This is a genomic window from Xanthomonas sp. WHRI 7064 (genome assembly GCF_040202355.2).
Classification (GTDB): Bacteria; Pseudomonadota; Gammaproteobacteria; order Xanthomonadales; family Xanthomonadaceae; genus Xanthomonas; species Xanthomonas arboricola.
In genome coordinates, this window is record NZ_CP167821.1 from 3,493,146 (window position 1) to 3,550,816 (window position 57,671).

The 57,671-nt window shown below is 66.7% G+C and carries 37 protein-coding genes, 3 pseudogenes and 1 riboswitch (2 of these 41 cut by a window edge); of the genes and pseudogenes, 19 read left to right on the forward strand and 21 right to left on the reverse strand.

Annotation, left to right across the window (positions count from 1 at the left end):
• The 3 genes from ABQY74_RS15010 to aspS form a co-directional block, all read right to left on the reverse strand.
• Positions 1-391, reverse strand: the 5' portion of a protein-coding gene (locus ABQY74_RS15010; RefSeq protein WP_372470098.1) for an esterase/lipase family protein. 287 nt of this gene lie to the left of the window's left edge; 391 of the gene's 678 nt are visible here — the first part of the coding sequence; its start codon is at positions 389-391; its stop codon lies beyond the left edge, outside the window.
• Between the two features lie 235 nt (positions 392-626).
• The gene (locus ABQY74_RS15015) at positions 627-1,154 is read right to left on the reverse strand and encodes a GNAT family N-acetyltransferase (RefSeq protein WP_102253611.1); all 528 of its coding nucleotides are present in this window, start codon (positions 1,152-1,154) and stop codon (positions 627-629) included.
• Positions 1,155-1,492: 338 nt separating this feature from the next.
• Positions 1,493-3,259 (reverse strand): aspartate--tRNA ligase, encoded by a 1,767-nt coding sequence (gene aspS / locus ABQY74_RS15020; RefSeq protein ID WP_349792042.1) that lies wholly within the window; start codon positions 3,257-3,259, stop codon positions 1,493-1,495.
• 157 nt (positions 3,260-3,416) lie between these two features.
• Between aspS and ABQY74_RS15025 the strand changes: the two genes are divergently transcribed.
• Positions 3,417-4,184 (forward strand): DUF3011 domain-containing protein, encoded by a 768-nt coding sequence (locus ABQY74_RS15025; protein WP_053045633.1) that lies wholly within the window; start codon positions 3,417-3,419, stop codon positions 4,182-4,184.
• 84 nt (positions 4,185-4,268) lie between these two features.
• Here ABQY74_RS15025 and ABQY74_RS15030 read toward each other — a convergent pair whose 3' ends face one another.
• A complete protein-coding gene (locus ABQY74_RS15030) occupies positions 4,269-4,550 on the reverse strand; it encodes an FmdB family zinc ribbon protein (protein WP_104644847.1) in 282 nt (93 codons plus the stop codon).
• 455 nt (positions 4,551-5,005) lie between these two features.
• On the opposite strand from ABQY74_RS15030, the gene ABQY74_RS15035 reads away from it, so the two are divergent.
• The 3 genes from ABQY74_RS15035 to ABQY74_RS15045 all read left to right on the forward strand — a co-directional run bounded on the left by ABQY74_RS15035 (position 5,006) and on the right by ABQY74_RS15045 (position 11,948).
• Positions 5,006-6,250, forward strand: a complete 1,245-nt coding sequence (locus ABQY74_RS15035; RefSeq protein ID WP_167763835.1) for an MFS transporter — start codon at positions 5,006-5,008, stop codon at positions 6,248-6,250.
• Between the two features lie 920 nt (positions 6,251-7,170).
• Complete coding sequence (locus ABQY74_RS15040; RefSeq protein WP_349792045.1) at positions 7,171-9,582, forward strand: TonB-dependent receptor domain-containing protein; 2,412 nt, start codon at positions 7,171-7,173, stop codon at positions 9,580-9,582.
• Between the two features lie 215 nt (positions 9,583-9,797).
• Entirely contained in the window at positions 9,798-11,948 is a 2,151-nt protein-coding gene (locus tag ABQY74_RS15045; RefSeq protein WP_349792047.1) for a phosphocholine-specific phospholipase C, read from the forward strand.
• A gap of 69 nt (positions 11,949-12,017) precedes the next feature.
• Here the strand turns inward: ABQY74_RS15045 and ABQY74_RS15050 are convergent.
• A pseudogene (locus tag ABQY74_RS15050) lies at positions 12,018-12,362 on the reverse strand (alpha/beta hydrolase); the annotation flags it as partial.
• A gap of 110 nt (positions 12,363-12,472) precedes the next feature.
• Entirely contained in the window at positions 12,473-13,366 is an 894-nt protein-coding gene (bla, locus tag ABQY74_RS15055; protein ID WP_104594609.1) for a class A beta-lactamase, read from the reverse strand.
• A gap of 100 nt (positions 13,367-13,466) precedes the next feature.
• On the opposite strand from bla, the gene ampR reads away from it, so the two are divergent.
• Together ampR and ABQY74_RS15065 are read left to right on the forward strand one after the other, a co-directional pair.
• Positions 13,467-14,336: a LysR family transcriptional regulator AmpR gene (gene ampR, locus ABQY74_RS15060; protein WP_349792050.1), complete on the forward strand. Its 870-nt coding sequence runs from the start codon at positions 13,467-13,469 to the stop codon at positions 14,334-14,336.
• A 175-nt stretch (positions 14,337-14,511) separates the two neighbouring features.
• Positions 14,512-15,789, forward strand: a complete 1,278-nt coding sequence (locus ABQY74_RS15065) for a lytic murein transglycosylase (protein ID WP_349792052.1) — start codon at positions 14,512-14,514, stop codon at positions 15,787-15,789.
• A gap of 178 nt (positions 15,790-15,967) precedes the next feature.
• On the opposite strand, the gene ABQY74_RS15070 is transcribed toward ABQY74_RS15065, so the two are convergent.
• The gene (locus tag ABQY74_RS15070) at positions 15,968-17,887 is read right to left on the reverse strand and encodes an ABC-F family ATP-binding cassette domain-containing protein (RefSeq protein ID WP_349792054.1); all 1,920 of its coding nucleotides are present in this window, start codon (positions 17,885-17,887) and stop codon (positions 15,968-15,970) included.
• A 177-nt stretch (positions 17,888-18,064) separates the two neighbouring features.
• Here ABQY74_RS15070 and ABQY74_RS15075 point away from each other — a divergent pair, with 177 nt between their 5' ends.
• The 4 genes from ABQY74_RS15075 to ABQY74_RS15090 all read left to right on the forward strand — a co-directional run bounded on the left by ABQY74_RS15075 (position 18,065) and on the right by ABQY74_RS15090 (position 26,489).
• Positions 18,065-20,449: a TonB-dependent receptor gene (locus ABQY74_RS15075; protein ID WP_349792056.1), complete on the forward strand. Its 2,385-nt coding sequence runs from the start codon at positions 18,065-18,067 to the stop codon at positions 20,447-20,449.
• Positions 20,450-20,687: 238 nt separating this feature from the next.
• Complete coding sequence (locus ABQY74_RS15080) at positions 20,688-21,113, forward strand: VOC family protein (protein ID WP_349792058.1); 426 nt, start codon at positions 20,688-20,690, stop codon at positions 21,111-21,113.
• 274 nt (positions 21,114-21,387) lie between these two features.
• A complete protein-coding gene (locus tag ABQY74_RS15085; RefSeq protein ID WP_039519478.1) occupies positions 21,388-23,775 on the forward strand; it encodes a TonB-dependent siderophore receptor in 2,388 nt (795 codons plus the stop codon).
• A 314-nt stretch (positions 23,776-24,089) separates the two neighbouring features.
• The gene (locus tag ABQY74_RS15090) at positions 24,090-26,489 is read left to right on the forward strand and encodes a TonB-dependent siderophore receptor (protein ID WP_065049427.1); all 2,400 of its coding nucleotides are present in this window, start codon (positions 24,090-24,092) and stop codon (positions 26,487-26,489) included.
• 201 nt (positions 26,490-26,690) lie between these two features.
• Here ABQY74_RS15090 and ABQY74_RS15095 read toward each other — a convergent pair whose 3' ends face one another.
• A complete protein-coding gene (locus tag ABQY74_RS15095; protein ID WP_349792060.1) occupies positions 26,691-27,884 on the reverse strand; it encodes a cytochrome P450 in 1,194 nt (397 codons plus the stop codon).
• 445 nt (positions 27,885-28,329) lie between these two features.
• Here ABQY74_RS15095 and ybaL point away from each other — a divergent pair, with 445 nt between their 5' ends.
• The 9 genes from ybaL (at position 28,330) to ABQY74_RS15140 (ending at position 41,701) form a co-directional block, all read left to right on the forward strand.
• Complete coding sequence (ybaL, locus tag ABQY74_RS15100) at positions 28,330-30,027, forward strand: YbaL family putative K(+) efflux transporter (protein WP_016903742.1); 1,698 nt, start codon at positions 28,330-28,332, stop codon at positions 30,025-30,027.
• A 214-nt stretch (positions 30,028-30,241) separates the two neighbouring features.
• Positions 30,242-31,003 carry an aldolase/citrate lyase family protein gene (locus ABQY74_RS15105; protein ID WP_349792062.1) on the forward strand — a complete coding sequence of 254 codons (762 nt, stop codon included), beginning with the start codon at positions 30,242-30,244 and terminating at the stop codon, positions 31,001-31,003.
• Positions 31,004-33,136, forward strand: a complete 2,133-nt coding sequence (locus ABQY74_RS15110) for a TonB-dependent siderophore receptor (RefSeq protein ID WP_349792066.1) — start codon at positions 31,004-31,006, stop codon at positions 33,134-33,136. It begins immediately after the preceding gene.
• Positions 33,137-33,370: 234 nt separating this feature from the next.
• Positions 33,371-34,597: a siderophore biosynthesis protein PvsA gene (locus ABQY74_RS15115; RefSeq protein WP_349792068.1), complete on the forward strand. Its 1,227-nt coding sequence runs from the start codon at positions 33,371-33,373 to the stop codon at positions 34,595-34,597.
• Positions 34,594-36,396: an IucA/IucC family protein gene (locus ABQY74_RS15120; RefSeq protein WP_349792070.1), complete on the forward strand. Its 1,803-nt coding sequence runs from the start codon at positions 34,594-34,596 to the stop codon at positions 36,394-36,396. The genes ABQY74_RS15115 and ABQY74_RS15120 overlap by 4 nt, the downstream gene beginning before the upstream one ends.
• Positions 36,393-37,589 carry an MFS transporter gene (locus ABQY74_RS15125; RefSeq protein ID WP_349792072.1) on the forward strand — a complete coding sequence of 399 codons (1,197 nt, stop codon included), beginning with the start codon at positions 36,393-36,395 and terminating at the stop codon, positions 37,587-37,589. Before ABQY74_RS15120 ends, ABQY74_RS15125 begins: the two co-directional genes overlap by 4 nt.
• On the forward strand, positions 37,567-39,336 hold the full coding sequence (locus ABQY74_RS15130; protein ID WP_349792074.1) for an IucA/IucC family protein: 1,770 nt from the start codon (positions 37,567-37,569) through the stop codon (positions 39,334-39,336). Before ABQY74_RS15125 ends, ABQY74_RS15130 begins: the two co-directional genes overlap by 23 nt.
• Complete coding sequence (locus ABQY74_RS15135) at positions 39,333-40,538, forward strand: type III PLP-dependent enzyme (protein WP_349792076.1); 1,206 nt, start codon at positions 39,333-39,335, stop codon at positions 40,536-40,538. The genes ABQY74_RS15130 and ABQY74_RS15135 overlap by 4 nt, the downstream gene beginning before the upstream one ends.
• A gap of 266 nt (positions 40,539-40,804) precedes the next feature.
• On the forward strand, positions 40,805-41,701 hold the full coding sequence (locus ABQY74_RS15140; RefSeq protein WP_349792078.1) for a hypothetical protein: 897 nt from the start codon (positions 40,805-40,807) through the stop codon (positions 41,699-41,701).
• Between the two features lie 106 nt (positions 41,702-41,807).
• Here ABQY74_RS15140 and ABQY74_RS15145 read toward each other — a convergent pair whose 3' ends face one another.
• The 13 genes and pseudogenes from ABQY74_RS15145 to ABQY74_RS15205 all read right to left on the reverse strand — a co-directional run.
• Entirely contained in the window at positions 41,808-42,710 is a 903-nt protein-coding gene (locus ABQY74_RS15145) for a GyrI-like domain-containing protein (RefSeq protein ID WP_349792081.1), read from the reverse strand.
• 75 nt (positions 42,711-42,785) lie between these two features.
• Positions 42,786-42,987, reverse strand: a pseudogene (locus tag ABQY74_RS15150) (histidine phosphatase family protein); the annotation flags it as partial.
• On the reverse strand, positions 42,984-44,030 hold the full coding sequence (cobT, locus tag ABQY74_RS15155; protein ID WP_104594624.1) for a nicotinate-nucleotide--dimethylbenzimidazole phosphoribosyltransferase: 1,047 nt from the start codon (positions 44,028-44,030) through the stop codon (positions 42,984-42,986). The pseudogene ABQY74_RS15150 and the gene cobT, both read right to left, overlap by 4 nt.
• A pseudogene (locus ABQY74_RS15160) lies at positions 44,027-44,177 on the reverse strand (bifunctional adenosylcobinamide kinase/adenosylcobinamide-phosphate guanylyltransferase); the annotation flags it as partial. The pseudogene ABQY74_RS15160 and the gene cobT, both read right to left, overlap by 4 nt.
• 44 nt (positions 44,178-44,221) lie before the next feature.
• Entirely contained in the window at positions 44,222-46,099 is a 1,878-nt protein-coding gene (gene btuB, locus ABQY74_RS15165) for a TonB-dependent vitamin B12 receptor (RefSeq protein ID WP_349792083.1), read from the reverse strand.
• Positions 46,100-46,213: 114 nt separating this feature from the next.
• A riboswitch (cobalamin riboswitch) is annotated at positions 46,214-46,437 on the reverse strand.
• 739 nt (positions 46,438-47,176) lie between these two features.
• Positions 47,177-48,463, reverse strand: a complete 1,287-nt coding sequence (locus tag ABQY74_RS15170; RefSeq protein WP_184229841.1) for an O-acetylhomoserine aminocarboxypropyltransferase/cysteine synthase family protein — start codon at positions 48,461-48,463, stop codon at positions 47,177-47,179.
• 210 nt (positions 48,464-48,673) lie between these two features.
• Positions 48,674-51,259, reverse strand: a complete 2,586-nt coding sequence (clpB, locus tag ABQY74_RS15175; protein ID WP_024940653.1) for an ATP-dependent chaperone ClpB — start codon at positions 51,257-51,259, stop codon at positions 48,674-48,676.
• A gap of 198 nt (positions 51,260-51,457) precedes the next feature.
• Positions 51,458-52,261, reverse strand: coding sequence for an ATP-binding cassette domain-containing protein (locus tag ABQY74_RS15180; RefSeq protein WP_104573730.1), 804 nt, complete (start codon positions 52,259-52,261; stop codon positions 51,458-51,460).
• Positions 52,258-53,052 (reverse strand): aliphatic sulfonate ABC transporter permease SsuC, encoded by a 795-nt coding sequence (ssuC, locus tag ABQY74_RS15185; protein ID WP_104594630.1) that lies wholly within the window; start codon positions 53,050-53,052, stop codon positions 52,258-52,260. Before ssuC ends, ABQY74_RS15180 begins: the two co-directional genes overlap by 4 nt.
• 127 nt (positions 53,053-53,179) lie before the next feature.
• Positions 53,180-54,163 carry an aliphatic sulfonate ABC transporter substrate-binding protein gene (locus ABQY74_RS15190; RefSeq protein ID WP_104555527.1) on the reverse strand — a complete coding sequence of 328 codons (984 nt, stop codon included), beginning with the start codon at positions 54,161-54,163 and terminating at the stop codon, positions 53,180-53,182.
• Positions 54,164-54,174: 11 nt separating this feature from the next.
• Positions 54,175-55,215, reverse strand: coding sequence for an L-glyceraldehyde 3-phosphate reductase (gene mgrA, locus ABQY74_RS15195; RefSeq protein ID WP_104555528.1), 1,041 nt, complete (start codon positions 55,213-55,215; stop codon positions 54,175-54,177).
• A 16-nt stretch (positions 55,216-55,231) separates the two neighbouring features.
• The gene (locus tag ABQY74_RS15200; RefSeq protein ID WP_104555529.1) at positions 55,232-56,560 is read right to left on the reverse strand and encodes an LLM class flavin-dependent oxidoreductase; all 1,329 of its coding nucleotides are present in this window, start codon (positions 56,558-56,560) and stop codon (positions 55,232-55,234) included.
• Between the two features lie 64 nt (positions 56,561-56,624).
• Positions 56,625-57,671, reverse strand: the 3' portion of a protein-coding gene (locus ABQY74_RS15205; protein ID WP_349792088.1) for a TonB-dependent receptor. It continues 1,209 nt past the right edge of the window; the window shows 1,047 of its 2,256 coding nt (coding positions 1,210-2,256); its start codon lies off the right edge, out of view — the gene reads right to left on this strand; it ends in the stop codon at positions 56,625-56,627.

The following is a 57,671-nucleotide window of genomic DNA, read 5'->3' on the forward strand; positions in this document are numbered from 1 at the left end:
CGCCGCGGCGGGCCAGGCCGCGCGCGGCGGCGCTGCCGCACAACGGCGAGCCCAGACAGACCACGCGGCGCACCGGCAATTCGGGCGCGGCGCGCAGGGCCTGCAGCGCGACCAGGCCGCCCAGACTGTGACAGACCAGCAGCTGTGCGCCGGTCGCCTGCAGGCGTTCGATCAGCCGTGGCACGGCCTGCTCGGGTCCGCCGAGCACACTGGCGTAGCCGAACAGCGCCGGCGCCAGGCCCTCGGCACGCAGCCGGCGCGCGAGCGGCAACAGCCAGTGCGCGGTGTTCCAGATGCCGTGCACCAGCAGCACGTCGGCGGTCGCGGCGCTCGCCCGCTCACGCAGGATGCGTTGGGAGTGATCCGGGATGAACGAGGATGCGCCGGACACGGAGGTCATGACCGCGACTTGGCGCCGGCTTCAGGTGAGCGCGACGGCGTGCCGGATCTGCAGTGAGTCAGGTGCGCGCGAATCAACGCCACCCGCGCCGGGCCGGCAGACCGACAACCGATGCGCGTGCCGGCCTGCAGGCGACCGAGGTGGGGATGGTGTCGGTGGCACTCAGCGTGGCCGGGCGCCGGCAATCGTAGTCGCACGCCGCGCCAGCCGGGCATCGGCGCGCCGTTCAATCGGCCGCAATGCGCGGGGTGCGGCGCAGGATGAATTCGCGGTCGAGGATCTTGCCGACCGGGAAATCGTATTCGCCGACCTTCTCGAACCCGTAGCGGGCGTAGAAACGCTGCGCGCCGAAATTCTCCGACCACACGCCGATCCACAGCGTGCGCGGGCCGTCGCGCTCCAGCCATTCCAGCGTTGTCTCGAACAGGCGGCTGCCCCAGCCGCTATTCTGGTAGTCCTTCAACAGATACAGCCGCTTGAGCTCACCGTCGCCGGGACCCACGTCCTGGTGCGGCAGCCCGCAGGGGCCGGCGGCAGCGTGGCCGACCAGCAGGTTGTCCATCTCCAGCAGCCAGATCGCATAGTCCGGATGCGCCAGCACGATGCGCGCGCGCTCGACCGCATAGGTCTCCTGCAGAAAGCCGTGCAGATCCTCCTGCGGGTACAGATGCCCGAAGGTTTCGGTAAAGGTCTGCGCAGCCAGCAGCGACAAGGCTTCGGCATCGTCCGGTGTGGCGCGGCGGATGCGGGTCATGCGGGCGTCTCGTGCCGGGTGGACGTAGCAGCTTCGCGCATGCGGTGGTGGGGTCGCAAGCGGGGAATCGGGAATCGGGAATCGGGAATCGGGAGAGCGTCCGCGATCCGATCCGCGTTTGCGGGCCGGCGCGGGTTTGGATTGCGCGCAGTGCGTTGTTGAGGGCGAGCGAGGGGCGCGGCGCTGTGTCGGGGCTCTGCGGCGGGCGCGGCCGCCGGCGTGGGCATCGATCGTTGGGCGGGGGCGCGACGCGCCCGAGCCATCCCTGCAGCCGACACGCTGCGCGGTGCAGCGTGTCGGCTGCACGGCCACGCTGGCGTGGCCGTGTGGGTGGCAGGTCAGACCTGCTTGGGGCGTACCTGCACGTGCACTTCGGCCAGCTGATCGGCGGCGATCGGCGACGGGGCGTCGGTCATCAGGTCCTGTGCGCCGGTGGTCTTGGGGAACGGGATGACGTCGCGGATGGAGTCGGTGCCTGCCATCAGCGCCGCAATGCGGTCGATGCCGAAGGCGATGCCGCCGTGCGGCGGCGCGCCGTAGTTGAGCGCATCCAGCAGGAAGCCGAACTTGGCGCGCGCTTCCTCGGCGCCGATGCCGAGCAGTTCGAACACCGCGCTCTGCATGTCCGGGCGGTGGATACGGATCGAGCCGCCGCCGATTTCGTTGCCGTTGAGCACCATGTCATAGCCGCGCGACACCGCGGTGCGGGCATTGGCGCGCAGGTCGGCGATGTCGTCCACCGCCGGCGCGGTGAATGGGTGATGCAGGGCCACGTAGCGCTGCGCCTCCTCGTCCCACTCGAACATCGGGAAATCGGTGACCCACAGCGGCGCCCAGCCATCGGCGATCAGGTTGAAATCCTTGCCGGCCTTCAAGCGCAGCGCGCCCATGAAGTCGGACACCTTGTTGTAGCCGCCGGCACCGAAGAACACGATGTCGCCGTTGCCAGCCCCGACGTGCTTGAGCAGCGCAGCGAACGCACCTTCGCTAAAGAACTTGGCGATCGGCGAGCTGACTTCGCCACTCTCCGACAGCTTGATGTAGGCCAGGCCCTTGGCGCCGTACTTGGCAGCGTGGGCGGCGTATTCGTCGATCTGCTTGCGCGACAGCGTGGCGCCACCGGGGATGCGCAGCGCGGCCACACGGCCGTCGGCATCGTTGGCGGCGGCGGTGAACACCGGGAACTCGCTGCTTTTGACCAGTTCGGCCACGTCGACCAGTTCCAGCGCGATGCGCAGGTCCGGCTTGTCCGAGCCATAGCGACGCATCGCCTCGGCCCAGGTCATGCGCGGGAACTGCGCGGCCAGTTCGACGTCCACCACTTCGGCGAAGATGGCGCGGATCATGTCTTCGACGAAATCCTGCACGTCGCGCTCGCGCACGAAGGCGAATTCCATGTCGAGCTGGGTGAATTCCAGCTGGCGGTCGGCGCGCAGCGCTTCGTCGCGGAAGCAGCGCGCGATCTGGTAGTAGCGGTCGAAGCCGGCCACCATCAGGATCTGCTTGAACAGCTGCGGGCTCTGCGGCAAGGCGTAGAACTCGCCCGGATGCATGCGCGCCGGCACCAGGAAGTCGCGTGCGCCTTCCGGGGTGGCCTTGGTCAGGATCGGGGTTTCGATGTCCTGGAAATCGCGTGCGTCCAGGTGCCGGCGCAGCGCCTGCACCAGCTTGATGCGGGTGCGCTGCATGCGCTGCATTTCCGGACGGCGCAGGTCCAGATAGCGGTACTTCAGGCGCGTCTCCTCGCCCGGGTTCTCGTGCGCGTGGAACGGCAGCGGCGCGGCCTTGTTGAGGATGCTGATGCGGGTGGCGATCACTTCCACCTTGCCGGTGCGCAGCTTGTCGTTGACCGCGTGCCGCGCACGCACCACGCCTTCGACCTGCAGCACGTCCTCGTAGCCGAGGCTGGCGGCCACCTTGAACAGCTCGGCGCTGGCGTCGTCGCCGGCGACCGGTTCGACCGTCACCTGCACGATGCCTTCGTGGTCGCGCAGGTCGATGAAGCACACCCCGCCCAGGTTGCGGGCCACGTCGGTCCAGCCGGCGAGAGTGACGGTTTGGCCGATCAAGGTCTCGTCGACCAGGCCGCAGAAGTGGGTACGCATCGAAAGCTCCGCTGAAAAACCCGACACAGGACAGCGCCGGAGAGCCGGATATTCTGGGGCCGGCGGGCGGCAGGAGCAAATCTGCGGGCGCTCATGGCCGCTTAAGTCAGGGCCCGGCTGAATAGGCGCCAGACCCTTCCGCACCAAGGACGCCACGATGCTGCGCACCGCCCTGCTGCTCTCCGGCTTCGGCCTGATCACCCTGACCGGCCTGCTGACCAGCGCGCCTGCCGCCGCGCAGGACCGCGGCTGGAACGGCCCCAGCATCACCTGCTCCAGCAACGACAACCGTCGCCGCGAGTGCGATACGCCGTTCCGCGGCCGCGCGGTGCTGGTCGAGAACATCTCCGGCACGCGCTGCATCGAAGGCCGTAACTGGGGCAGCGAGCGCGGCCGCGTCTGGGTCGACAACGGCTGCCGGGCGCGCTTTGTCGATGGCCGCAACGGCGGCGGCTGGGGCGGCAACGGTGGCCCCGGCGGCGGCGGGTTGGCCGGCACGGTGCGCTGCGAGAGCAACGACCAGCGCCAGAAGATCTGCGACACCGGCTGGCGCCGCGCCACGCTGGTGCGCCAGCTGTCCAACACGCCCTGCGTGGAAGGCCGCAACTGGCGCCAGGACGGGGGCCGGATCTGGGTGGACGACGGCTGCCGCGGCGAGTTTGCGCAGGCACGCGGCGGCTGGGACCGGGGTGACGGCGGCTACGGTGGCCGCGACGACCGCCCACGCAACGATTACGCCATCACCTGCGCCAGCGACGACCGCCGCCTGCGTACCTGCGGCTGGGATGGCCGCTATGGCCGCCCGGTGCTAACCCGCCAGCTGTCCGACACACGTTGCGAGGAAGGCCGCAGCTGGGGGTACGACGAGCGCCGCGCGACGGTGTGGGTCAACGATGGTTGCCGGGCACGCTTCGAGGCGCGTTGAAGCAGCGAACAAGCGCGCCGCGCGCGGCTGGGTCCAGGGGTTGTGACGTCCGCCCTGCCAGCGGCTGCGGCGCGCTGGTCAGGCTCAGGCGGGATCGGCCGCGGGCTTGCTCTCGGCGGCAGCCGCCGGCTTCGCATCGCCACCGGCGCTACTGCTTTCGGTGAGGTTTTTCTTCTTCTCGCCCGCCGACTTGAAGTCGGTCTCGTACCAGCCGCTGCCAGACAGACGGAACGAGGGCGCGGTGATCTGGCGCTTGATCGTGGCGGCCGCGCAGGCCGGACAGGTCTGCGGGTCGGGGTCGGCCATCTTCTGCAGGCGGTCGAAGGCGTGACCGCAGGTGGTGCACTGGAAACCGTAGATGGGCATGGCAGGATCAGCTGAAGACGATGCGGGGCGCAGATTCTAGACGGATGCGGGCGGGCAGGTGCAGTGGGCCGTCTGCGACGTTGGCCACGCGCGGGCGTGTTGCGGGGGAGAGACATCGATCGATGGTGGTTACGTCGCGCTTGCGCTACGCGCCCTCGCTGACCACCGCAGCCCTCATCGGCAGATAGCAGGACGGTGGGAGTGTTCGCGCGTATGCCGAAGAACGCGAATCTACGTAATGGATGATCATCAGATCGGCGCGACTGCCCGAACTGCGCGGGTAGATGAGGCAGTCATCCCGCACGCCAGAAGCCCACGCTTCGCATCGGCCTGACATGGCATCAGCGGGTATCGAGAGCTACAGAGCCAGGTCGTTTCGATCAAGCCGCGCAACCCGGGCTGCTACACTCGAACACGTGATCGACGCGCCTCTCCCCCCCACGAGGACCGCATCCATGTTGCGGCTGACTGCCTTATTGCTGGGCGTTGCCCTGCTGCTGACCGGCAGCGGGCTGCTCGGCACCTTGCTTGCCGTGCGCGGTGGCCAGGCCGGTTTCGATGCGCGTGCGCTGGGCCTGATCATGTCCGGGTATTTCGCCGGCTTCTTTCTCGGCACCTTTTTCGCACCGCCGCTGATTCGGCGCATCGGGCATATCCGCGCATTCGCCTTTTACGCGGCGCTGGCGGCGATTGCCGTGTTGCTGCATCCGATCTGGTTGAACGCCTGGGGCTGGGGCCTGCTGCGCCTGGTCACCGGCGCGGCACTGGTCGGCCTGTACACGGTGATCGAAAGCTGGCTCAACGCCGAGCCGGACGCGCGTCGGCGCAGTCGGGTGTTCTCGGTGTACATGGCGATCAACCTGTCGGCGTTGGCGCTGGGCCAGATCCTGCTCACTGCAGGCGATGCGGGCGCACCGGCGATGTTCACGCTGACGGCGATCCTGATCTGTGCGGCGGTGATGCCGGTGATGACCACGCGCCTGATTCCGCCCGAAGTGCCGCACGTCTCGCGCCTGCGCCTGAAAACGCTGTATGCGTTGGCGCCGGTGGCGACCATCGGCGCGGGACTGTCGGGTCTGGCGATGGGGGCGTTCTGGGGATTGCTGCCGGTGTATGCCAACCGTATCGGGCTGGATGCCGATGGCGTGGCGATGTTCATGCTCACCGCCATCATCGGCGGCGCGGTGTTGCAGTGGCCGATCGGGCGCATCAGCGATGGCCATGACCGGCGCATCGGCCTGGTCACGATCAGCGTGCTGGCGGCCGGCATCGCGATCGCTGCCGCGGTGCCGATGGTGCAGGCACAGACCCAACTGTTGTTCGTGCTGTTCTTCGTCTACGGCGGGTTGGCGTTCTCGCTGTATCCGTTTGCGGTGGCACACATGCTCGATTATCTGCCGCGCGAGGATCTGCTCTCCGGCTGCAGCAGCCTGCTGCTGGTGCATGGCGTGGGCGCAGCGATCGGCCCGGCCCTGGCCGGTGGCGCAATGCAGAAATTCGGACCAGCGGCACTGCCGGTGTATTTCGCGGTGATGCTGTTGGCGCTGTCCGGATTTACCCTGACACGCTTGCTGCGCTTCACGCGCCGCCGCACCCATCCGATCTCGTTCCGCCCGATGCTGCGCACCACGCCGTCGGCGCTGGAGTTGATGCCGGAAACACAGCAGACCGAAGCACCGCCGCACGTCAAGGGCGGCTGACACACCTGTTTCACCGTCGTCAGTCGCTGCGCTGCTGATCAGGCGATCTGCAGCGTTGCTGCAGAGGCCCCTTTGCCCGCCCACCATTGCGAGGGGCGCCGCAAGGCGAAGCAGCTGGTGGACGACTTTTTGAATGGATCAGCTATGGAGCGGTCGATCTGCTGCTTGGCTGCAGGGCCCTTGCTCGCCCACCATCGCGGGGGCGCCGCAAGGCAGAGCAGCTGGTGGACGACTTTTTGGATGGATCAGTTGTCAAGCGGTTGATTTGCGGCCTGGCTGCAAGGCCCTTGCCCGCCCACCATCGCGGGACACGCCGCAAGTACATCCTTGTAGGCTCTTACGCGGCATCCATGCCGCGTAAGGTCCCGCGACGGTGGACGGACAAGGACCAGTCGAGATGGTCGGTGTGCATGGTTAAGAGCAGTCAGAGCGGTACGTGGTGCGCGTCGTTTGATCCTGATGCGCCGGCTCGATGTCCGACACACATTTCGACAAGCGGCTTTTCACGCGGCCACCGACCAAATGTCTGGTGCGGTGTTCTTACCGGTTGCGGGACCCTTGGCGGCATGGATGCCGCCAAGGAGCCTCCATGGACGGATTCACGGCGTGTCCCGCAAGCGGTGAGGGCACCGCGCACTCGACTCAGCAGGCTTTTTTGACCTAAGCACTTGAGTGCATCTACAACAACGCGACGACTCGAAATCGCTTGTCTTGAAGTGGAGACAACGCTGCAACACGAAACTCCGGGTGTCTTGCAACAGCGCGGCCCGGAAACATCCAGACAGCGCTGAATCGCCATCTTCCCGACGTTAGGACTTCCCAAGTCCATCTGGTGATCCCGGCCACACCTTTAGCGCGGTCATCATCACGCAATGCAAGCGCGGCAGTCTTTGCAGACCCTCCCCGCTTGTTGGATTGCAATGGATTCGACGTCCTCCTCGCGCGTGCGCCGTCCGGCCACGCTCGCCTTGTTGCTGGTTCCGCTCACCCTGCCCGCTTATGCGCAACAAGTCCCGGATGGCGCAGTGTCTGGCCCGGCTGCGGCCGAACCGGGCAGCGCTGGCGACCAGGTGTCCACGCTGGATCAGGTGCAGGTGGTCGGCCAGGCGATGACATATTCCAAGACCAATGTCAGCAAGGAAATGCTGGACCGCCAGTTCGTGCTCGGCAGCGTCAACGATGCGCTCAACGAACTGCCCGGCGTGGTGGTCACCGAGGCCGATGCCTTCGGCTCGTCGGATTGGGGCACCCAGATCAGCATGCGCGGCTTTGTCAGCAACCGCGATACCCAGCAGATCGGCACCACCATCGATGGCGTGCCCAACGGCGGCTCGGCGTATGGCGGCGGCTCCAAGGCCAACCGTTTCATCGACATGCCGGATCTGGAAACGGTGGAAGTCAGCCAGGGCACCGCCGATATCGCCTCGCGCTCCAACGAAGCGCTGGGCGGCACCTTGAACTATCTCACCGGCGAGCCGCTGGAAGAGCAGCGCGTGCGCGTGATCGGCGGCATCGGCGACAACCAGGCGCGCAAGTATTACGCGCGCTACGACACCGGCCTGCTCGGCGGCAACACGCGCGCCTGGGTCAGCGGCTCGTCGGCACGCAACGACGACTGGATCGACGGCAGCGGCCACACCAGCCGCGATCATCTGGCCGGCAAGTTCGTCAGCATCCTGGACAAGTGGACCCTCAGCGGCTACGCCTCCTACGACGATGCCGACGAATCCGAATACACCAGCGTGACGCCCGAGCAGTTCGCGCGCGACCCCGAGCACGATCTGTTGACCGGCACGCTCACCGGCATTCCGTACCTGGACCAGAACTACCGCTCCGGCTCGCGTGCGCTGCGCAAGAACACCTTTGGCTACCTGCGTGGCGCCTTCGATGGCGGCAACGGCTTCAAGACCACGCTGACCGGCTATGCGCATCGCATGCAGGGCCGCGGCGACTGGATTCCGCCGTATCTGGTGGATGTCACCAACGATGGCGCCGGCGCGCCGGAATCCGAAGCGCGCGGCGGCAACACCGTGTACGCCGGCAGCGACCTGGGCAAGCTGTATTACCTCACGCCCGGCGGCGCGGCCGCGACCATGCTGGCCGGCTGCGCCGGCAGCGATGCGGTGCCGGCCGAATCCAACCCGGCCTGCTATCCGGCCGGCTCGGTGCCGGTGCAGTCGTATCGGCACAGCCACTACGACAACCACCGCGCCGGCGCGATGGCCGATGTGGAATGGCGCGCCGATCTCGGCGCCATCGACAACACCGTGCGCGCCGGCGCCTGGCTGGAGCGCTACGACCGCAGTGTCACCCGCGACTGGCATCGCCTGCTCAACGTCGGCACCAACATCAGCTTCGATCATCAGCCGTACTGGGTGCAGTTCAAGGACAACTACCAGACCGACGAGCAGATGTATTACGTCGAGGACGTGATGCGCTACGGCGCCTTCGCCTGGCGCGTGGGCGTCAAGCAGTTCTTCGTCGACCAGACCCGCGACCGCCGCATCGGCGATGCGCAGCATGTGGAATCGGATTCGCATTCGGACCCGCTGCTGTCGGCCGGCCTGACCTGGACCACACCGGTGCAGGGCCTGGAAGCCTTTGCCGGTTACTCGCAGAACTTCGCTGCGATTCCCTCCGGCGTGCTCGGCGAGACCGACCCGGTCGCACTGAGCCGCGTGCAACCGGAGACCGCCGACAACGTCGAACTCGGCCTGCGTCTTAGCCGCTGGCCGTTGACCGGCAGCGTGACCCTGTACGACATCCGCTTCGACAACCGCATCGTCTATGTGCCGGCCAACTTCGTCACCGGCATCGACTACCTGGGCGAAACCGACGGCGTGTACGAGAACTTCGGCGGCGTGCATGCGCGCGGCGTGGAAGCGGCACTGGGCTATGGCTGGGACAACGGATGGCGCATCAACGGTGCCTACACCTACAACAAGGCCGATTACCTGGGCAGCGGCGACGCCGCACGCGATACCGCGCTGGAGATCACCCCGGGCGCGCAGGTGATCGGCCAACCGCGCAACACCCTGGTGATGTCGGCGGACTGGCGCGGCCAGGCGTGGCGCTTCGGTGTGTCCGGGCGCTATCTGGGCAAGCGCTACCTGGATGCCTCCAACCGCGCCGCACTCGATGGCGTGGCCACCTTCGATGCCAACCTCGGGGTGGAACTGTCGCAGCTGTCGTCGCAGCTCAAGGGCCTGCAGCTGGCGCTCAACGTCAGCAACCTCACCAACAAACGCTACCTGGAAGGCGTGGACGGCAGCGACAGCGCCTTTATCGCCGCGCCACGCACGGTCGGGCTGACGTTGACGCTGGATCTCTAACGTCGGCGGCGCATTGCCGACCTGCGCGAGATGGGCCTGCAACGTGCGTAAGCGGATCGGGCTGAAGACACGCCACCCGATCCGCTCACTGCATCGGCTGCCACGCAGGTGCAAACCGGTGTTGCAAGCACACAAGAGAACACACGCGCTGACGCGTCGGGTACGCTCGACCCGCTCCAGCGCAGACAGGATGGGAGCGCCAACCAGGTGACACGATGATCGACCTTCCCCGCCGCCGCGTTCTGCAGACCGGGCTTGCCAGTGCCGCCGCCGCGCTGCTGCCGCCCAGCATCGCGCGGGCCGCCGCCATCGCGCCGGACCGCCGCACCGGCACGCTGGAGGATCTGCAGCATGTGGTGATCCTGATGCAGGAAAACCGCGCCTTCGATCATTACTTCGGCAGCCTGCCCGGCGTGCGCGGGTTCGGCGATCGTTTTCCGATTCCCGCACCGCCGTTACCGGGCGCGCCCGCGCGCACGGTGTGGCTGCAGCCCAGCGAAGACGGCCGCCAATGGCTGACGCCGTTCGCGCTGGATACGGCAGCGCAGTTCGGCTTCATGCGCGTGCAAGGCACGCCGCATAGTTGGGTGGATGCGCAACGCGCCTGGGATCACGGCCGGCTCGGGCACTGGGCCGCCGCCAAGCACAACCATGCGCTGGGCTATTACCGGCGCGCGGATATTCCGTTTCAGTACGCACTCGCCGACGCCTTCACCATCTGCGATGCGTACCACGCCTCGATCCAGACCGGCACCAATTCCAATCGCGTGTTCCTGTGGAGCGGCGGCAACGATCCGCAGGCGCGTGCCGGTGGCCCGGTGATCGGCAACTCGCACGACAACTTTGCGGAGCTGGGCGGTTTTGCCGACCCCTACCGCTGGACGACCTACGTCGAGCAGCTACAGAACGCCGGCGTGTCCTGGCAGATCTATCAGGACATGCGCGACAACTTCACCGACAACCCGCTGGCGGGCTTTGCGCCGTTTCGGCAGGCCTTCACTGCTGCGCCCGGGCACGATGCGCAACTGCGCGCGCGTGGCGTCAGCACACGCGGTGTGGAGCAATTACGTGCCGATGTACTTGGCGGGCAACTGCCATCGGTGAGTTTCATCATTGCCGATGCGGCCGGCAGCGAACATCCTGATCCCTCCAGTCCAGCGCAAGGCGCGGCCTACACTGCACGCGTGCTGGATGCGCTGACTGCCGACCCACAGGTATGGAGCCGCACCGCATTGCTGTTGATGTTCGACGAGAACGACGGCTTTTTCGATCACATGCCACCGCCTGCGACCCCGTCGCCGGACCCGCACGCGGCCAGCGGCTTTGCGGGCGCATCCAGCGTCGCCACCGACGATGACTACCATCGCCACCCGGCACCGGGCGAACAGAAAGTGGATCTGCCCGAGCTGCGCGGCCGCCCCTATGGCCTGGGCCCGCGCGTGCCGCTGTACGTGATCTCGCCGTGGAGCCGCGGCGGCTGGGTGGATTCGCAGGTGTACGACCACACGTCGGTATTGCGGCTGCTGGAGCGCCGCTTCGGCGTGCCCGCACCGGAGATCACGCCGTGGCGGCGCGCGGTCTGTGGCGACCTGGTCAATGCGTTCGACTTCCGCACGGCCGATGCGCGCCCATTCGCCGCGGCGCTGCCCGATGTCAGCGCGACCGCAGCGCGTGCAGCAGCCCTGCGCGAACACGCACTGCCGCCGTTGCCCACCGCGTTGCAACCGCCGCAGCAGCCCTTCGGTACACGCCGTTCGCGGGCGCTGCCGTATCGCCCAGGCGTGGAACTGGCCGCGTTGCCCGAGCGTGGCCAGGTGAGGCTGCGTATGTCCAACGCGGGTGCTGCGGTGGTCCTGCATGTCTACGACCGCTTCGATCTTGCGGCGATTCCGCGCCGTTACACCGTAGGAAGCGGCGCAGCAGTGGATGCCACGTGGACCACCGCCGATGGCCGTTACGATCTGTGGTTGCTCGGCCCCAACGGATTCCATCGTCACTACCGTGGCGATCTGAGCGCACCGTTGCTGGCGGCCGAGATCACCCAGGATGCAAACGATCCCGCAGCCGTGTCGTTATCGCTGCGCAATGCCGGCACCACTGTCGCGCAGGTGGAGCTGCAACCGGCCGCATATTCAGCCGCGCAGCCGCATGAACGCCTGAGCGTTGCACCCGGCACCACCGAGCAGCGCCGTTGGAAAGCGGCGGCGACTGGCGGCTGGTACGACCTGTTGGTACACCACGACGGCGCAGCCCAGCGCTTGGCCGGACGTATCGAAACCGGCGCAGACAGCGTCAGCGACCCGGCCATGGGCGGGCCGGCGCGGCTGCAGCAAGATCTGCCTTTGCCGATCGGCGCACCCGGCTGAGCCTTGCAGCCCGGCATGCGGTGAGAACGCAGGCGGCTGCGCGATCAGCACGCTTGCGCACGGTCGCGCTCATTGCGCGTCGGCCGCATCCAGCATGCCGATCGTCCCCAACCAGGCTTCCACCAGCTGCGGCCATTGCGCGATCGGCAATGCGTCCGCGCGCCGACCGAACGCATGCCCGCCCTCGGCATAGAGATGCAGTTCCACGGGTACGCCGGCTTGCTTGAGCGCCACGTAGTAGGCCAGCGATTGACTGACGCCATGCACCGCATCGTCCTCGGCCTGCAGCAAGAAGGTCGGCGGCGTCCGTGCAGTGACGGTGATGTCTGGCCGCAGCGACAGATGGGTTGGATTGCGTGTGGCGCTGTCGTCGTCCTCGTGCGCCCACCGATGGCCCGGATAGACGGCGATGGCAATGACACACCCTGATGCGCACTGTCGTACCTCGAACAGCTGGCAGGAACCGCAAGCAGCTTGCGGACTCACACGCGAAATGGATCGCGGGAGGCAGCGGGTCGTTGCGCTCAACCCACCATGCTGTCGCACACCGCGGCCGCCACTGCCTTCAACGCCGCATCGCGCGCATCGCTGTCGACGCTGGCGCCATTCAAGTACGCGGTGAGCAGCAATGGCGCCTTGCCTGCCGGGGGCCAGATGATGGCGATGTCGTTGCGGGTGTCGCTGCCGTTGCTGCCGGTCTTATCGCCGATCTTCCAGCCGCGCGGCAGGCCGGCGCGCAGGCAGGTATCGCCGGTGCGGTTGTCGATCATCCAGTCGGTCAGCTGCTTGCGCGAGGCCGGTTGCAGCGCGTTGCCGAGCAGCAGGGTGCGCAAGGTGGCGGCCATTGCCGCCGGCGTGGTGGTGTCGCGCGGGTCGCCTTCGGCATAGCGGTTCATCTCCGGCTCGCGGCGGTCGCTGCGGGTGTGCGCATCGCCGATGCCGCGCAGGAAGGCGGTCAGGCCGGCCGGGTTGCCGACCAGCGGAAACAGCAGGTTGGCGGCCGGGTTATCGCTGTAGATCATCGTGGCCCGGCAGAGCTCGGCAACGCTCAGCGACCCGCCGACATGGCGCTCGGTGACCGGGGCGTGCTCGAGCATGTCAGAGGCGCGGATCTTGACCCGTTGCGCCAATGTCAGCTCGCCCCTGTCCACCCGCTGCAGCACCGCCGCAGCCAATACAAATTTGAAGGTGCTGCACATTGGAAAGCGCTCGTCTTCGCGCTGACCGAGGCGCCTGCCGGTGGCGCTGTCGAGCAGGCTGATGCCCAGGCGGCCGCCAGTGCGGCGTTCGATCTCTGCCCACTGTGCCCGCAGTACATCGTCCACCGTCATCGCCGGGGTGAGTGCCCATGCAGGTCTGGAGGCCGCAAGCAGCACGCCCACGCCGGTTGCGTACAAGAATTGTCGACGGTTCAACATGCAGCAACCTCCCTTGGAGAGCCCGCAGTATCAGCGCATGCCGGCCACCGGACTATTGCGATGTTTCGATCCCTGGCATGAATTGAACTAATCTCTGCGCATGCCCCGCCCCCGTCTCCCGCTCAATGCCCTGCGCGCCTTCGAGGCCGCCGCGCGCCACCAGAACCTGACCCGCGCCGCCAGTGAGCTGTGCGTCAGCCAAGCCGCGCTCAGCCACCAGATAAAGGCGCTGGAGCAGCAACTGAGAACCAGCCTGTTCCACCGCCTGCCGCGCGGCGTGGCGCTTACCGACGAAGGCGCGGCACTGGCGCCGGTGCTCGGCGAGGCCTTCGACCGCATCGCGGCCACCCTGGAGCGCTTTGCCGATGGCCGTTATCGCGAGGTGCTCAGCGTCGGCGTGGTCGGTACCTTCGCCACCGGCTGGCTGCTGCCGCGCGTAGATGCCTTTCATGCGGCGCATCCGCAGATCGAACTGCGCCTGTCCACTCACAACAACAGGGTCGATCTGGCCGGCGAAGGCCTGGATCTGGCGATCCGCTTTGGCGATGGCGACTGGCAAGGCCAGATTGCCGAGGCGTTGATGGAGGCGCCGTTTGCGCCGGTGTGTGCACCCAGCATGGCGCGTGGCTTGCGCACCCCGGCCGATCTAGCAGGCATGCCGTTGTTGCGCTCGTACCGCCTGGACGAATGGCCGCAGTGGTTTCGCGCGGCGGGCGTAACCGAGGTCGCCGCGCGCGGGGCGATGTTCGATTCATCGTTGACCCTGGCAAGCGCCGCGGCGGCCGGTGCCGGCGTGGCGTTGTTGCCGTTGCCGATGTTTCGCCAGGATCTGGATGCGGGACGCCTGGTGTGCCCGTTCCCGATCCAGATCGATGCCGGACGCTACTGGCTGACCCGGCTGCGCTCGCGACCGGCCGGCGCCGCCGCGCTCAGCTTTCACCGCTGGCTGGCGCAAACCATTTCCGCATGAGCGGTCCAGCGGCACCTGTTCCCTATGGACCCGCGCCGAAAGCGGCACGCCGACATACTCGCTGTTGGCCGCCTGTTTTAGAGATGAAAGACGTGGTGAAAACGAATAGCTGCAATAGCTTTATTCCCGGAAAGTGATGGCTACATTGGGCTCCCATCCCGCATCGGGCGGCCCCATGATCACGCCTTCGCATCTTCTTCGTTTCTCGCTCTGTATCGGCGCAGGTGTTGCTGCCGCCAACGCGACAGCGCAAGCCACTGCCCCTGCAACAACCTCGCCTCCCGCAACGAACGCTGCCGCCCAACAAGATGCCGCACCCGCGCCCAGCTTCGAACAATGGCTGGTCGACTTCCGCCAGCGTGCGCTTGCTGCCGGCATTGAAACAACCACGCTGGACACTGCATTCGCTGGCGTCACACCCGATCCATCGGTGCAGGCACTGGATCAGCAGCAGCCCGAATTCACCCGCTATCTCTGGGATTATCTCGACGACCGTGTCACCCCGTCCGCCATCCAGCAAGGACAGCAACTGCTGGTCAGCCAGCGCGCGCTCTTTCAAAAGTTGCAGCAGCACTACGGTGTGGACCCGGGCATCCTGACGGCCATCTGGAGCATGGAAAGCGAGTACGGCAAACAGATCGGCGACCGCTACGTGATCCGTTCGCTGGCGACGCTGGCGCATGAGGGTCGGCGCACCCACTATGGCAATACGCAACTGCTTGCGGCGTTGCAGATCCTGCAGACGGAAAAAGGCGTCGATCGATCGCAGTTTGTAGGCTCATGGGCCGGCGCCATGGGACAGACGCAATTCATTCCGAGCACCTATCGCGACTACGCCGTCGACGCCGATGGGGACCACAAACGGGATGTGTGGAATTCCAGTGCGGATGCCTTGGGCTCTGCCGCGAACTATCTCAAGCAGAGCAACTGGAGCAGCGCTGTTCCCTGGGGCCAGGAAGTGCATCTGTCAGGCGGCTTCGACTACGCGCAGGCCGACATGACGATCAAGAAAACCGTTGCCGAATGGCAGCGCCAGGGTGTGGTGTGTGGCAGCAAGCCGATTGCGCCCGCACTGGCCCAGGAACAGGCATCGGTGCTTTTGCCCACCGGGTATCGCGGCCCGGCGTTCCTGGTGTTCGACAATTTCCGCAGCATTCTGCGCTACAACAATTCCACCGCCTATGCGCTGGCGGTCGGTCTGCTGGCCGATGGCTATGCGGGTGGAGCCGGGGCCGAGCAGCCCTGGCCAAAAGACGATCCGCCGCTTAATAGCGTGGCAGATATCACCGAGCTGCAGCAGCGGCTGACCGACAAGGGATTCGACGTGGGCGGCGTCGACGGTGCGCTGGGGGCGCGAACTCGCCAGGGAATCCGTGCATTCCAGCGCAGCCAGCAGTTGCCGCAGGACGGGTATGCCAGCACGTCGTTACTGGCACGACTGCGGGCAGGCTGATCACACGACGTGACCGTCGCAGGGATCGGCAACGCCGGTACCGCGTAGCCCGCGATGGTCTTGCCGCATCGGGCGGTGCCACGCACGCGCGCCTTGATGAGGCAAGCACGGCGCGATACCGGCGCAGTGACGTTCTTCCGGCTGGGTGCGCCGCCACGGCGCAACCGGAAGCGCGCTGTCAGTCCGCCCCGTCCAGCAGCTCCATCCACGCCGCCTCGGCCGCCGCCAACTGCTGCGCCGTCGCCTCGCGGTCGCGGCCCAGCACCGCCATCTTGTCGTTGTCGGCATAGTTGCCGGGGTTGGCCAGTTCGCGGTCCAGCGCCGCCAGCGCCGCTTCCAGTTCGCCGACGCGCTTTTCCGCGCTGGCCAGCTTGTGCGGGTTGACGGCTTTCTTCGGCGGCAGTGGCTTGGTCGGCGGCGGCGGAGTCGGCGCCACTTCGGCCATCTTCTGCTTGGTGCCTTGCGCGGCCGGGCGGCTGCGCAGCCAGGCGGCGTATTCGTCCAGATCGCCAGCGAACGGCTCGACCACGCCATCGGCCACACGCCAGAAACTGTCGCAGACCAGGCCGATCAGATGGCGGTCATGCGAGACCATCACGATCGCGCCTTCGAAGTCGCTCAGCGCCTCGGCCAGCGCTTCGCGCATTTCCAGGTCCAGATGGTTGGTCGGTTCGTCCAGCAGCAGCACGTTTGGCTGCTGCCAGGCGATCAGCGCCAGCGCCAGACGCGCGCGCTCGCCGCCGGAAAACCCGTCCACCACTTCGAAGGCGCGGTCGCCAGCGAAATTCCATTTGCCCAGGAAATCACGGAACGCCTGATTGGAGCCATCCGGCGACAGCTCGCGGAAGTGATCCATCGGCGACTGGCCCTCGTGCAGCGATTCCACCGTGTGCTGGGCGAAGTAGCCGATCCGCAGATCCGGATGCGCACTGCGCTCGCCCGACAGCGGCTGCAGCTCGCCAACCAACGTCTTGACCAGCGTTGACTTACCCGCACCATTCGGCCCCAGCAACCCGATCCGGTCACCCGCCTCCAATCCGAATCCAACATCGTGCAACACGGTAATCGCATCGCTGGACCCGCGCTTTTGCGACTCCCCATTCCCGATTCCCGAATCCCGCGGCGCAGCCGCATACCCGCAAGCAGCGTGATTCAGCCGGATCAACGAAAACGGCAACCGATTGGGCTGGGCGAACTGGATGCGGAATTCGCGCTCGGCGCGTACCGCTTCGGTGCCGGCCATCTTGGCCAGCCGCTTCATGCGGCTCTGCGCCTGGGTGGCCTTGCTGGCCTGCGCCTTGAAGCGGTCGATGAAGCTCTGCAGATGCGCACGCTCGGCCTGTTCCTTGTCGTGGGCGATCTGCTGTTGACGCAGGTGCTCGATGCGCTGGCGCTCGAAATCGGTATAGCCGCCGACGTACAGCTTGGCGGTGCCGCCGTGCAGATGCAGCGTATGCGTGGCCACGTTGTCGAGGAACTCGCGGTCATGCGAAATCAGCAGCAAGGTGCCCGGGTACTTGAGCAGCCATTGCTCCAGCCACAGCACCGCATCCATGTCCAGGTGGTTGGTCGGTTCGTCCAGCAGCAGCAGGTCGCTGGGCATCATCAGCGCGCGCGCCAGATTCAGGCGCACCCGCCAGCCGCCGGAGAACGAGGACACCGCGCGGTGATGGGTGTCGGCCGGGAAGCCCAGGCCGTGCAACAACTTGCCGGCACGCGCCTCGGCGTCGTAGGCGCCCAGCTCGGCCATCTTCTGGTGCGCGTTGGCGACCGCTTCCCAGTCCTCGCGCGCGGTGGCCGCGGCCTCTTCCTGCAGGATCGCCGAGACCTCGATGTCGCCACCGAGCACAAACGACAGCGCCGGATCGGGCAGCGACGGGGTTTCCTGCGAGACGCTGGCGGTGCGCACCTTGCCGGGCAGGTCGACATCGCCCTTGTCCGCTTCCAGTTCGCCCTTGACCGCGGCAAACAGGCTCGACTTGCCGGTGCCATTACGGCCCACCACACCGACGCGGTAGCCGGCATGCATGGTCAGGTCGACGTTGGACAACAGCAGACGCTCGCCGCGTCGCATGGAGAAGTTGCGCAGGGAAATCATTGATGGACAGTCCGATAGAACGAAAAGGAATGAGCAGATGAGCAGCACTCCTGCGACGCCATTCTAGCGTTAACGAATAATTAGCGCCTTCGGGCTGGCCGTCGTTCCCTTCGCATCGCCGCGACCAGACCCCGCCCAGCCTTGCTGGTCCTGCCTGGACCCCCGTTCGGAGTTGTCATGAATTACCCGTTGTCCACGCTCGCAACCGCCGTCGTTGCGGCGCTGCTCGCCTCTCCCGCCTTCGCCCAGACCGCCACCCCGGCCAGCGCGCCCGCCAATACGCTCGATACCGTCATCGTCACCGGCACCCGGGTGTCCGACCGTACCGTGGCCGAGTCGCAGTCGCCGATCGACATCATCAGCGCCGAGTCGCTGCAGGCCACCGGCACCTCGGAGCTGGCCACCGCGCTGGCCCGCGCGCTGCCGTCGCTGAACTTCCCGCGCCCGGCCCTGAGCGACGGCACCAGCGCGATCCGTCCCGCGCAGCTGCGCGGCCTGTCGCCGGACCAGGTGCTGGTGCTGGTCAACGGCAAGCGCCGCCACACCTCCTCGCTGCTCAACCTCAACGGCACCATCGGCCGTGGCGCCGCGGCAGTGGACCTGAACACCATTCCGGTGGCGGCGATCGCGCGCGTGGAAGTGCTGCGCGACGGCGCCTCGGCGCAGTACGGCTCCGATGCCATCGCCGGCGTGGTCAACATCGTGCTCAAGGGCGCGGAGAAGGGCGGCAGCCTGCAGGCCGGCTTCGGCCAGTACTCGGCCGGCGACGGCAGCAACTACGAGCTGTCCGGCGACACCGGCGTGGCCTACGGCAACGAGCGCGGCTGGCTGCACGTGGCCGCCCAGCTCAACCAGCAGGACCCCACCGACCGCGCGCGCGGCTATGCCGGCGCACCCAGCGTCTCGCAGCCGGCCGTGGGCCAGAAGGCGTTCAAGATCGGCGACCCGGACGTCAACGCGCAGGCGGTGTCGGCCAATACCGAGTTCGCCTTCAGCGACAGCATCACCGGCTACGCCTTCGCCACCGCCAGCAACCGCGACATCACCTCGTTCGCGTTCTTCCGCGCGCCGGGCAGCAGCCAGAACATCCTGTCGGTGTATCCGCAGGGCTTCCTGCCGGAAATCCAGACCTACGCCAAGGACCGCTCGCTGGTGGCCGGCGTGCGCGGTTCCACCGCCAGTGGCTGGGACTGGGATGCCAGCTACAACTACGGCTACAACAAGATCGATTTCCACACCCGCAACACCCTCAACGTCAGCCTGGGGCCGAGCTCGCCGACCTCCTTCTACGACGGCGCGCTGGAGACCACGCAGAACATCGTCAACCTGGACGTCAAGCGCGGCTTCGACTGGGGCCTGGCGTACCCGGTGACGGTGGCCTTCGGCGCCGAATACCGCAACGAAAAGTGGAACCAGTCGCCAGGCGAAGTGGGCTCGTATTTCCAGGCCGGCACGCTGGCCGGTGGCGCGCAGGGCTTTGGCGGATTCGCGCCGAGCGTGTCCGGGCGGTACTCGCGTGACAGCTACGCGCTGTACGCAGATCTGGAAGCCGATTTCACCGACAAGTTCTCCGCCGGCCTGGCCGGGCGCTACGAAGACTTCAACGACTTCGGCAGCCAGGCATCGGGCAAGTTGTCCGGGCGCTATGCGTTCACCGACAAGATCGCGCTGCGCGGCACGGTGGCGTCGGGCTTCCGCGCGCCGTCGCTGGCACAGCAGTATTTCCAGTCCACCAGCACCACCTTCCTGGCGGGCAATCCGAACCCGTTCGAGATCCGCACCTTCCCGGCCGACAGCAACGTGGCGCGCGCGCTGGGTGCAGAGCCGCTGGATGCCGAGACCTCGCTGTCCTACAGCCTGGGCCTGGTGTTGCAGCCGACCGATGCGCTCTACCTCACCGTGGATGCGTACCAGATCGACGTGGACGACCGCATCGTGCTGTCGTCCAACCTCACCGGCACCGGCGTGCGCAACCTGCTCGAAGCGCAGGGCATCTTCGGCATCAACGGCGGGCGCTACTTCACCAATGCGGTGGACACGCGTACGCGCGGCGTGGACGTGGTCGGCAGCTACCGCTGGCAGCTCGCCGCCAGCAGCGTGGACCTGACCGCCGGCTACAACTATTCGGAAACCGAAGTGCGCAGCGTCGCCGCCAACCCGGCTGCGTTGTCGGCCAACGGGCTGAGCCTGGAGCGCATCGACCGCACCGAACGCGGTCGCATCGAGGAAGGCTTCCCGCGCGACAAGTTCCTGGTCAACGGTAGCTGGAATCTGGAGCACTGGACGCTGGCATTGGGTGCCACGCGCTATGGCAAGTACAGCACGCGTCCGGCCGCGGCGATCAACGACCAGACCTTCGGCGCCAAGTGGGTGGTGGATGCCTCGGCCAGCTACAAGATCGATCGCTGGACGCTGACCCTGGGTGCGGACAATCTGCTGGACGAGTACCCGGACGAGAACAACTTCGCCAACTCCACCAGCGGGCAGTTCCCGTACAGCAATCTGTCGCCGTTCGGCTTCAACGGTGCTTACGTGTACGGCCGCATCAACTATCGCTGGTAAGTCATACAGCGCTCCACGCTGCTGCGGTGTTGCCACGCGTTGGTTGCTGACGCGCGCGGCACGGTCGCATCCTGACGCCTGACCACACGCCCCGGCCTGCCCGGGGCGTGTGCGTTTTATCCGTTGTCCGTGCGGCGTTTTGATGCAGCCATCCAGGCGCAGGCATCGATGCGCCGTGAAGAGCTGCCGGCGGCCGCGGTGGTATCAACACCGCTTCCACCCTGCCGGAGCACCCACCATGGACGCAGCGCAGCTCTCACGTGGCCGCCTGATCGATCACCTGCATCTGGTTGTCCACGACCTGGCGGCGAGCCGACGTTTCTACCAGGCGGTGCTCGATGTGCTGGGCATTCCGATCGGTGGCGAAGGCGAGGGATTCTTCTGGGCCGACGAGCTGTTCGTGTCCGATCGCGACATGATGGCGCAAGGCGAACTCACCGGCCGCCACCATCTGGCCTTCCAGGCGCACGACGTGGCCATGGTGCATGCATTCCATCAGACCGCCCTCGCCCACGGCGGCCGCGACAACGGCGCGCCGGGCGTGCGCCCGTATCACCCCAGCTACTACGCTGCGTTCGTGCTCGACCCGGATGGCAACAACATCGAAGCGGTGTTCCATGGTCCTGCGCAACGCAGTGCCGATGCGGTGCAGATCACGTTCTGATGCAGAAGTTTCATATCTCGTATCGATGTCCATGATGGTGCAGGCAAGCGGCTGATACCGCAGGTCTGGTGCAAACGGCGCATCACTTTGGTGCACGATGACAACGATGGCAGTAGCACGTCATACATGACAGTTACTTGCGCAACGTAACCAAAATTTGACATGCGGTTACACGTGGTTAATGGTTGGGAACGCACCGCAGCTGCCGCAACGGACGCGGCCCGGGAGGGGGCCCCCTGCGATGCATCCGTTCCCCACTCGGAGTTGTCACCGCATGAATTGCAAGACCAGTCCACTCGCAGTTGCCGTTGTTCTTGCACTGTCGTTTTCCGCTTCAAACGCGTCCGCGCAGTCACAGGCTCCCACCCAGAAAACGCTCGATACCTTGATCGTGACCGGCACGCGCGTGGCCGATCGCACCGTGGCCGAATCGGCATCGCCGATCGACATCATCTCGCCACAGGCACTGGAATCGACCGGTACCACCGAGCTGGCTACCGCGCTGTCACGCGCGATCCCCTCGTTGAATTTCCCCCGCCCGGCCATCTCCGACGGCTCGGACGCAGTGCGCCCGGCGCAGTTGCGCGGCCTGTCGCCCGATCAGGTGCTGGTGCTGGTCAACGGCAAGCGCTATCACAGCACCGCGTTGATCAATCTCAACGACACCCAGGGCCGTGGCTCGTCGCCGGCCGATCTCAACACCATTCCGATCGCCGCAGTGGAGCGCATCGAAGTGCTGCGCGACGGCGCATCGGCGCAATACGGTTCGGATGCAATTGCCGGCGTGATCAACATCGTGCTCAAGGGCAGCGGCGAAGGCGGCAGCGTCAATGGCCGCTACGGCAAGTACAGCGCTGGCGACGGCGAGCAGTATCAGCTGTCCGGCGATGCCGGTTTCAGCTTTGCCGGAACCGGCAAGGTGCATCTGGCCGCGCAGGCCGGGCATTCGGACCAGACCAACCGCGCACTGCCATTCCAGGGCCGCGTGGAGCAGCGTTACGGCGATCCGGACATCGACCAGGGCGCGATCTCCTTCAACGGCGAATACAGCCCCACCGATTACCTGACCTTCTACTCGTTCGGCATGGTCAGCCGCCGCGAAGTGCTGTCCAACGGCTACTTCCGCTTTGCCGGCGACAACCGCAACCGCCCGGAAATCTATCCGGACGGCTTCCTGCCGCAGATCTACAACGTCAGCAAGGACGTGTCGTGGGTGGGCGGCTTGAAGACCTCGACCGAAGGCGGCTTGAACATCGACCTGAGCTACAACTACGGCCAGAACAATCTCACCTTCGATGTGCGCAACAGCTTGAACAACAGCCTGGGCCTGGCCAGCCCGACCGACTTCCATGCCGGCACGCTGGAAGTGACCCAGAACGTGCTCAATGCCGACTTCACCAAGACGCTCGACTGGGGCCTGGCGTATCCGGTCACACTGGCCTTCGGTGCGGAATGGCGCGGTGAGAAGTTCAACCAGTCGCCCGGCGATGCGGCGTCCTCGGCCAATGGCGGCATTCCCTCTGCGGCAGGCACACTGATTCCGGGCGCACAGGTGTTTCCCGGCTTCAAACTCTCCGACGCCGGCTACTACAACCGCAACAGCCATTCGGCGTACGTCGACCTGGAAGCGGATCTGACCGAAAAGCTTTCGGCCGGCCTGGCCGGGCGCTACGAGAAGTACAGCGATTTCGGCGATACCGCCACCGGCAAACTGTCGTTGCGTTACGCGTTCACCGACAAGGTGGCCGTTCGCGCCACTGCCTCCACCGGGTTCCGTGCGCCGTCGTTGCAGCAGCAGAACTTCCAGTCGATCGCCACCCAGTTCCTCAACGTGGCCCAGCCCAACGGCACGGTCACTGCAGTCCCGTTCGAGATCGGCACCTTCCGTACCGACAACCCGGCCGCGATCGCACTCGGTGCCGAGCCGTTGAAGGCCGAGGAATCCAAGAACTACGGTCTTGGCGTGGTGCTGCAGCCGATCGAAAATCTGTACATCACGGTCGATGCCTACCGCATCGATATCGATGACCGCATCGTGCTGTCGGAAAACCTCACCTCCAATGCGGCGCGCAATTATCTGCAGGCCAATGGCTTCCCGGGCATCGGTGGCGGGCGCTACTTCACTAACGCGGTGGATACCAAGACCCAAGGCGTGGATGCGGTCGGCACCTATCGCTGGAACCTGGACGGCGGCAGCGCGGAGCTGACCTCCGGCTACAACTACAACAAGACCGAAGTGGAACGGGTCGCCGACAACCCGGCAGCGCTGGAAGCGATCGATCCGGGTGCGGTGCGCATCGGCCGCGCCGAACTCGGTCGCATCACCGAAGGCACGCCGCGCGACAAGTTCTTCCTGGGCGGCACCTGGTCGCCGGGCAACTGGTCGTTCACCGGCACCGCCACGCGCTGGGGCGAGTTCAGCACCTTCGGCACCAACGCCGGCAGCGACCAGACCTATGCGGCCAAGTGGACGCTGGACCTGGCCGCGTCCTACAAGTTGAACGACTGGAACTTCACCATCGGCGGCGACAACGTGCTCAACGAGTATCCCGACCGCCAGGAAGCCGGCCTGGGCACGCGCACCTACCTGCCCTACAGCAGCGCCTCGCCGTTCGGTTTCAACGGTGCGCTGGTGTACGCCAACGTGAGCTACAAGTGGTAAATCGCCGCGTGCCGGTCGGCAGCGACCGGCACGTCGATCGCCTCGTCCCACCTCGCTGAGACGAGGCAGCACGCCCCGCAGCATCGCTCGCCCTTTCCGATTGTCGCGAAAGGGCGAGTTCCCCCCTTCTTTCGCAAGGATGCGCCACGCAGCAGACGCTGCGTCGCAGTCTGCTGTCTTGCTGTGCACGTCGCCTTGCCAGCGCACACGCGCTGCGCGCAGGCAACACGGATCACGCAGTCCGCCGTCGTCTTCCCCCGGCAATGCGCGCAGCGCATCGCTGCGTCCACCATCCCCTTTGAGTCTCCATTCCCATGCACACCTCCAACGCACTCTCGCTTGCGATCTCGGTCGCACTCACCGTCTGTACGTTCGCCGCCAGTGCGCAATCGCAGCCTGCCCAGCCGCAGAAAACCCTGGACACCCTGATCGTCACCGGTACGCGCGTCAGCGACCGCACGGTGGCCGAATCCGAATCGCCGATCGACATCATCACCGAGCAGTCGCTGCAGGCCACCGGCGCGACCGACATCGCCACCGCGCTGGGCAAGCTGCTGCCGTCGCTGAATTTCCCGCGCCCGGCGATCTCCGACGGCAACGATGCCGCGCGCCCGGCCACGCTGCGCGGCCTGTCGCCGGATGCGGTGCTGGTGCTGGTGGACGGCAAGCGCTATCACACCTCCTCGCTGATCAACTACAACCCGTACGTCGGCCGCGGCTCGGCGCCGGCCGACCTGAACTCGCTGCCGATGTCGGCCATCGCACGCATCGAAGTGCTGCGTGACGGCGCCTCGGCCCAGTACGGCTCCGATGCGATCGCCGGCGTGGTCAATATCGTGCTCAAGCATGGCGCCGATGCCGGCAGCAACAGCGTGTCGGTCAATGGCGGCATCATGGACAAGGGCGATGGCGAGCAGAATGGCATCGACGGCTCGGTCGGCCTGCCGTTCGGCGGCAGCGGCGGCGACACCGCGCCGGGCTGGGTGCGGCTGTCCTGGAACTACCAGAACACCATGAGCACCAATCGCGGCGAGAACACCAACCGCGCCACCACCGTGCCGGGCACGCCCAATCCGGGCGGTGTGCCCTACCAGCGCCACGGCGACCCGGCCTCCACGTTCTATCAGGGGCTGGCCGCATTCGGCTACGCGTTCTCGCCCAACCTGGAACTGTACGGCCATCTCAGCATGAGCCGTCGCGAGGTCACCTCCAACGGCTATTACCGCGCCGCCGACAACACCGCGCGCAATGTGCAGGCGATCTACCCGAACGGCTTCCTGCCGCAGATCTACAACCCCACCAACGACCGCTCGGCGGTGCTGGGTTTGAAGGGCAGCACCGAGAGCGAATGGAACTGGGACGTGTCGGCCACCTACGGCAAGAACGATATGACCTTCAACATCCTCAACAGCATCAACACCAACCTGTACTACACCACCGGCAGCTCGCCGACCAACTTCAATTCCGGTGGCTTCGAAACCGAACAGGGCACGATCAACCTGGACGTCAACAAGTCCTTCGACTGGGGCCTGGCGTATCCGGTCAATGTGGCCTTCGGTGCCGAGCATCGCCAGGACCGCTACCAGATCACCGCCGGCTCGCCGGAGTCGTACTTCTTCGACCCCAATACCATCAATCCCGACGACGGCGCGCCATATCCGGGCGGCGCGCAGGTGTTCTCCGGCCTGGAGCCGACGGTGGCCGGCAAGTTCGGACGCCACAGCAATGCGGTCTACGCCAACCTGGAAGCGGACATCACCGACAAGCTGTCCGGCGGCATCGCCGGGCGTTATGAAAACTACAGCGATGCCGGCTCCACGCGTTCGGGCAAGCTGTCGGCGCGCTACGCCTTCAGCGACACCTTCTCGCTGCGCGGCACCATCTCCAACGGCTTCCGCGCACCGTCGCTGGCCCAGCAGAACTACGCCTCGGTGGTGACGCTGATCCAGAACGGCGAGCTGGTGCAGGTCGGTACCTACCGCACCTCCGACCCGGTCGCGGTGGCGCTGGGCGCTGGCCCGCTGAGCCCGGAGAAATCCACCAACTACGGCCTGGGCGCTGTGTGGCAACCGACTGCCAGCTTCACTTCCAGCCTGGACGTCTACCAGATCCGCATCTGGGACCAGATCCTGTATTCGGACCAGCTGCAGCTGGCACAGCCGATCGGCCAGGTGGCCGCGGTGCAGTTCTTCGTCAACGGCGCCACCAGCCGCACCCGTGGCGTGGACTGGATCAACAGCTATCTCGCCGACCTGGGCAGCTACGGCAAGCTCAACCTCAGTGCCAGCGCCAACTACAACAAGACCACGATCCTGGAACTGTCCAACCCCAACTTCGGGCGCGCCAGCCAGGGCTTGCTCACCGACGCCACCCCGCGCACCAAGTACATGGCGGCGGCGGACTGGACGCTGGGCGGCTTTGCGCTGAACTTCAACGCCACCCGCTACGGATCGATCAAGCGCATCAGCGACCCGGCCGATGGCAGCCAGGACCAGACCTACGACGCGCGCTGGCTATTGAACCTGGCCGCCAGCCAGACCTGGAACGCGTTCACCTTCACCGTGGGCGCGGACAACCTCACCAATCAGTATCCGACCAAGGCGCAGCTGACCACTGCCTACGACGACCGCGCCGGCGGCCTGCAGTATTCGTCGCTGTCGCCGTTCGGCTTCAACGGCCGCTACTGGTACGGGCGGGTCACCTACCGGTTCTGACCGGCGGGTTCGAGCGGACCTGCCGATCCGTACATGCGTCAACGCAAACACCGCCGAGTGATCGGCGGTGTTTGTCGTTGTGGGCTTCGATTCGCCAGCAGCGGCCGTGCGTCACCTGCCGCGGTGATTGCCAGCGCTATGATTGCCGCAACACTGCGTGCCGGCCTGGCCCGGCCCGGCACTGCGTCGCCTGGCCGCAGCTCACCAGGAGGCGAGCAGCGCGTCGACACCACGCAGGTTGGCGCGATCGTTCCAGCTCAGCGTGTCCAGCTGCTCCAGCCGAAGTGCCGGCAGACGCGCCAGCAGGCAGGCCAGCGCGGCTTCCATTTCGATCAGCGCCAGCCGGTTGCCCAGGCAGTGGTGAATGCCGCCACCGAACGACAGCGCGCGGCCCTGCTGGCGGCGGATATCCAGCAGCTGCGGGTCGGTGAACTGCAGCGTGTCGTGATTGGCCGCGCCCAGCATCAGATACAGCATGACGCCCTGGGGAACCGCCACGCCCTCGATCTCGACATCCTGCAACGCGGTGCGTGTGGCGATCTGCACCGAGCTGTCGTAGCGCATGCATTCGAGCACTGCATTGGGCAGCAGGCTCGGGGTTTCCTGCAGCAGGCGCAATTGCTGCGGATGCCGATGCAGCGCGACCAGCGCATTGCAGATCATGTTGGAAGTGGTTTCGTGGCCGGCAAAGAACAGCAGGATCACGTTGGAGACGATCTCCTCGTCGCTCAGGCGGCGGCCGTTGTCCTCGGCCTGGATGAAACGCGCGATCAGATCGTCGCCGCCAGCGCTGCGCCGTTGCGCGATCACGCCGTGGAAATATGTCGCCAGCTGGTCGTACGCAACGCTGGTGGCCTGCAGTTCTTCCGCCGTCATCATCGGATCGAAAACTTTTGCCAGTGCGCTGGTCGCGTGACTCAACGCGGTGACATCGGCCGCATCGATATCCAGCATCCGGCAGATGATGGCGATCGGCAGCGGGAACGCGAACTCGGTCAGCAGATCGCAGTGGCCGTTGGCCTGGAAAGCGTCGATCAACCCGGCGGCGGTATCGCTGGCCACTTCACGCATGGACTCCATCTGCCGCGCACCGAAGGCCTGTGTCATCAGTCCGCGCAACTGGGTGTGCAGCGGCGGGTTGAGCAGCAGGAACATGCGGCTCATACCCTGGAACAGCGGCAGGTGCACCGCCGCCTCGCCGTAGCGCAGACGAATGCTTTGCAAATAGTCGCGGCCGACCCGGCGATCGCTGAGCAGGCGATCGACCACGGCGTAACGGCCGGACATCAGCCGCCCGTCTGCCACCTGCACCAACGCGCCTTCGGCGCGCAGGCGCGCGTAGGTCGGATAGGGATCGTGCCGGAACTGAGGTGTTGCCAAATCGCTGAGATGCATGGCCTGGCTCGTGTGGCGTCACCCGCAACGGGGCGATGCGTGCGTGGGCCTGCCGAAGGACGCAGGCGCTCCACTGGGAGCCCAGATTGTCGGCCGGCGCCGCGCTGCGACCTTGCGCAGGGGCGAAGCGGTGTCGTCAATGTTGAATCGGCGTGCCGGACTTGCGCCCTGCGTCGCAACTCGTACGCGCACGTGCGGGCCACAGCGGTTTACGCGCAGCGTCTGACCCATGTATCGGCCTGCGTGCATGCGCGGCGTGTCGCATCGCGTTAATCAAGCGCTGTGTACTATGGGCGTCCGGCCAACCGGACCAGCAACGCGGTCCCGGTTCCCCCGCGCCGGACTCCAGCCATGACCACGCAATGCCCGCAGGCGACGCCCGGCGCAGTGCCGTCGGCTGGTCGCGCCCGCGACGCTCTCTCGGACACTCTCACAACGGATTGGAATGCATCACGACACCAGCCTCATCGACATCATCGCCGTCGGCCTCGCGGTCGCTTTCGTGCTGGGCACGCTCGCACAGAAAGTGAAACTCTCGCCGCTGGTCGGCTATCTGCTGGCCGGCGTCTGCGTCGGGCCGTTCACGCCCGGCTTCGTGGCCGACCAGACCATGGCCAACCAGCTGTCCGAGCTGGGTGTGATGCTGCTGATGTTCGGCGTGGGCCTGCACTTCTCGCTCGACGATCTGATGGAAGTGAAATGGATCGCGATTCCGGGTGCGTTGGCGCAGATCGTGGTCGCCACGCTGCTTGGCTGGGCACTGGCCTGGAGCATGGGCTGGCCGCTGATGCATGGGCTGGTGTTCGGTCTGGCGCTGTCGGTGGCCAGTACCGTGGTGCTGCTGCGCGCACTGGAAGAACGCCGCCTGCTGGAAACCCAGCGCGGCCGCATCGCGGTGGGCTGGCTGATCGTCGAAGACCTGGTGATGGTGATCGCGCTGGTGATGTTGCCGGCCCTGGCCGAGGTGCTGGGCACCGCCGCGCCTGCCGCGGCGCATGCCGGCGAATCCACCTCGCTGCTGGCCGCGCTGGGCCTGACGCTGTTCAAGATGGTGGCGTTCGTGGCGGTGATGCTGGTGGTCGGGCGGCGGGTGATTCCGTGGTCGCTGGAAAAGGTCGCCGCCACCGGCTCGCGTGAGCTGTTCACCCTGGCCGTGCTCGGCATCGCGCTGGGCGTGGCGTTCCTGTCGGCCACGCTGTTCGGCGTGTCGTTCGCGCTGGGCGCGTTCTTCGCCGGCATGTTGCTGAAGGAATCCGAGCTCAGCCACAAGGCCGCCAGCGATTCGCTGCCGTTGCGCGATGCGTTCGCGGTGCTGTTCTTCGTCTCGGTGGGCATGCTGTTCGACCCGATGATCCTGGTCGAGCATCCGTGGCAGGTGCTCGCCACGTTCCTGACCGTGACCCTGGGCAAGTCGCTGGCCGCATTCGTGATCGTGCGTGCATTCGGCCACCCCACCGGCACCGCGCTGACCATTTCCACCAGCCTGGCGCAGATCGGCGAGTTCTCCTTCATCCTGGCCGGGCTGGGCGTGCAGCTGGCGATCCTGCCGGAAACCGGGCGCGACCTGATCCTGGCCGGCGCGCTGCTGTCGATCATCGCCAACCCGTTCCTGTTCTCGTGGCTGGACCGCTGGCAGGCCAGGCAGGCGCAGGACGCTCCGGCCGCGGTGGAGCCGGAACTGCCGCCCGGCCCGCCGCTGCCGCTGGACGGCCATGCCATCGTGATCGGCTATGGCCGCGTCGGCAGCGCGCTGGCGCAGTTGCTGCGTAGCCGCGGCGTGCCGGTGCTGGTGATCGACGACAACGGCGATCATGTGGCCAAGGCGCATGCGGCCGGCATTCCCGGTATCCGCGGCAGTGCGGCGGCCGACCGCGTGCTGGCCGAAGCCCGCCCGGAGCATGCCAAGATCGCGATCCTGGCGATCCCGCAGCCGCTGGAAGCCGGCGAGGCGCTGGCCAAGCTGCGCGCGATCAACCCCTCACTGACGCTGCTGGCGCGCGCGCACAGCGACACCGAGGTCAAGCACCTGCTCGAACACGGCGCCGACGGTGCGGTGCTGGCCGAACGCGAGCTGGCCTATTCGCTGGCCGAGATGGTGATGTCCACCCCGCCGTATCGGGCATTGCGCGTACCGGCGTCGTAACCGCAAGGCGGGTGACGCAGCGCTGCACGAATCGAAAACCCGCCGGCAGCGCCTGCGGGTTTTTTGTTGCCCGCAGGTGGTTCAGTGCGGAACGGCTCGCAACCGTGCATTGATCGAACTGCGACCAGGGCACCGAAAACTGCCCGCCAAATCCACTTGATAATCATTCCCATCCGGAGCAGGATGAGCGCCCGTTTCCTTGGCGGCCTCATCCATGACGTTTGCGGTTGGCGTTCTCAACGCAGTGCCAAGCGTGCAGTTGTGCGAGCTGCTGGGCCGCATCGGCTACGGCTTTGTGGTGCTCGATCTGGAACATGTGCTGCGCGCGCCGGACGAACTGGAACACGCCATCCGCGCCTGCGAGCTGTCCGGTTGCGAGGCCTGGGTGCGCGTGCCGGAGGTGGACGAAAAACTGATCGGCCGCGTGCTGGATGCCGGCGCGAGCGGGATCGTCATTCCACGCGCCGAATCGGCCGCGCAACTGGCCGATGCCATCGCCGCGGCACGGTTCCCGCCACTTGGGCGGCGCGGCATCACCGGCGGGCGCGTCACCGGTTTCGGCAATGTCGACCTGCCCACCTACATCGCGCAGGCCAATCGCGATATCCGCATCGTGCCGATGATCGAAAGTGCGGCCGGCATTGCGGCAGTGCCCGAGCTGCTGGCGCTGCCCGGCGTGGCACTGGTGATGGAAGGCGCACTGGATCTCGCGCTGGACCTGGGCCTGGGCCCGCAACCGACCCATCCACAGGTGTGGGAGTTGCTGCTGCAACTGCATGCGCACTGCGTTGCGGCCAACGTGCCGTTCTGCCCCAATCCGCGCACCGACGCGCAACGCGCGCACTGGCTGCAACAGCCGGACCTGCGCTGGCTGCTGGCCGGCGAAGACCGCGCGCTGATTCAACGCGCACTGCGCGGCCACCTGGCCAGCTTCGCCGCACCCACTCCACCACCCGCCTGCAGGAGCACGCCGTAGATGTCGACGTTCCGTTTCCACGCCCTGACCATCGCCATCGCTGCGGCCACCTGGACCCTGCCGCCGTTGGCGTTCGCCACCGAGTCGCCGGATGCGGCGGCCACCGATGCGCAGACGCCGATCCGTGCGCTGGACACGATCCAGGTGCAAGGCAGCCTGCTCGGGCGTTCCAGGCCCGACGACGTGCAGCGCTATGCCGGCAGCCGCCAGGTGATCGACCGCGAGCAACTGCGCAATGGCGGCAACCGCTCGCTGGACGATGCCCTGCAGCGCGTGCCGGGCATCAAGATCTTCGACGAGACCGGCACCGGTGCGTTGCCGCAGCTGATGCTGCGCGGCCTGTACGAAAGCCGCAGCGGCCGCGTGCAGGTACTGGAAGACGGCATTCCGCTGGCACTGGCGCCGTACGGGCAGACCAGCCTGTCGTTGTTTCCGGTGGGGCTGAACCAGATCGACCGCATCGATATCGTGCGCGGTGGCGCGGCCGTGCAGTACGGGCCGAACAACGTCGGCGGGGTGATCAATCTGGTCAGCAAGGAGATCCCCAGCGAGTGGAGTACCACGCTGGCGCACAAGGTCACCGCCGGCGGCCAGGGTCAGTTCCTGCAGGACAGCGCGCTCAGCAGCGGCGGCTACCTCACCGACAACCTCGGCCTACAGGTCGATGCCAATCGCACTTACGGCGAGTACTGGCGCGCGCACAGCGATACCGACATCAGCAATCTGCGCGTGCGTGCGGAGTGGTGGCTGGACGACACCAAGTTGCTCAAAGCCAGCGTGCAACGCTATCTGGTCGACATGGATCTGGCCGGCGCGCTCAGCCCGGACGATTACCGGCGCGACCCGCGCCAGTCCACGCGCCCGCTGGACAGCTTCAATGGACGTACCACGCGCGCATCGTTGAGCTACGAGCAATTGTTCGGAGACTGGGGTCCGTTGAAAGATGTTCGGTTGTCCTGGACCAACTTCAGCGCGCGCAGCAGCCGCAACTTCATCGTCGGCATGCGCCAGGCCGCCACCGAAACCTGGCGTTCGGACCTGCCGCCGCAACTGCGCCAGACCGCACCGCGCGACTTCCGCGTGGTCGGCAGCGAGCCGCGGCTGAGCTGGAGCATGGGCGATGCCGGTGGCGTGCGTCAGCAGTGGACCGCCGGCGTGCGCGCGGTGCACGAGGACATCGACTTTTTGGTCGGCAATCTACGCCTGCGCGATGGCCTGTTCACCAGCGTGCGTGACTGGCAATTCGAAGACCGCGCCCTGGCCGCCTACGTCAGCAACGCCATCACCCTGCCCGACGAACGCCTGACCATCACCCCGGGCCTGCGCTATGAGCGGCTGGATTCGCGCTACTTCAATCGCGCCACCGGCCTGCGCACACTCAACCAGACCCGCGATGTATTGCCGGGGTTGACGGTGGGTTTCCAAGCCAACGCACAATGGTTCTTCTATGCGGACGGGCAGCGCTCGCTGCGTGCGCCGCAGGTCACCCAGATCATCTTCGGCAACAACCTGGATGCCGAACTTGCATGGAATTACGAAGCCGGCACGCGCTACCAGCCCAACGACCGCACCCGCATCCAGCTCGGTGCGTATCTGATCGATTTCGATCAGCAGATTCAGCTGGACAACACCACACGCGTGTTCCGCAACCTCGGCAAGACCCGCCATCAAGGCGGCGAGCTGGAACTGCAATGGAGTCCGGAAAACCTGCGCGCGCTCACCCTCAACGCCGGTTATGCGTATCTGGATGCCAGCCAGGAATCGGGCGCATTCCGCGGGCTGCGCGTGCCCTACACCTCGCGCAACCAGATCACCCTGGGCGGCAACTACACGCTCGGTCACACCACTGTCGCACTGTCGAGCTACTACTTCAGCAAGGCCTACAGCGATGCGGCAAACACCGTGCAGGAGAACGCGATCGCCTCGGTCGGCGAGTTGCCGTCGTACTGGGTGTGGAACACGCAGGTGAGCCATACGCTGTTCGAACGCGATGGACAAAAATTCAGCGCGTCGCTGGCGATCAACAACCTGTTCGATCGGCAGTACTGGTTCCGCGGCGTGGATACCAGCCCGTGGGGCCGCCAGGCCGCGCCGTCGCGCACCGTCACCGCCGGGCTGGAGTACACGTTCTAGGCCTCCAACCCGGCACATGCCGTAGCAACCGACGTACAGGGGCGTCGGTCGACTGACGGCAACGGCGCTCGCGCTGGCGGGCGCCGCAGACAACACGGCGTGCATGACGCACGTCTCCCTGCCGCAGCATGCGGCATGCGATCACCGTATCGCCGGCCACCCAACGCCCCTGCGGCGCCAGGCAGCCCGTTTCAGTACCGGTTTTTTCCACCGTCCTGTCGAACGAGAGCTGCCATGACTGCCACATCCGCTGCACCGTTGGTGATCCTCACCCATGTCTGCCATCCGGCCATCACCGAAGGGTTTCTTCCGGCCGCGCATGCGCTCGGCCTGCCGGTGTGGCTGCTGACCGACCACCGACTCGATCACCTCAGCCATTTCCGCGAGCATCCGGCGCATGCACCGCAACGGGTGATCGAATGCGATGTGTTCAATCCGCTCGGCGTGCTGGATGTGCTGCACGACGCCGATGTATCGCCGCGCGCGGTGTTCAGCAACAGCGATCATCTGCAGACCAGCACCGCGCTGGTCGCGGCGGGTCTCGGCCTGCCCGGCAAGGACTGGCAGGTCTGCTACGCGGCCAAGAACAAGGCGGCGATGCGCCAGCGCCTGCGTGCGCGTGAGCTGCCATCGCCGTGGTTCTGCACGCTGGCGCCGGGCGCCGCATTGCCGGCCGACATTCCGTGGCCGGTGGTGGCCAAACCGCGCGAGGGCGTGGCCAGTCTGGACGTTCGCCATTGTGCAGATGCCGCGCAGTTGCAGGCCTATCTGGACGATGTGTGGCAGCGCCATCCGCAGCGCACCGTGCTGCTGGAAGGCATGCTGGAAGGGGCGCTGTTTACGCTGGAAACGCTGGGCGACGGCCACACGCTGCAGGCGCTGGGCGGCTTCAAGGTGCGCTTGTCACCGCCGCCGCACTTCGTGGAATGCGAGGCGCAGTGGGATGCCCGCGTGGACACGCCGGTGATTGCGCAGGCGCTGCAACAGCTGCGCAGCTTCGGGGTTGGCTTCGGGCTGTGCCATAGCGAATTCATCCTCACCAGCGACGGCCCGGTGCTGGTGGAGATCAACTACCGCAGCATCGGCGACCGCCGCGAGTTCCTGCTCGACGACATGTTCGGCAGGCAATGGTTCACCGCCGCGCTGGCGCCGCATCTGGGCCTGCCGCTGCCGCAGCTGCGCTGCGATCGTGCCCATGCCTTGCTGCGTTACTACGTCGCCGAGCAGGACGGCGAGCTAGTGACCGCCAGCGAAGATCGCCGCCACCATGATGCGCACAGCGATGTGCAGTACCGGCGGATGCGCGCGCCCGGTGAACGCATCCGCCTGAGCCATTCCAACAAGGATTACCTGGGTGTGCTGAGCGCGGTGGCCAGCGATGCACAGGCCCTGCAACAGGCGGTGGTGCATGCCGAAGCGGGGCTGCAGTGGCGGATCGATGGCGCGGAGCTGCGCGCATGAGCAGTGCCGCCGACCAACGCTATATCGCCACCCGCATCATCGATGCCTGCCTGCGCGAGGACCTGCGCGGCATCGCCACCCGCGGCAGCGCCGCAATACCCGAGGCAGGCGTGCTGGCGGCATGGACCGACCCCAGCCCGGTGGAGGGCTGGTGGCGCATCGCGCATCTGCCAGACGGCACGCTGTGGTTGCCGATCCATCGGCAGGGCTATCTGCAGGACATCAGCGCCTGCGGCGACAGCTGGATCGTGCAGGGCGCCGATGGCGCGCAGGTCGAACGCGGTGCGCAGGCCTGGCTGCAACGCATGAGCGCGCAGCTGGACAGCGAGACACAACAGCTGCATCGCGCCTACGCCGAAGAAGCCGAGTGCGCTGCCGCCCACCTGGGCCTGGCGCGCCAGGCCTACGACGCGCAGGCGTCTGCGCTGCTCAATGCCTTGCAGCATGCAGATGCAGCCGAGCGGGCGTACCGCTGCGATCAACTGGCCAGCTATCGCGATCATCCGTTCTATCCCACCGCACGTGCCAAGGCCGGGCTGGATGCCTCGGAACTGCGCGATTACGCACCGGAATTCGCCCCCACCTTCGCGCTGCGCTGGCTGGCGGTTCCGCGTGCGCAGGTCAGCTGCACCAGTGCAGCGCCGGCCGAGTTGTGGCCGGACTTCGCCACGCTGGGCCTGCCGCCCGCGCTGGCCGACACGCATGTCGCCTGGCCGGTGCATCCGCTGGTGTGGGCGCGGCTGGAGCAGGACGGGTTTGCACTGCCGCCAGGCACACTGCGGGCGCCGCAGGCCTGGCTGGAGGTGCGCCCCACCCTGTCGGTCCGCACGCTGGTGCCGCTGCAGCATCCGCAGCTGCATCTCAAGCTGCCGATTCCGATGCGCACGCTGGGCGCGCTCAATCTGCGCCTGATCAAGCCCTCCACGCTGTACGACGGCCACTGGCTGGAGCGCGCACTGCGGCGCATCGATGCGCTGGATCCGGCCTTGCGCGGCCGCTGCGTGTTCGTGGACGAATCGCATGGCGGGCATGTGGGACAGACCCGTCATCTGGCCTATCTGCTGCGGCGTTATCCACCGTTGGAGGACGCCACGCTGGTGCCGGTGGCCGCGCTGTGCGCGCGGTTGCCCGATGGCCGGCCGATGGCAATCCATCTGGCCGAGCGCTTTGCGCAGGGCGATGTGCTCGGCTGGTGGCGCGAGTACACCGAGCTGATGCTGGCGGTGCATCTGCGTCTTTGGCTGCGCTACGGCATCGCGCTGGAAGCCAATCAGCAGAACAGCGTGCTGGTCTACGCCGATGGCCAGGCGACGCGGCTGCTGATGAAGGACAACGACGCCGCGCGTATCGCGATGCCGCAGTTGCGCGCGCAGCTGCCGGATCTGGACGCGTTGGGCCCGCTGCACGATGCGCGCATCGCGGTGGACCAGCCGCAAGCCCTGGCGCAGATGTTCTGCACCATCGTGCTGCAGCTGGATCTGCAGGCGGTGCTGGAAGGCCTGGCCGAATGGCAGCCGGCGCTGCGCACGCCGCTGTACACGCAGTTGCAGACGCAGTTCGCCTTGACGCTGGCGCAGCTGGATGTCGATGGCATCGATACTGCTCCCGCACGTCGCCTGCTGGCCGCGCCGCGGCTGCCGGTGAAGTACCTGCTCAGCGCCGGCAGCCTGCTTAGCAAGCAACTCACCGGTGCGAGCGACATCAACAAGTTCTACGGCGATAGCGCGCCCAACCCCTTCGGCGACGCCTTCGCTGGCGCGCAGCAGAGGCCGCGTCGGCAGGCGGGTGCCCAGCGATGAAGCGCGTCCTGGGCCCGGTGCTGGCCGCGCATTACCTGGCCGCCTTCACCGCACTGGGCATGCCGTTGTTTCTGCCGCAGGTGCTGGCTGAGCTGGCGCCCTCGGCGGCGGTTGGCTGGAGCGGCGTGCTGTACGTGTTGCCGACGCTGTGCACCGCGTTGACGGCCGGCACCTGGGGGCGCCTGGCCGACCACTATGGACGCAAGCGCTCGCTGCTGCGTGCGCAGCTGGGGTTGGCGCTGGGCTTTGCGATCGCCGGCTTCGCGCCGTCGCTGAGCTGGCTGGTGATCGGCCTGATCGTGCAAGGCACCTGCGGCGGCTCGCTGGCAGCGGCCAATGCATACCTGGCCAGCCAGCCGCAGGCCGGCCCGCTGGCGCGCGCGCTCGACTGGACGCAGTACTCGGCGCGCCTGGCGATGGTCAGCGCGCCCGCGTTGCTGGGCCTGGCCGTGGCGCTTGGCCCGGCGCAGTCGCTGTATCGCGCGCTTGCGCTGCTGCCGCTGCTGGCGTTCGCGCTGACCTGGCGTCTGCCCGCCGACCGGCCTGCGCCGCGGCCGACTGCGCCCACTGCGCAGTCCGTGCCCTCCGGGCATGCGGCTGCGTCGGCGCCATCGGCGTCAGCACCGGCCAGCGCACTGTGGCCTGCGTTGCTGATCGCGCAGTTCCTGTTCTGCTTCGCGATGGTGGTGACCTTCCCCTACTTCATCCCGTATGCGCTGGCGCGCGGCGCCGGCCACGACGCGCTGGCCGGCCTGCTCTACAGCCTGCCGCACCTGGTCTATCTGGTGGTGCTGCCGTGGTGGCGGCGCGGCGATGGCGAGGCCTGGCTGGTGCCCGGCCTGGTGCTGTTCGCGCTGGCCTGCCTGTGGCAGGCGCTGCTGCACGACGCCGCCGCATTGGCAGCGGCACGCCTGCTGTTCGGGTTCGGCATGTTGTTCGGCCTGCGTGGGCTCAACCGCAGCCTGGCGCTGGTCGCCAGCGGGCATGGCGCCGGGCGCCTGTTCGGCCGCTTCGATGCCTGCGGCAAATGGGCCGGCGTGTTCGCCGGTGCCGCTGCCGGTGCGCTGGCCCAGGCGGCCGGCCCTGCCACCCCCTTCCTGGCTGCCGCGCTGGCTGCGGCGGCCGCTGCGCTCACCGTTCTGGTGCGCTTCCCTTCGAGGAGATCCGCCGATGTCGCCGCACACGATGCATGACCCCTGGTACGACAGCATGGCCGACGCGCAGGCCTGCAGTTGCTGGTTGAACTGCTACCTGCGCGAGTTCGCGATTCCGCAGCGCGCAGTGGACTTCGATTACCGCGGGCTGGATCGCCCCGGCCCGCGCGTGGCCGAGCAGCGCTGGCTGCGGATCGATCTAGGCGACACCGGCGCGCTGTGCGTGCGCATCGCCTATGCCGATCGCCTGGGCCGCTGCCGCTTTGCCTCCACGCCGTTTCTCAAGAGCGCCGGCCAACCATGGCAGAGCCTGGACGCGCATGCCTTGGCGCGTTGCCTGCTGCAGGCGCTGGGCAGCACGCAGGCGGTCAACCCGGAACTGCTCGCGCAAAGCGCCAACAGCGTGGCGATCACTGCCGCACTGCTGCGCCAGGCACAGTGCACCGCCGCGACCGGCGAAGCAATGATCGACGCCGAACAATCGATGCTGTGGGGGCATGCCTTGCATCCCACGCCCAAGAGCCGCGAAGGCGTCGATCTGGCGCAGGTGCTGGCCTGCGCGCCGGAAGCACGCGCCGCGTTCCAGCTGTTCTGGTTCCGCATCGACCCACGGCTGCTGCGCATGCAGGGCCGCGATGTGCGTGCCAGCCTGCGGCAACTGTCCGGCAGCGACGCGCTGTATCCCTGTCATCCGTGGGAAGCGCAGCGCCTGCTCGACGACCCGCTGCTGCGCACCCTGCAGGCGCGCGAGCTGATCGAGCCTGTCGGCATGCTCGGCGATGCACTGCGGCCCACCTCGTCGGTGCGCACGCTGTATCACCCGGAACTGGATTATTTCCTCAAGTGCTCGGTACATGTGCGGTTGACCAACTGCGTGCGCAAGAACGCCTGGTACGAGCTGGAAAGTGCGGTCGCGCTCACCGAGCTGCTGGCACCGAGCTGGCGTGCGCTGGCGGTGCAGGTGCGGGGCTTCGATGTGATGCTGGAGCCTGCGGCCACCTCGCTGGAGGTCGCCCAGGTCGATCCCGCCTTGCACGATGCCGACCCGCTGGCGGCGCGTGGCCTGTCGGAGAGCTTCGGCATCCTGTACCGGCAGACCCTGCCCGCCGCGCAACGCGCCCGTTGGCAGCCGCAGGTGGCCGCCGCGTTGTTCACCTGCGATGCGCAGGGCAACAGCGTGTGTGCGTCCAGGCTGCAGGCACTGGGCGGCGCACAGATGGATCGCCACACCGCCACGCTGCTGTGGTTCCGTGCCTATGCCGGCTTGCTGCTGGACGGAGTGTGGAGTGCCTTGTTCCAGCACGGCATCGCGCTGGAACCGCACCTGCAGAACACCGTGATCGGATTTGCCGATGGCTGGCCGACGCGGGTATGGATCCGCGACCTGGAAGGCACCAAGCTGCTCGCACATCACTGGCCCGCCACGCGCTTGCAGGGCGTGGGCGAACGCGCCCGGCAATCGCTGTACTACACGCCGGAACAGGGCTGGAATCGCGTGGCGTATTGCGCGCTGGTCAACAATCTGGCCGAGGCGATCTTCCATCTGACCGAAGGCGATGCCGCGCTGGAGGCGCGCCTGTGGCAATGCGTGGGCGAGCTCGCCGCACGCTGGCAACAGCGCCATGGCACGCAAGCCGCGCTGCAGGGCCTGCTCGACGGCGCGCCGCTGCCCGGCAAGAACAACCTGGGCACGCGGCTGTGGCAACGCGCCGATCGCCAATCCGATTACACCGCGCTGCCCAATCCGATTCCACGCATCGCAGCGGCACGGCGGGTGGCGGCATGAGCCTGCGCATCGATATGGACGCAGTGATGCAGGCATTGCCGGGCATCCGCGACCAAAGCGATGGCCCGCTGTGCGCCTACGTCTACGACCTGGCCGCCCTGGATGCGCATGCGGCCTGGATGCGCGCGCAACTGCCGGCCGACTGCGAGCTGTTCTACGCGGCAAAAGCCAATGCAGAGCCGCCGATCCTGCACACGCTCGCCCCGCACGTGGATGGCTTCGAGGCAGCCTCCGGCGGCGAACTGGCCTGGCTGCACACGCAACAACCCCGGACTGCGTTGTTGTTCGGCGGCCCTGGCAAGCTCGATAGCGAACTGGCCCAGGCCGTCGCGCTGCCCGACTGCACCGTGCATGTGGAAAGCCTGGGCGAACTGGAACGCCTGGCCGCGATCGCGGCGCAGGCCGGCCGCTGCGTGCCGGTGTTCCTGCGTATGAATATCGCCGTGCCCGGCGCGCAGAGCACGCGCCTGATGATGGGCGGGCAGCCCTCGCCGTTCGGCCTGGACCCGGACGATCTGGACGCGGCGATCCAGCGGCTGCGGGCCAGCCCTTCGCTGCGTCTGGAAGGCTTCCATTTCCATCTGATGTCGCATCAGCGCGATGCCGGCGCGCAGCTGCATCTGATCGCCGCCTACCTGCGCACCGTGCAGCAGTGGCGGCAGACCTACGCGCTTGGCCCGTTGCGGGTGAATGCAGGCGGCGGCTTCGGTGTGGATTATCTGGCGCCGGAATCGTCGTTCGACTGGGCCGGCTTCTGCGCCGGCTTGCCTGCCTTGCTACGCGAACACGGCCAGGCACTGCGCCTGCGGCTGGAACCGGGGCGCTATGTCAGCGCCAGCTGCGGCTGGTATCTGATGGACGTGCTGGACCTCAAGCGCAGCCACGGCGCGTGGTTTGCGATCGCCCGCGGCGGCACCCATCACTTCCGCACCCCAGCCGCGCAAGGCCACGATCATCCGTTCCGCGTATTGCGTGGCAGGCACGCGCCGGTGCTGCGCGACACCCCGGTCACCCTGGTCGGGCAGCTGTGCACGCCCAAGGACGTGCTGGCGCGCAACCAACCTGTCGCAGCGCTGGCGCCCGGCGACTGCCTGGCCTTCCCGCTGGCCGGCGCGTATGCGTGGAATATCTCGCACCAGCAGTTCCTGATGCATCCGCCGCCGCAGATGGTGTTCCTGCCGGTTGCGGCGTTGACAAACTGATTGCAGAAAAAAAGGTTATGTCCGCATTGCGGTTTAATGGGATTGGCAATCGAGACACGCGGCCGTCTACTATCATGCCGGTACGCAAGAGTTGTCTGCAGCATCCAAAGCACAGTGCTCGTTCATTGCCTGCTGATGCTGAACAAGGCCGCATGCGCTGCAACGGGTGTGTCAGCCTTGCGTAGACGAAGGAGCTTGCAGCGGAGTCTCAACCATACGGCTACTGCTGCGTGAGCCACCCCATAGAACCGATGCATGGAGTTCCGTTGAAGAAGATTGTTTCAATCTCACTGGCAGTGCTAATACTGGCGACGCTTGCGTTCTTTTACTTACCCACAAATCACGGCGCCGTGGAGACCCCATCTCAGGTAGCGAACACCATGACAAATGACGACAGCAGCCGTGAAACGGAGTTGTTAGACAAAGGCTCGCGTGCAGACCCATCCAAGACATGGGCATCAGAGTCCAGCGGGCAGATTGATCAGCATTTTCATGACACAAGGAACAAGGCAGAGTCCGGAGACCCCGTCGCACAGCGGGAGCTTGCCGAAATGTATGAGCGCTGCTTTATCTACAGCCAATCTTCTAAAAACTTTGCTGCCATGGTGGCCTTATTCGCAAAGGCAGATCCGGAGAACGCATGGCGCTATTCCGCATCATCCAAGCGCTACTCGCACTATTGCGACTCGATCGACAATGGCAAACAGATTCCGCTTGAAGCTATTCAATTGTGGTACGCGGAAGCTGCCAAACGAGGAGACCTGATCGCGCAGATCAAAGTCGCTTCGAGGCCGGACAGCCAGCTTAACGAAGCCGCCTATAGCGCGCTCGTGGCGAAGGCTTTTGAAAGCAAAGATCCGGATGCGATTTTTGCGCTCGGAGATATGTTGACCTTGGCAAAGACCTCGGTTGACCTGGGCGATTACGCGCATCCGGCGGGCGGAGATTACTCCGAGCATGCGTGGGAGCTGGCAGCTTGCCGTGCAGGGGCGGAGTGTGGCCCTGGATCGTTTCGCATTGACTCTGGCTGCCTGAGTGGCATCTGCAACGCATCGAACTACGAAAGCTTGATAAAAAAGAATTTCATCCCTCCCGCACAGCTGAAATTTCTTGAAAGAGATGTAGAACACATCAATTCGCTCCTTGATCAAAGGCCCAGGTGAGTGGAACCTGACCCACGTCTTCCTGTCTCTGATCCGCGCTTGCTGCCATGCGGTAGCAAGCTCCGCCCAATCAATACGTAACTTGGGCTTTGCGGGTCAGAGGCAATCAACCGTGCTCACCTGACCGTTGGACCGGCACGCGGATGTCGGCACGCAGCTCTGCCTCTGCCACCGCTTCGGGGTCGTCCAGGTAGAGGTAATGCAGCGGCGCATCGCGCAGCACGTAGCCGCTGTCGGGCAGCCATTGCGCGAGCACGCGGTCGAGCGCGTCTTCGATACCTGCATAAGAGCCCACATGACGCAGCACTGCGTGCGCGCCGCCATCGAGCTGGCGCAATTGCAACGGTGCCGGCGGCGACAGCGCGGCGTCGAAGACCATGCCGCATTCGAACAGATGCCGATGTGCCGGCACATCGCGGTGGTCGCTGAGCGGCAGGCCGATCAAGGCCTGCAAGTGTTCGATTGCACCGGCGCGCTCGGCCCAGGCCGCGATGCGGCCGAAGCCACGGTCCAGATCGTCGAAGGCGCCGCGCTGGCGCAGCACCACCACTTCCAGCGGATCGAGCATTTGCACCAGCACCTGCAAGGGTGCGCCGGATATCTGCGGCGGCAGCGAGGGCATGGCCAGCTGCTGCAGTTTCTGTGCGCGCACCGCGGGCGCGTTGCGCAAGCTGCTCGGGCTGGCCTGCAACAGGCTGCGGAACGCGCGTGCCAGCGCCTGCGGGGTCTGATAACCCACCGCCAGCGCCACCTCGGTCACCGTGCTCGCCGGCTCGCCCAGCAGATGCAGCGCATAACTCAGACGCAGCCGCGCGATGGTCTGCCCCAGGGTTTCGCCGGCCAACGCGCGATAGACCCGATGGAAATGATGCGGCGACTGCTGCGCCACCGCCGCCAATGCGGCCAGGTCCGGCAGTGGTTCGCCGGCGCGGATGCTGGCCTGCAGATGGGCGACGACGCGCTCGACGCTGCGCTGGCGATTGAAGACGACCGAAGCGGCTGCTGGCATGGGCGGTTCCTGTTGGACAGCCCCAGCATCGCGCAGATCGGCACGGCTTGCGGTCCCGATCTTGCGCAGTGTCGCTGGCGCGTCCGGCTGCATACAACCCGGTGGCGAACCAGGCGCAGGTGTTACAGCGTCGAGGCCACCACCGCGTCCCATGCGCCGTCGGCGGTGGCCGCGCGCAGTTGCTGCCAGCCAGTTAAGCGAGCGGGTCGTCGAGCTGACCGCGGTCGCTGTGCTGGCCAGTGTCGCCGTGCCGCAGCAAGCTGATCTGCGCACTCATGCGTCGGACACGCCGGCTTCGGCAAATGTGGCCATGCCGTTGTGCAAGGCGCAGGCATGACGCAGCAGCGGAATCGCCGCCGCTGCGCCGCTGGCTTCGCCCAGGCGCAGGTCCAGTTGCAGCAACGGCTCGGCATCCAGCGCGCGCAGCAACGCGGCGTGGCCGCGCTCCTGCGAGCGATGCCCGAACAACAGCCATTCGCGCACGCCGCCATTGAGATGGGTGGCGACCAGCGCTGCAGCAGTGCTGATGAAGCCATCCACCAGCACCGGAATCCCGGCCTGCGCAGCGGCGATGTAGGCACCGACCAGGGCGGCGATCTCGAAACCGCCCAGCCGGCGCAGCCGCTCCAACGGCGTCGCAGCATCGGCATGCAGGGCCAGCGCACGGGTGATCACGGTGGCCTTGTGGGCGATGCCCTCGGCATCCAGCCCGGTGCCGGCGCCGGCCATCGCCTGCGGAAACTGCGACAGCAGCGCGCAGCCCAACGCCGCGGCCGAGGTGGTGTTGCCGATGCCCATTTCGCCGCCGACAAACAGCTGCGTGTCGCAACTCTTTGCCTGCGCGACGCTTTCGGCGCCCGCGGCAAGCGCGTCGCGCAACTGGGTGGAACTCATCGCCGGCTGCTCGCAGATGTTGGCACTAGCCGGCGCGATCCAGGCACGCCGCACCCGCGGCAACTCGCCCGGGTCGTTGACCACGCCCAGATTGACCACTTCCAGGCGCGCACCGAGCTCTCGCGCCAGCACCGCAATGGCGGCGCCACCGCGGGCGAAATTGCGCACCATCTCGCCAGTGACCGCCTGCGGAAACGCAGACACGCCCTCGGCGGCGACGCCGTGGTCGGCGGCATACACCGCGATCCAGACCCGCTGCACGGTGGGGTGCTCGTTGCGCTGCCAGGCCGCCAGCTGCACTGCCAGCTGTTCCAGCCGGCCCAGCGCGCCGTGCGGCTTGGTCAGTTGCTCCTGCCGCGCCAGCGCAGCCGCGCGCACGCGCGCGTCCGGTACCGCACAGGCACCATGGATCCAATCGCTTGTCACACCGCCTCTCCCGTCAGAACCATCGGCAAACCTGCCATCACCAGCACCAGACGCTCGCACTGTAGCGCCAATGCCTGGTGTAGCCGGCCTGTCGACAAATCGAGGCATGAGTTCGCCCAGCGGCACGACGCCCTGCCCCACTTCGTTGCGCGCTCACCCCACAGTGCGCATGCCCGGCGCAACAGCCACGCTTACTGCGCGGCCTGATAACGCAACGTCAGCAGATAATTGCGCCCCGGCTGCGCATACCAGCGTGCGGTTTCGTACTGGCGATCGAACACGTTGTTGGCGGTGAGCGAGACCTTCCAGTCCGCAGTCACGGCATAGCTCACGCGCAAATCCAGCAACCCGTAACCGGCCAGCTGCTCGGTGTTGGCCAGATCGTCGAAGCGCTTGCCGGACCCGAACAGGCTTGCGCCGACGCCGAATGCACCGAAGCTGCGGTCCGCATCGATGCGCCCGCTCTGCCGCGCGCGCCGCGGCAACCAGTTGCCGTTGTTGACCTCGCCATCGGCCTGCGGCTGCAGCCAGGTCAAGGCGCTGCGCACGGTCCAGCCGGCCAGCTCGGTGTCGTAGCCGGCTTCCACACCGCGGATGCGTGCCTGATCGATATTGTTCGGCTGCCCGAACGGATGCGCCGCATCCACCAACGATGCGTCGTAGGCGATCAGCTCGTCGATGCGGGTCTGGAACGCGCTCAGCGTCCAGGTGCCCCAGTCGTAGCTGCCGCGCAGGCCGAGCTCGGCGCTCTTGGAGGTTTCCGGCCCCAGCAACGGATTGCCGAAATCGGGGTAATACAACTCGTTGAAGGTGGGTGCCTTGAACGCGGTGCCGTAGCTGGCGGTCAGGCGCAGATGCTCGGCAACATCCCAGCCCCACAGCAGGCTGCCGGTGGTCTTGCCGCCGAACTGGCTGTTGTCGTTGCGACGCAGGCTGGCCTGCAAGGACTGCGCACCGAAGCTCTGCTGCCACTGCGCGAATGCGGCGCGGTCGATGCGGCTGTCGGCATCGTAATTGTCGCTACTGGCGATGGCGTCACGCTGCCAGTCGAAGCCGACCGTGAACAGGCCCGCGCCGGCAGCGATATCGGCCTGCAACGCGCCCTGCTTGCGGCGGGTGTCATAGGTCGACAGATACGCGCCGTCGTAATACGCATCGCTGAAGTCCGAACTGCTGCCGACGCTGGCAGTGAGCTTGACCGCATCGGTAGGCGCGTAACGCACACGGCCACCGACCGCCTGCTGCACGCCCTTGGACAGGTTGCCGCCGAAGGCCGAGCCGTCGTATTCGTTGCGGCTTTGCGCGCGCAAGGCATGCACGTCGGCGTCCCACTGGCGATTGAAGCGCCAGCCACCCTGCATGCTCAGCGAATCGTTGCGGTAGCCATCGCGATCCGGGTCGTAGTCGCTGGAGCTGGTGTCCAGATACGCGTTGATGCCATCGGTTTCGTCATGCACCGCGTTGGCCGAATACCAGCCACCGCTTTCGCTCAGATCGCCTTCGCTGCGCCCGGCCAGGCCCGCGCTATAGCGGCGCGCATTGTCGCTGCCGGCCGCCGCGCTGAAGGTGGGCACGAAGCGGCCTTGCGGGCGCCGGGTAAAGATCTGGATCACCCCGCCCAGCGCCTCGGAACCGTACAGGCTGGAGAACGGACCACGCACGATCTCGATGCGCTCGATCTGCTCGATCGGCAGATCCTGCAACGCCGCTCCGCCCGAGGTGGCCGAGCCGATGCGCACGCCATCGATCAGCACCACCACCTGGTCGGACTCGGTGCCGCGCAGAAACAGCGAGGTCGGCTTGCCCGGGCCGCCGTTGTTGGCCAGCGCCACCCCGGCTTCGCCACGCAGCAGGTCCTGCAGCGAATTCACCTGGCGACGCTCGATCTGCGCGCGGTCGATCACGGTGACCGGCGCCAGCGTCTGGTCCTGGGTCTGCGCAGTACGCGAGGCAGTGACCACGACCTGGTCGAGATCGATGGCGGCCTCGGCATGGGCCAGGGTGGCCACGCACAGCGACAGCCCCACGGCCAGCACCGCACGACGCGGCAAAACGGAAGAAACGGACATCGACTGCTGCTCCTGGATCCGCGCCTACCCGCGCGGGGGCAATGGGGCGGCAGACAGCAACGGGCCAGGCGTCCAACGCGGCAGCGCCAGACGATCAAGGCCACGCCCACCGCGTGCCGGTTCAATCCCTCAGGCCGGTCTCCGGGCTCGCGAGTGGAAGCCTGCGCCTCCGATGCCGCGCCTTCCCATGCGACTGCACAGTGGCGTATTGCGGCATCTGACCTCGCCCACCGTTGCGGGGGCAGCTCCGGCATTGCAGCTCGCCAAGGCGATCCGCGCACCGGATTCCCGTTTAAACCACCGTAACTCCGGCAGTCACCTCAGGGGCGCGCATGGTAGCAGGATTGGCCCAGGGCGCCTCCGAGGTCTGCGGCAACCGGCCAAGCGCAACACGTCGCCACGCACCGCAATAGCGAATTGCCACTCCCTTTTCCCACCGGGAGAAGGTGCCCCGAAGGGGCAGATGAGGGTACGGAGCGAAGCCTCATGCCATGGATGGAAGCAGCATGCCGGGGCTACCGGCATGGCCGCATGCCTGCCACCGAGCGTCACCTCGCAGATGCGAGTGGGCTTCGCCCCAGTACCCTCACCCCAACCCCCGCTCCGCGCCCCGGCCCGCGCTTGCGGCGCGGGCGCTCCAAGGCACGCGCGCCCATGGCGCGCAAGCTGTGCCTCCTCGCCCCAACAGGAGAGGGGCTTCAAGCCACGCCGCATTGGCATGCTCAAGATTTCCGGGTCATGGAAGTGACGTGCCGAGGCGGCAGCGTGGCCGGGGATTGGCGGAGAGCGGCACAGGGATGTGCCGCGGCGGCGAGTCAGACAGGATGTCTGACCGAGCCGAAGAGCCGATCCCCGGCCGCGCTGCCGCCCTGACCGAAGCCAGAGACAGACGGCGTACTTGGCGGTGCCTGGAGAACCCGTACCCTCCCCCCGCTCCGCTCCGCGCCCCGACCCGCCCTGCCAGCGCGGGGGCACCAAGTCACGCGCCGGTGGCACGCAAGCTGCGCCTTGGCGCCACGTTGGAGAGAGGCCAGCTCGTCCTTCGCCTATTCCAACCCAGAAAGGGGCTCTAAAACCTCACGCCCCCTGCAGCGCCTGCTCCAAATCCGCCAGCAGATCGTCGATGTGCTCGATACCGATCGACAGCCGCACCGTGTCTTCGCTGACCCCGGCATGTTCCAGTTCGGCCGGGCCCAGCTGACGGTGCGTAGTCGATGCCGGATGCGTTGCCAGCGACTTCGCATCGCCGATGTTCACCAACCGCGTGAACAACTGCAGCGCATCCAGAAAACGCGCGCCGGCCGCGCGCCCGCCGGGCAGGCCGAAGGTCAGCACGCCCGAGCCATGCCCGCCCAGATACTTCTGCGCCAACGCATGCTCCGGATGATCCGGCAGCGCGGCGTAATTGACCCAGGCAACCCGCGCGTGCTGCTGCAGATACGTCGCAGTCGCCAGCGTGTTGGCGTTGATGCGCTCCATCCGCAACGGCAGCGTTTCGATGCCTTGCAGGATCAGGAATGCGTTGAACGGCGACAGCGCCGCGCCGGTATTGCGCAGTGGCACCACGCGCGCACGGCCGATGTATGCCGCCTCGCCCAGCGCTTCGGTGTAGACCACGCCGTGATAGCTCACGTCCGGCTCGTTGAGGCGCGCAAACCGCTGCTTGTGCGCCGCCCACGGGAAGCGCCCGCTGTCCACGATCGCCCCGCCGATGCTGTTGCCATGGCCGCCCAGATACTTGGTCAGCGAATGCACCACGATGTCGGCGCCGAAGTCGATCGGCCGCAGCAGCGACGGCGTGGCCACGGTGTTGTCCACGATCAGCGGCACGCCATGCGCATGCGCCACCGCGGCCACGGCCTCGATATCGGTAATGTTGCCGCGTGGATTGCCGATCGACTCCACGAACACCGCCTTGGTACGTTCATCGATCAAGCCGGCAAATGCCTGCGGATCGCGATAATCGGCAAAGCGCGTGCTGATGCCGAACTGCGGCAAGGTATGCGCGAACAGATTGTAGGTGCCGCCATATAACGCGCTGGAGGAGACAATGTTGTCGCCGGCCTCGGCGATGGTCTGGATCGCATAGGTCACCGCAGCCTGCCCCGAGGCCAGCGCCAGCGCACCGATACCGCCTTCCAGCGCAGCCACGCGCTGCTCCAGCACGGCGTTGGTCGGGTTCATGATGCGGCTGTAGATATTGCCCTGCACCTTGAGGTCGAACAGGTCCGCGCCATGCTGGGTATCGTCGAAGGCGTAGGCGACGGTCTGGTAGATCGGCACCGCCACCGCCCGCGTGGTGGGATCGGGCTGATAGCCGCCGTGCACGGCGATGGTTTCGGGCTTCCACTGCGGATCGGTCATGGCGCGGCTCGCTCGGACAGGAGTGCCGACCATAGCCGGCCCTGCACGCGTGTCTGCAAACCAGCGGTGATGACCTTATGCCGCCGCGTTGTGAGCGCCGACGATGCGCCGCATGCGCCATCCCTTTCATGCAAACGGGCACTGCCTGCGCAGTGCCCGTTGCTTGCTTCAACCGCTGCCAGCGATACGGCGCACAACCGGCGCCGCGTCTCAGCCCTTGCCAAACACCAGCCGCCCACCCTCGGCACGCACGCGCACGGTGTCGCCGCCGAGGTACTGGCCGGACAGGATCTGCTGGGCCAGCGGGTTTTCCACCTGCGACTGGATCGCACGCTTGAGCGGGCGCGCGCCATACACTGGATCGAAACCGACATTGCCAAGCAATTCCAGCGCCGCATCGTCCAGGTCCAGCTTGAGGCCGCGCTCGGACAGGCGTTTTTCCAGCCCATGCAACTGGATGCGCGCGATCGACTTGATCTGCGCCTTGTCCAGCGGATGGAACACCACGATGTCGTCGAGCCGGTTGATGAACTCCGGGCGGAAATGCGCCTGCACCACGCCCATCACCGCTGCCTTCATCTGCGTATAGGCCTCGGCGCTGCCGTCGCCGGACAGCTCCTGGATCTGGTGCGAGCCCAGGTTGGAGGTCATCACGATGACGGTGTTGCGGAAGTCCACCGTGCGGCCCTGGCCATCGGTCAGGCGGCCGTCGTCGAGCACCTGCAGCAGGATGTTGAAGACATCGGCATGCGCCTTTTCCACCTCGTCCAGCAGGATCAGCGAATACGGACGCCGCCGCACCGCCTCGGTCAGATAGCCGCCCTCCTCATAGCCCACATAGCCCGGAGGCGCACCGATCAACCGCGAGACCGAGTGCTTCTCCATGAACTCGCTCATGTCGATGCGGATCATCGCCTCGGTGCTGTCGAACAGGAAGTCCGCCAGCGCCTTGCACAACTCGGTCTTGCCCACGCCGGTCGGGCCCAGGAACAGGAACGAGCCGCTCGGACGATTGGGATCGGACAGGCCGGCGCGCGAACGCCGCACCGCATCGGAGACGACCTTGATCGCCTCGTTCTGGCCGACCACGCGCTGGTGCAGCTCGTCTTCCATGCGCAGCAGCTTGTCGCGTTCGCCCTCGAGCATCTTGTTGACCGGGATACCGGTCCAGCGCGACACCACTTCGGCGATTTCCTCGGCGGTCACGCGGTCCTGCACCAGCTTGAAGTCGTGATGTTCGACCTCGTTGGCCAGCGCCATCTGCTTTTCCAGCTGCGGCAGCACGCCATACTGGATCTCGCTCATCTTGGCGTAGTCCTGGCGCCGTTGCGCGGCCTCCAGCTCCAGCTTGGCGTGCTCGATCTGCTCCTTGACCTTGGTGGTGCCCTGCAGCGCAGCCTTTTCCGACTTCCACAACTCGTTGAGGTCGTAGAACTCGCGCTCGAGCTTGTCGATGTCGGTTTCCAGATCGGCCAGGCGCTGACGCGAGGCGTCGTCCTTTTCCTTCTTCAGCATCTCGCGCTGGATCTTGAGCTGAATCAGGCGGCGCTCCAGGCGATCGAGTTCCTCCGGCTTGGAGTCGATCTCCATGCGGATGCGCGATGCCGCCTCGTCCATCAGATCGATCGCCTTGTCCGGCAACTGGCGGTCGGTGATGTAGCGGTTGGACAAGGTGGCGGCGGCAACGATCGCCGGGTCGGTGATCTCCACGCCGTGATGCACCGCGTAGCGTTCCTTCAGCCCACGCAGGATCGCGATGGTGTCTTCCACCGTCGGCTCGCCCACGAACACCTTCTGGAAACGCCGCTCCAGCGCCGCGTCCTTTTCGATGTACTTGCGGTATTCGTCCAGCGTGGTGGCGCCGATGCAATGCAGCTCGCCGCGCGCCAGCGCCGGCTTGAGCATGTTGCCGGCGTCCATCGCGCCATCGGCTTTGCCGGCGCCGACCATGGTGTGCAGCTCGTCGATGAACAGGATGATCTGGCCTTCGTTCTTGGACAGGTCGCTGAGCACCGCCTTCAGCCGTTCTTCGAACTCGCCGCGGAATTTAGCGCCGGCTATCAGCGCGCCCATGTCCAGCGACAGCACGCGCTTGCCGCGCAGGCCTTCGGGCACTTCGCCGTTGATGATGCGCTGGGCCAGACCCTCGACAATGGCGGTCTTGCCCACGCCGGGTTCGCCGATCAGCACCGGGTTGTTCTTGGTGCGCCGCTGCAACACCTGGATGGTGCGGCGGATTTCTTCGTCGCGGCCGATCACCGGATCGAGCTTGCCGCTCTCCGCACGTGCGGTCAGGTCGATGGTGTATTTTTCCAGCGCCTGGCGTTGTTCCTCGGCGTTTTCCGATTGCACGGTCTCGCCGCCGCGCAGCTTGTCGATGGCGGCTTCGATCTTCTTCTTGTCGCCGCCGGCCGCGCGCAAGGCCACGCCCAGCGGGCTGGCATCGTCGGCGGCGGCCAGCACGAACCACTCGCTGGCGATGAAGGCGTCGCCATGTTGCTGGGCCAATTTGTCGGTCTGGTTGAGCAGGCGGTTGAGATCGTTGCCGATCGACAGGTTGCCTTCCTGCCCGGAGACCTTGGGCAGCGTGTCCAGCGCCTCGCCCAGCCGCTCGCGCAGCAGCGGCACGTTGACGCCGGCCTGCGACAGCAGCGGGCGCGTGCTGCCGCCACTCTGATCGAGCAACGCGGCGAGCACGTGCACCGGCTCGATGATGTTGTGGTCGCGGCCCACGGCCAGCGACTGCGCGTCGGCCAGCGCCTGCTGGAACCGCGAGGTGAGCTTGTCCATCCGCATGGGGATAATCCTCTGAACTGGTGGCCGGCGACGCCGACGATACCGTGCAGATGCGGCTGCCGTGCGGGGTTTCAAGGTTTGGCGGCTGCGCAGGTGCCGATGCGGGGCAGTAGGACGGGCTCACACGCGGTGGCGCCTGGGCTGGGCGGTGTGGGTTCGCCCACTGACCTGGACCACCCCGGGCAGACGGACATCTCGTTAGACGATCCGCCGCAGCGGCAGCGACGCAGGCGCCACGGCAGGATTCTCCGCAGCCGCTGACGCCGGCACGTGCGATGCCCCCAGCAGACGCGACAGCACCTGCGCCTGGATTGCCGCCAGGGCCGGCGCGCCGGGGGCACGCGGATGCGGCACCGGCACCGGCAGGTCCAGGCCGACCTGGCCATGCTCGATCAGCACGATGCGATCGGCCAGCGCACTCGCCTCGGCCACATCGTGGGTCACCAGCACCAGGGTGAAGCCGTACTGCCGCCACAACTGCACGATCAGCTGCTGCATCTCGATGCGCGTCAGCGCATCCAGTGCGCCCAGCGGTTCGTCCAGCAACAACAGCCGCGGCCGGTGTACCAGTGCGCGCGCCAGGGCCACGCGCTGGCGTTGACCGCCGGACAGCGCCGCCGGCCACTCGCCACTGCGTGCACCCAGCCCCACCGCGTCCAGCGCCGCCTGTGCCTGCGCACGCCCGGCACGCCCCAGGCCCAGCGCCACGTTGTCGATCACGCGCTTCCACGGCAACAACCGCGCGTCCTGGAACATCAGCCGCACCGCATCGCGCTGCGCTGCCAGCGCTGCATGACCGCTGTCGACGGTGCCGGTATCGGCCGCTTCCAGCCCGGCGATCACGCGCAGCAAGGTGCTCTTGCCGCAGCCGCTGCGCCCGACCACCGCCACGCAGGCGCCGGGCGCGATCTCCAGGTCGATGCCACGCAAGACCTCGCTGTCGCCGTAGCGCTTGCCGATGTCGCGCAGGCTCAGCGGCAGGCCAGTGTCTGTTCCACTCATCGGCGCAGCTCCGCACGCTGTTGCTGCGCCGGATGCCAGCCCAGCCACCAGGCTTCCAACCCGCGTGCGGCCAGATCGGCCAGCTTGCCGAGCAGCGCGTACAGCACGATGGCCACCACCACGATATCGGTCTGCAGAAACTCGCGCGCGTTGGTGGCCAGATAGCCGATGCCGGAACTGGCGGAAATGGTTTCGGCCACGATCAGGGTCAGCCACATCAGGCCCAACGCAAAGCGCAAGCCGACCAGAATCGACGGCAACGCACCGGGCAACAACACATCGACAAACAGCTGCGGGCCACGTAAGCCGTAATTGCGCGCCATCTCGATCAGGGCCGGGTCCACGCTGCGGATGCCGTGATAGGTATTGAGATAGATCGGGAAGAACGTGCCCAGCGCCACCAGAAACAGCTTGGCGCCCTCGTCGATCCCGAACCACAGGATCACCAGCGGGATCAGCGCCAGATGCGGCACGTTGCGCAGCATCTGCAAGGCGCTGTCGAGCAGGCGTTCGGCCACACGCGACACGCCGGTGAGCAGGCCCAGCGCAAACCCGATGCTGCCGCCGATGGCCAGGCCCACGGCCGCGCGCCAGCTGCTGATCGCCAGGTGTTGCCACAACTCGCCGGTTTGCACCAACGTCACTGCGGCACGCAACACCGCATCCGGCGCGGGCAGGATGCGCTGCGGCAACCAGCCGCCGGAGGCTGCGATCTGCCAGGCCACCAGCAAGGCCAGTGGCACTAGCCAGGGCACCAGCACGTTGCCTAATCGCTGCGCGCGGCGACTCATCGCGCAGCCTTGTTGGTTGGGCGATGCAGCGAAACAACGGCGTGCGCCTGTCCGCTCACGGATGCTCGGCACGCGTTCTGGCCTGCGCATGCGCTCCTGCTTGCGGGTGTAGTACTGCTTGCGTGCATCACTTGCCCGCCGCCTGCTTGCCTGCCGCTGGCACCGCGGCAACCGCGGGCGCACGCCATACTGCCGGGGCCACCAGCACGCGTTTGGGCAGCAGGCGCTGCGCGTAGAACAGATCGGCAGTGGCCTGCTGCGCCTTGATGACCTCGGCGCTGAGCGGTTGCACGCTGGCCGGCGGGCGATGCGCCAGCGTGCGCTCAACCACCGCAGGCGACAGCCCGCTGACCTGCGCCAGCACCTTGATGCTGCCGGCGCGGTCGCGCTCCAGCAAGCCATCGGCCTGGTTGAGCTGCAGCATCACCTGCTGCACGAACGGACCCCAGGCGGTGGCGTAACGCCGCGAGGACAGAAAGAACCCGCCGGTCAATCCCAGCCCTTCGCCGTTGGCGAGCAGGCGTGCGCTGCCATCCAGCGTCAATGCCGAATACCACGGGTCCCAGATCGCCCAGGCATCCACCTGCCCGGCCGCGAACGCCGCTCGTGCGTTGGCCGGCGACAGATACAACGGCGTGATGTCGCGCATGCTCAGGCCGGACTTGGCCAACAACCGTAGCAGCAGGTTGTGCGCGCTGGAGCCCTTCTGGAAGGCCACCCGCTTGCCCTTGAGGTCGGCCACCCGCCGCAGCGTGCTCTTGGCCGGCACCAGAATGGTCTCGGCCTTGGGCGTGGGCGGCACCCAGCCCACGTACAGCAGATCGGCACCGGCGGCCTGCGCAAACAGCGGCGGAATATCACCCGCACCGCCCAGATCGATGCTGCCCACGTTCAAGGCTTCCAGCAGCTGCGGGCCGGCCGGAAACTCGACCCAGCTGATTCTGGTGCGCGGGAAGCGCTGCTCCAGCAACCGATGCTGCTTGGCCAGCACCAGGCTGGACACCGCTTTCTGATAGCCGATACGCAGCTGCGCCGGCTCGGCCGCCGCTGCGGGTTGCAGCCACGCGATGCCGGACAACAGCAACGCAGCAATCAAAAAGCGGTAGCGCATCGGAGCGTTCCTCATTGCCAATCGGTGGACGGTTTTTCCCAGAGGTTGACGCCACCTTCGACCGCAAAGCGATCGATCTCGGCCAACTCGTCCGCACTGAACTCGGGCGTCTGCAAGGCCGCGACGTTTTCGATCAACTGCTCCGGGCGGCTGGCGCCCAGCAGTGCCGAGCTCACCCGCGGGTCGCGCAGCACCCAGGCCAGGGCCAGCTGCGCCAGACTCTGACCACGCAGCTGCGCGATCGCATCCAGCCCACGTGCGCGCTGCAGGTTGGCCTCGGACAGATGTTCCGGCCGCAGCGAGTCGCCACCGGGACGATTCACGCGCGCGTCGCCGGGTACGCCATTGAGGTACTTGCCGGTCAACAGGCCCTGCGCCAGCGGCGTGAATGCAATCACCCCCGCGCCGACCTCGTCGGTCGCCTCGAACAGCTCATGCTCGGCCCAGCGATTGAACAGGTTGTAGGCCGGCTGGTGGATCAGCAGCGGCACCTTCCACTCGCGCAGCAACGCGGCGATCTCGCGCGTGCGCGCCGCCGAATACGACGACACGCCCACATACAGCGCCTTGCCCTGCTGCACTGCGCTGGCCAATGCGCCGGCGGTCTCTTCCAGCGGCGTGTCCGCATCGAAGCGGTGCGAGTAGAAGATGTCCACATAGTCCACGCCCAGCCGCTGCAGGCTCTGATCCAGGCTGGACAGCAGGTATTTGCGCGAGCTGCCGCCCTGCCCGTACGGGCCCGGCCACATGTCCCAGCCGGCCTTGGTGGAGAGAATCAATTCATCGCGATACGGCTTGAAGTCTTCACGCAGCAGGCGGCCGAAGTTGATTTCCGCGCTGCCATACGGCGGGCCGTAGTTGTTGGCCAGATCGAAATGGGTGATGCCCAGGTCGAAGGCGGTCCGCAGCAATGCGCGCTGCGTGTCGATCGGCGTGCTGTCGCCGAAGTTGTGCCACAGGCCCAGCGACAGCGCAGGCAGGACAAGGCCGCTGCGGCCGACACGGCGGTAGGCGATACGGTCGTAACGATCGGGATGTGCGAGATAGGTCATCAGGGTATCCGGTGAGTCAGCGTGCGCTGAAGCGATTGACGGGGCGTGCCAGCCCCAGATGATCGCGCAGGGTGCGTCCTGCATATTCACGCCGGAACAGTCCACGCCGCTGCAACTCGGGCACCACGTACGTGGCCACATCGGCCAGGCCGCCGGGCAGATGCGGCACCAGCACGTTGAAACCGTCCGCGGCCCGGCCTTCGAACCAGGCCTGCAGCTCGTCGGCAATCTGTGTCGGCGTGCCGATCAGGCTGTAATGCCCGCGTCCGCCTGCGATGCGCCGACCGAGCTGGGCAATGCTCAGCTGCTCCTGTCCGGCCAGCTCGGTGAACAACTGCTGGCGGCTGCGCTGGCCGGTTTCGGTGAGCGGCAGCTCCGGCAACGGGCCATCGGGGGGATAGCCGGACAGATCGAAGTTGCCCAGCATGCGCGACAGCAGCGCGATGCCGACCTCCGGCTCCACCAGCTCCTGGAACTGCGCGAACTTGTCCTGCGCCTCGGCCTGGCTCTGCCCGACCACGATGAACACACCCGGCATCACCTTCAACGCATCGCGCGCGCGCGCGAACTGTTCCAGCCGCCCCTTGATGTCGGCATAGAACGCTTGTGCCTTGACCAGCGACGATTGCGCGGTGAACACCACCTCGGCGGTTTCCGCAGCCAGCGCGCGCCCGGGCTCGGACGAGCCGGCCTGTACCAGCACCGGATGCCCCTGCGGCGCGCGCGCGATGTTGAGCGGGCCGCGGACCTGGAAGTGCGCGCCGCGATGATCCAGCACATGCAGCCGCGCCGGATCATAGTGCACGCCTGCAGCGGTGTCGGCGATGAAGGCATCGTCGTCCCAGCTGTCCCACAGCCCCGCGACCACCTGCTGGAATTCGCGCGCCCGCGCATAGCGCTCGGCATGCACGTAGTGCGCGTCGCGGTTGAAGTTCAACGCTTCGTCGGCGGCATCGGAGGTGACCAGATTCCAGCCGGCACGCCCACCGGACAGATGATCCAGCGAGGCGAACTTGCGCGCCACGTGATACGGCTCGTTGTAGCTGGTGGTCATGGTGGCGATCAGGCCGATGCGCTCGCTCACCACCGCCAACGCGCTCAGCAGCGTGAGCGGTTCGAACAGGCTGGAGCGCGCCATCCGCGACGCCACCGGCCCACCGGCTGCAGCCAGGCTGTCGGCGACGAACACCGCATCGAACTTGGCGGCTTCGGCGATGCGCACCATCTCGCGATAATGGTCGAACACCAGCGGGTCGGCACTGGCCTGCGGGTGCCGCCATGCGGCCACGTGGTGGCCGGTGGCCATCAGGAACGCACCGAGCGAGAGCTGACGTGCAGCGCTCATCGCAGCCCACCGTGCGGTGCGCCTGCATTGCTCGAATCAGCATCAACAAACATCACGGACATCGTCAAAAATCCTTGTGCAGTTGCAGCCCGACATAGCGCTGGTCGTCGCGTGGCACCAGCCGGAACACGTTGCCGGTGGCATTGGCTAGCAACGGGGCGTATGAGCGGTCGCCGAGATTGCGGCCGAGCACCGCCAGCCGCCAGCCATGCACATCGTCGGCCAGTGCGATGCTGGCATTCCAGATCGCATACGGGCCCTGGATGGTCTGCGGGGTCTGGCTGAGGTCGTACTGCACGCTGTCCTGCCAGCTCACGTCGCCGTTGAATTCCAGCGCCAGGCTGCCGCGCAACGGCACCCGGTAACCGGCGCGCAGATTGCCCTTCCAGTCCGGCGAAAACGGCAACGGCCGGCCATCGACATTGCAGTTGGCCGCCGCTGCGGTGGGGCAGGCAAACCGCTGGATGCGCGCCTGCGTGTAGGCCAGCGAGGCGGCCAGGCTGAGCCGCTCGGTGGGCCGGTAGTCCAGATCCAGTTCCAGGCCCTGCGTGCGCACCTGCCCGGCGTTGATCAGGCGCGTCACCACCTGCCCGGCCACGGTGTCGAAAAAGTTGGCCTGGTAGTTGGCGTATTCGGTATGGAACAGCGCCACGTTCGCACTGAGGCGATCGTCCAGGGCGCGCGCCTTCAGGCCCAGCTCCCAGGCATTGGAGGTCTCCGGTTTCAGCGCCGGCGTGTCGCGCGGCTGCATGTTGAAGAACACGTTGTAGGCGGGGCCCTTGTAGCCGCGCGAATAGGTGATGTAGCCGGTGGTCCGCGCGTCGAAATCGTATTGCAGGCCGGTGCGGCCGGACACGCCGTTTTCTGCGGTGCTGCCGCTGCTTGCGGTGGACGGCTGGATGCCGGTGACTGCGGTTGCCGAGCTGGATACGCGCTGATGCCGGTAGTCGAGCGTGTCGCGGGTGAAGCGCGCGCCCAGCAGCGCACGCAGATCCGGGCGCCAATGCCAGGTAGCCTCGCCGAAGGCGGCATAGGTTTCCGCGCGGGTGGCGTAGTCGGCCACGCCCACGTTGCTGGCGGTGGGCGTCGTCACCGTGCGGCGGTAGGTTTC

What these genes read in the sequence shown, in the direction of transcription:
- ABQY74_RS15070 (WP_349792054.1), bottom strand. Translation starts at nt 17,887, where the DNA reads ATGATTTCCCTGCGCAACTTCTCCATGCGACGCGGCGAGCGTCTGCTG.
- ABQY74_RS15015 (WP_102253611.1), bottom strand. Translation starts at nt 1,154, where the DNA reads ATGACCCGCATCCGCCGCGCCACACCGGACGATGCCGAAGCCTTGTCG.
- ABQY74_RS15075 (WP_349792056.1), top strand. Translation starts at nt 18,065, where the DNA reads ATGAATTACCCGTTGTCCACGCTCGCAACCGCCGTCGTTGCGGCGCTG.
- clpB (WP_024940653.1), bottom strand. Translation starts at nt 51,259, where the DNA reads ATGCGGATGGACAAGCTCACCTCGCGGTTCCAGCAGGCGCTGGCCGAC.
- ABQY74_RS15115 (WP_349792068.1), top strand. Translation starts at nt 33,371, where the DNA reads ATGACTGCCACATCCGCTGCACCGTTGGTGATCCTCACCCATGTCTGC.
- ABQY74_RS15025 (WP_053045633.1), top strand. Translation starts at nt 3,417, where the DNA reads ATGCTGCGCACCGCCCTGCTGCTCTCCGGCTTCGGCCTGATCACCCTG.
- ABQY74_RS15095 (WP_349792060.1), bottom strand. Translation starts at nt 27,884, where the DNA reads ATGCATCTCAGCGATTTGGCAACACCTCAGTTCCGGCACGATCCCTAT.
- ABQY74_RS15065 (WP_349792052.1), top strand. Translation starts at nt 14,512, where the DNA reads ATGATCACGCCTTCGCATCTTCTTCGTTTCTCGCTCTGTATCGGCGCA.
- aspS (WP_349792042.1), bottom strand. Translation starts at nt 3,259, where the DNA reads ATGCGTACCCACTTCTGCGGCCTGGTCGACGAGACCTTGATCGGCCAA.
- mgrA (WP_104555528.1), bottom strand. Translation starts at nt 55,215, where the DNA reads ATGACCTATCTCGCACATCCCGATCGTTACGACCGTATCGCCTACCGC.
- ABQY74_RS15040 (WP_349792045.1), top strand. Translation starts at nt 7,171, where the DNA reads ATGGATTCGACGTCCTCCTCGCGCGTGCGCCGTCCGGCCACGCTCGCC.
- ABQY74_RS15120 (WP_349792070.1), top strand. Translation starts at nt 34,594, where the DNA reads ATGAGCAGTGCCGCCGACCAACGCTATATCGCCACCCGCATCATCGAT.
- ABQY74_RS15045 (WP_349792047.1), top strand. Translation starts at nt 9,798, where the DNA reads ATGATCGACCTTCCCCGCCGCCGCGTTCTGCAGACCGGGCTTGCCAGT.
- ABQY74_RS15125 (WP_349792072.1), top strand. Translation starts at nt 36,393, where the DNA reads ATGAAGCGCGTCCTGGGCCCGGTGCTGGCCGCGCATTACCTGGCCGCC.
- ybaL (WP_016903742.1), top strand. Translation starts at nt 28,330, where the DNA reads ATGCATCACGACACCAGCCTCATCGACATCATCGCCGTCGGCCTCGCG.
- ABQY74_RS15105 (WP_349792062.1), top strand. Translation starts at nt 30,242, where the DNA reads ATGACGTTTGCGGTTGGCGTTCTCAACGCAGTGCCAAGCGTGCAGTTG.
- ABQY74_RS15090 (WP_065049427.1), top strand. Translation starts at nt 24,090, where the DNA reads ATGCACACCTCCAACGCACTCTCGCTTGCGATCTCGGTCGCACTCACC.
- btuB (WP_349792083.1), bottom strand. Translation starts at nt 46,099, where the DNA reads ATGTCCGTTTCTTCCGTTTTGCCGCGTCGTGCGGTGCTGGCCGTGGGG.
- ABQY74_RS15135 (WP_349792076.1), top strand. Translation starts at nt 39,333, where the DNA reads ATGAGCCTGCGCATCGATATGGACGCAGTGATGCAGGCATTGCCGGGC.
- ssuC (WP_104594630.1), bottom strand. Translation starts at nt 53,052, where the DNA reads ATGAGTCGCCGCGCGCAGCGATTAGGCAACGTGCTGGTGCCCTGGCTA.
- ABQY74_RS15035 (WP_167763835.1), top strand. Translation starts at nt 5,006, where the DNA reads ATGTTGCGGCTGACTGCCTTATTGCTGGGCGTTGCCCTGCTGCTGACC.
- ampR (WP_349792050.1), top strand. Translation starts at nt 13,467, where the DNA reads ATGCCCCGCCCCCGTCTCCCGCTCAATGCCCTGCGCGCCTTCGAGGCC.
- ABQY74_RS15080 (WP_349792058.1), top strand. Translation starts at nt 20,688, where the DNA reads ATGGACGCAGCGCAGCTCTCACGTGGCCGCCTGATCGATCACCTGCAT.
- ABQY74_RS15085 (WP_039519478.1), top strand. Translation starts at nt 21,388, where the DNA reads ATGAATTGCAAGACCAGTCCACTCGCAGTTGCCGTTGTTCTTGCACTG.
- ABQY74_RS15145 (WP_349792081.1), bottom strand. Translation starts at nt 42,710, where the DNA reads ATGCCAGCAGCCGCTTCGGTCGTCTTCAATCGCCAGCGCAGCGTCGAG.
- ABQY74_RS15110 (WP_349792066.1), top strand. Translation starts at nt 31,004, where the DNA reads ATGTCGACGTTCCGTTTCCACGCCCTGACCATCGCCATCGCTGCGGCC.
- ABQY74_RS15130 (WP_349792074.1), top strand. Translation starts at nt 37,567, where the DNA reads ATGTCGCCGCACACGATGCATGACCCCTGGTACGACAGCATGGCCGAC.
- ABQY74_RS15030 (WP_104644847.1), bottom strand. Translation starts at nt 4,550, where the DNA reads ATGCCCATCTACGGTTTCCAGTGCACCACCTGCGGTCACGCCTTCGAC.
- bla (WP_104594609.1), bottom strand. Translation starts at nt 13,366, where the DNA reads ATGTTGAACCGTCGACAATTCTTGTACGCAACCGGCGTGGGCGTGCTG.
- ABQY74_RS15200 (WP_104555529.1), bottom strand. Translation starts at nt 56,560, where the DNA reads ATGAGCGCTGCACGTCAGCTCTCGCTCGGTGCGTTCCTGATGGCCACC.
- ABQY74_RS15180 (WP_104573730.1), bottom strand. Translation starts at nt 52,261, where the DNA reads ATGAGTGGAACAGACACTGGCCTGCCGCTGAGCCTGCGCGACATCGGC.
- ABQY74_RS15190 (WP_104555527.1), bottom strand. Translation starts at nt 54,163, where the DNA reads ATGCGCTACCGCTTTTTGATTGCTGCGTTGCTGTTGTCCGGCATCGCG.
- ABQY74_RS15170 (WP_184229841.1), bottom strand. Translation starts at nt 48,463, where the DNA reads ATGACCGATCCGCAGTGGAAGCCCGAAACCATCGCCGTGCACGGCGGC.